A 57,671-nucleotide genomic window follows, 5' to 3' on the forward strand; every position below is an offset into this window, starting at 1 on the left:
GTCGGTATCGGAGATGGTGCCGGAGATGTGGTTGGAGTCGGTCTCGGAGATGGTGCCGGAGATGTGGTTGGAGTCGGTCTCGGAGATGGTGCCGCAGATGTGGTTGGAGTCGGTATCGGAGGTGCTGTCGGAAATGTGATTGGACTCGGTGTCGGAGATGTGGTTGGAGTCGGTCTCGGAGGTACTGTCGGCAATGCGATCGGACTCGGTGTCGGAGATGTGATTGGAGTCGGTTTCGGAGGTAGTGTCGGCAATGCGATCGGACTCGGTGTCGGAGATGGTGTCGGAGATGGTGTCGGAGATGGTATCCCGTTGTCAGGTTGCTGGTTGCCGATCGCCAATCCTTGAGAGAATTCGGAAGTATTGTTATTGTTGGTAGCAGTCGCGCTGATAATTTGACCGACGGATAAACCGCTGCCAAAGTTATAGGTGAAATTGGCGTTGCCGTTGCCATCAGTATTGACAGTAGTAGCACCGAGAAAGGTTTTACCCTCGCCGTGGTTAGTCGGATCGGGGCTGGGGTTAGAGAAGAATTCGACGCGGACGGTGGCGTTCGCGGTAGTGTTGAGAGTGCCTGCGATCGTCGTTTTGCTGCCATCGGAGTTGGCAAACGTCAATAGGGGGAAGTTTTGCAGGTTGTTAGCGCCCGTGTCGGCATCCCCCGTATCGTTAAGGGTGACTTTTGTTGTGCCGAGGTCGATGCCCAAGCCGGTATTGTTGAAAATCGAATTGTTGAAAATAGCGTTGCCCGTGCCGGATTTAACAGCAACTCCGGCTAATTTGTTGTGGGCGATCGTATTTCCTTGTCCGGCACCGATTCCGCCGATCGTATTGTTCGTCGCATACTCGATCGATACTCCGTTAGCGAGATTGCCCAAGGGGCTGACTCCATCTAGCTGCGTGCCGATATAATTTCCTTGCAGCAAGTTGTTAGCGACACCAATGCCAAAAATACTCACTCCATTGCCACCGTTGCCGGAAATCACGTTGCGTTGTGCTGTCGTACTTCCTCCGATCGTATTGTTGGTGGTAAGGTTGCCCCCCAGAAGTTGAATGGCTATACCATCTAAGCTATTACCCAGGGCGACTGTACCTGTCTTATCTGTACCTATAAAGTTGCCCTGCACTACGTTGTTATTGTTGCCAATCTTTAAGCCATACCGATCGTTGCCAGAGATAATGTTGCCATCGCTGACTGTATTTCCGAAACCATAAATCGTCACGCCATCTGAAGCATTACCCAAGTCTTTGGTATCGGTGACATCCGTGCCGATGTAGTTGCCCCGAATTGCATTGTTTGTAGCACGATCGCCAATGATGATGCCTGTATTATTGCCAGAAATCACATTGCGTTCCGCATTTGTAGTACCGCCGATCGTATTATCGGCAGCAGCTTGCTGGATGATTACTCCATAAAATCGATCGGGGGAAATACTGCTATTGATGGGGAAAATTGCCGTACCCGCTGCATTGGTGCCGATAAAGTTGCCTGCTACCGTTGTTAACTTGCCTGCGATCGCAATCCCGCTATTAGTGTTGCCAGAAATCACGTTGCGTTCGACAGCATCATTCAATCCGTCGCCGTTAGTGCCGATGCGATTCTGGATACCGGCTGAAGCATCGATAAAAATACCATCCCCATCGTTGCCGCGAATGATATTGCCAGTCAAGTCGGTGCCGATGTAATTGCCATAAATCCAGTTATTAGCTGCCCCGTTCGACAGCTTGATGCCAGCAGCCCAATTATCATCGGATTTAGCCGAAAAGCGATTAATCGCCAATCCTCGGACGATCGAAGTGTTTGCTTGAATGTCAAGTCCGATCGCCGAATTGGATGCTGCACCATTGAGTTCAATGCGCGGCGCACCCTGGAAACCGGGGCCGCCTTGACTCCAACCGTCGATCGTGACGGTATCTGTAATTGTCGGCAAAGCAGACGTAAGATTAATCGTCTGAGGATTGGTAAACGCAATGGGGATTGAGATCGGGAATGGGAACCGAGGAATCTGCAAGAAAGTGGGAATTTGGAATGCGATCGTATCTGCACCGGGATGAGCATTAGCATTGAGAATTGCCTGTCGCAGCGAACCATTTCCACTGTCATTGGTATTCGTCACCACAAAAGTCACTCCCACATCTGACAGGAGAGAAACGGTAGCAATGTTGCTGTTTGCTTTGCCGTCGCTGACACCATAGGTGAAGCTGTCACCGTTGATTTTTTTGGCACCGGGAGTATAAGTAATAAAGTCATCGTTCGGATTTTTCGGCGTGCCGTTGTTGTTCACCGCAGCCGTCCCCTGAGTAGGCTTCGTAATTAGGCTAATAGTTAAGGGGTTGCCATCGGGGTCGATGTCGTTGGCGAGAACGTTAATATTGACGGGAGTCTGAGTGTTCGCACGGACGATCGCACTATCATTGTCTGCTACGGGCGGCTGGTTGGCAGGAATTGTCACGTTGAGGCTGCCAAAAACATCGCCGTTGTCAGTAGCCGTCCCCGCAGCATTGCCCCCACTGCTGCCGCTGAAGGTAGGTAGAGTGTTAATCGCTGTCACCGTTGGAACCGCCTCCACCCCAGCCGCACTGGCAATATCGGGAGTCACGGCAAAAATTGCCCCGCCCTTTCCCTGACCATTTGCGCCTGACTGGCCGTTAGAACCAGCAGGGACAACACCGCCCAACCCACCGGTTGCCGTGTTATTCAGAAATCTGCTGTTGACCAGGGCGAGGGAACCACTGCGAATAAAAATTGCACCCCCCAGTCCAGCACCGCCTCCACCGCCGCCAAAATAATTACCGTTACCGCTGTTGTTGCCACCCAATCCGCCGTTACCGCCAAAGTTTCCCCCACTACCAGGAATGCCGCCAGAACCTGATTTGCTGCTGCCGCCACCGCCACCACCGCCGCCAAAGCCGCCGTTACCACCTACACCGCCAAAGTTTAAGGGACTCGCAGTTGCGTCACCTATAGCGCGACCGCCACCGCCACCCCCACCGCCAAAGCCACCCCTTCCACCTACACCGCCAGCCACACCAAAACCCCCACTGCCACCACCCCCAAAGTCGCCACCATTGCCACCAATACCACCAAAATTGCGACTGCTAAATCCACCGCCACCACCTCCACCGCCAACGCCGCCACGCCCACCTTCTTTACCCGCAAAATTGCTATTGGCACCCCCACCACCTCCACCGCCAATACCACCGCCCCGGCTACTATCATTGCTGCCATTGTCTGCTGGGTTGCCGCCAAAGATAGTGCCTGCGCCACTCCCACCATTTGCACGAATATCGCTGTTGTAACCGCCCTCCCCACTGAAGCCCCCGCCACCGCCCGCGGCATAAAGACTACTCGTCGCGCCATCGCCGCTAAAGCCGCCACCGCCACCGCCACCGCCAATACCATCGCCATCACTGCCACTGCCACCCTGACCGCCAAAGCCCCCACCGCCATTGTTGCCAAGGTTGCCCTTGCCACCAACTGCTTGGTTGTTTGAGAAGGTGACGTTATTGACGCTGACGGTACCGCCATTGATGAACAGCGCACCACCCATACCGCCGCCACCTCCACCGCCGTCGCCTCCCTTTCCCCGACCATTTGCCAGGGTGAGGTTCTGCAAATTAACCGTGCCTTGGTTGACGAAGAAGAGACGGACATCGCCATTGTCATTGCTGCCACTATTGTTGGCATCGCCGCTAATCGTTAGGTTATTCACCCCAGTGCCTTTGATGGTGAGGCTGTCGTTGATAATTAATTGTGATGAAAGGCCGATCGTCCTGGGTAAGGCAAAGAAATTTGGGTCGAAGGTAATTATATCTGCGCCGACTTGGGCATTAGCCTGTTTGATGGCATATCGCAGGGAACCTGGATCGGTGTCGTTGTCGTTGGCGTTGGTGACGGTGAAAGTAGCCATAATTTTTTCTAAATATATTTCGTTGATAGTCTGAAGATATCGATCGAACAAGATGTTCGGCATCTGACAAATGTCACGATCGCCCCATGACATTTGTCACGGGCGATCGCACAAGGGAAGAGTTTTTAGTAGATTGGCGATCGAGCGCTACACCATCGAAGTCGATCGCTTGAAAGTGAATTGCCAGTGCCTGTGCCTAACAAGCTCGCGATTTTCTCAACATTCATCAGATATTTCTAGAAACAGAGTTTTTATCCGGACAATGTGAAGTTTTGAGAAGTAAAATTTTGAGAACTTTTGTAGATTTTTATTGCAGCTTAAGCTATTATTCCTCAACTATCTATATTTAGGGTTTGAATTTCGACTGGGGGATTATTCATAATTTTTTACACCTATGTTGCTGACTCTCTTATCTAATTTTAGCAAAACTTTAAATCTTTGCTAGGTATTTATTTTAAGGTTTCATGCCTCCAAATCTAAAACCATTAAATTTGTCTGAATATCTGCGGAATCTGGGCTGTATGGTGCGTCAGTAGAGAGTTTCTGGATGACCTGAGAATTAAATCAGGCTGACGCACCCTACTATTTATTAGTGTGTGTAGGGTGCGTCAGTAGAAAGTTTCTGGATGACCTGAGAATTAAATCAGGCTGACGCACCCTACTATCTCAAAAACAGGTATAAATCCCCCACACGAGGGTCAGGATCGATTCCCAAATTTTAGATCGTAGTTCAAGTTCCCCGATCGATCTGTGGAGTAAATCTAAAATCTAAAATCTAAAATCTAAAATCGACCTATGAGTCCCAGAGCATATTTTCTTGCATCAACAGTGCAATCATCGCAGTTCTAGAACAAACACCGAGTTTGATAAAAATCCGCTTTACGTAAGTAGCCACCGTCCAGTGACTGATATTTAAATTTTTGGCAATAGATTTGTTGGGCAGACCTTGCGCTACTAATTGTGCGATCGCTCTTTCCCGCGGGCTCAGGCTGATTAGCGGTTTGTAAATGGTGCTTTGCATAGTTTTTCAGTGCAATGACGAGTTAAAAAATTAATCAATTAATGGTATAATCCCTAGTTTATCTCGGACTTCAGATAAGGGAGTTTCCCAATCAGATGCAACGTCCCAGTCAATTAGCCGAGCGGCTAATTTTCCATGTTTTAAACCTTTGATAATTTGCCCGATCGCGAAGAAGCCACTGAGCAATCCAACTAACACTCTTTTGCAATGAATTGGAAATATCGCACCAGGGTCGATCGGTCTGTAATATCGTGTCCGGTCAATTACCTGCGATCGATCCGGTTTGTAGTGAGGACTTTAGTCCTCAGATTCAGAGGACTAAAGTCCGATGCTGCGAACTAATTTTTGTGGCGACCGGACAGGATATAAACAATAGTTTTTTTGCGTTTTTAGAGCTATTCGGGATTTATTTGAGAAGGAGAAAATTTGTATTCAGGGGTGCGAGTTCAGGTGCGGGGGCAATACTCAGCGAAGCCGGCACTAGGAGATTTTTCCCGATTCCAAATTGCTGCGGTGCGATACCATTGACCGTGACGAGCGTTGTGAATCCAGCTTTTCCTTTCGTGCCATCGGAATCGATTTCCACTTGCGTATTGCCGCCGACTGAGGTCAGACGCAGATACCCTGCAGCAACTGGATCGGCAACGATCGCATCGAAACTCCCCAACAGATCTCGTAAATCCAACACATCGTTCCCATTGGTAAAATCGGTGATGGTATCCCCTGCATCTTTGAGGTGGGTGTAAACATAGCGATCGTCCCCATCACCGCCTGTCAACCAATCGCGACCCGTACCGCCTGTCAACAGATCGTCTCCAGAACCGCCTGAGAGGGTGTCATCACCACCCATACCGCTGAGAACCAGATTTTGGTCGCGGACACCCAGCTTATCGTTGCCCGTATTTGCCAGTCCGATCGCATTATTCAGGTCGTTTCCAATGCCTTCGCTAGCGTTACTATGGGGCATCAGGTATAGATTCTCGACATTAGCTCCCAACGTGTAGTTGACGCTAGCAAAAACTCTATCCGTGCCGCTTCCCGCTGCTTCGACAACAACATCGCCGCTCTCTTCCACCCAATAGTTGTCGTTGCCAATGCCGCCTACCATCGTATCGTTGCCGCTGTTCCCAACTAAATCGTCATCACCTGCATTGCCATAGAGAATATCGTCCCCTTCTTTCCCATAAAGAGCATTATCCAGCTCATTCCCGGAAATTTCGTTGTTGAGGCTGTTGCCTGCACCGATGATTCCTACAAATCCCAGGTTCAGGTTTTCAACGTTATCCCCTAGGGTGTAGGATTCAAGCGAGGTGAGAACCGTATCTTTGCCACCACCTACGGCTTCGATGACAACATCTCCAACGCTATCAACGAAGTAAATGTCATCGCCTTGACCCCCAGTCATCGTATCGTTGCCTGTTCCACCATAGAGTCCATCGTTACCAGCACCGCCTTGTAAGTTGTCGTTGCCTTCCCGACCATTGAGCCAGTCATTGCCATAGCCTCCAACCAGGGAGTTATTGAGCTCGTTGCCGTGGAGAGCATCGTTGCCCATAGAACCAATCAGGTTTTCGATGTCAATTAAAGTTTCCGTTTGAGAATCCCCTGGAAAACGCACAACACCATGTTTTAGATCGGCGAGGATGCCATCCCCATTTTCATTTATATAGAAAGCATAGGTAGCTGTATCGACACCATTGCCACCATTGAGCGTATCAAAGCCATAAAATCCATCTAGGAGATCGTCCCCGTCGCTACCGTTAATCAAATCGTCGCCCCATCCTCCTACGATCGTGTCGTTCAAAGCTGTACCATTAAAAGTTGCCATTGTTTTTACTCCTGAGTTCTTTGTTCTGTGGTTTGTACCGATAGCCTTAAGGTATCTAGCACCAGAGGCGTTCCACATCAGACAAATGTCACGATCGCCCCATGACAAATGTCACGGGCGATCGAACTCCATAGCAAATATTTATGAAATTGGTATTAGTCGATCGACTCAGAAGAACCAGAATTTTCCAACCAAGCAAGGAAGGAATTAGCAACGAGTGCAGCCTGAGTGCGATCGCGCAAATTCAATCGCGCCAGAATATGGGTAATGTGATTTCTGACCGTTCCTTCAGATAAAAATAAGGTTTGAGCAATTTCGCGATTGCTCGACCCCTTCGCAATTAACAGCAGCACTTCTCGTTCTCTAGATGTCAGTTCGGTCATACCCGGTGGCAGTTCGAGTTTGTTTGGTTTTGGCGCACTCACCTGCGCGACCATCTTTTCCAAAATGCCAGGACCAAACTGAGTGTAACCTTTATAAATACAGTGAATTGCCTCAATTAATTCTGCTGTAGGTGTATCCTTAAGGACATATCCCTTAGCTCCATAGCGAATCGCTTCGGCAATATATTGCGTGTCGTTAAATGTCGTCAGAATGAGAATTTTTGTCTCCGGATATTTCTGACAGATGTGTTGAGTTGCCTGTACCCCATCCATAATTGGCATCTGGATATCCATCAGCACGATATCGGGCGGTAAAAATTGGGTATGCAATACTTCGAGTTGTTGAATTGCCCGTTGTCCGTTGTCCGCTTCCCCGACGATTTGTAAATCGGGTTGAGTCTCCAACAACGCTTTTAAACCGCTGCGAATGAGTTCTCGATCTTCAACCAATAATATGCGAATCATAATAGTTGATAGTTGATAGTTGACAGTTGACAGTTGACAGTTGACAGTTGATAGTTGACAGTTAATAGTGCGAGCGTCCCCGCTCGCGAGCGTAGATAATTGATTGTTGAGAGTTATAATTTATATTATTTTCATTGACCTCGGAACGATCGAACCACAGAGGACGCAGAGAAAGCAGATAAAAAGGAGAGAAATTCATTATTCCGGTGTTATCGGATTTGATATTATTAGGAGTGCAGGTATCTGGTCTGCCTGTATTTTATAGCTCGCTTGCGGATTGCAACATTGATGCTCTCTATATTACCAATAACCAATTACCAATGGCTAATGATTAATGACTAATGACTAATGACTAATGACTAATGACTAATTACCCATTATTGGAAAATAAGCATTAATACAGCATCCCCGATCGCGCGCGCTGGCAATTTCCAAAGATCCGCCCAAAGCCGTCACCCGTTCCTGCATTCCCTGAAGACCAAAACCCGATCGACACTCACCCATTTGAAAGCCTTTACCATTATCCTGAAGCGTGAGGAAAATTCCGGCTGGATTCGATTCAATCTGAAGCTGTACCGCCGTTGCGGCTGCATACTTGCAGATATTAGTCAACCCCTCTTGCACGATCCGATAGAGGGCAATATTGACAGCTTGGGAAACCGATCGCCCAATCTCAATCTGACAGTTTGGTTGTACGCCTGTCGTTTGGTGAAATGATTGAATTAAATGCGCGATCGCCTCTGTCAATCCCTGCCCCTGCAACGGATCGTCCCGCATGGCCGATACCGATTGCCGCACGGCTTGCAGTGCCTCCGAACCGAGTTGTTTGGCTTTCACCAGAAACGGATACGCTCGATCGGGCTGTTCGTTCCACATCGTCAGTGCCGTTTCCACGTGCAGGTTGAGTGCTACCAGCGCGTGACCTAAAGAATCGTGAATATCGCGAGCAATCCGATTGCGTTCCTGCACGATCGCCATCTCTTCCACCTGCATTTGCAAGCGGCGAATCGTCAATTGATGCGCCACTCTGGCACAGACTTCTTCAACTTGAAAGGGTTTAGTAATGTAATCCACTCCACCCACCGCAAACGCTTTCACTTTATCGAATACTTCATGCAGCGCGCTGATAAAAATTACCGGGATATTCTGAGTTTGGGGATTGGCTTTCAAGCGCTGGCACACTTCATATCCATCCATTTCCGGCATCATGATGTCCAGCAAAATCAAATCGGCGGGTTGCGCTTGCACGCCTCTTAATGCCATTGCCCCACTCTTGACGATGCGAATGTCATAACCTTGCTGCGTCAGCATCTCGGACAGCAGGTGAAGATTTTCGAGGGTATCGTCTACGATAAGAATATCTGCACTTGGAGGTTGAGGGGTATTCATACAGTAATCCAGGTAATATCAGGTTCGATCGAGTGGGGGGGCGGGTTTATCTGACTTGTCGGCACGTTTTCGATCCTTGGCGAACCCGCCCCTACAGATTTCTACAGATTTATTGAAAATGCTGAAAGATATCAGATCGATATTCCCGCGTCCTCTAAATCAAACTTAATGTTAAATTACCTGTTTAACAAAAAACATATCGACCAAACAAATATCATCTTAGATACTCATCAATCTCAGAAACCGGGTTTCTGGCAAAGACTTTGCACAACAGCCGAGATTTTTCGCCTCCAAACCCGGTTTCTCGCTTACTTGTTGAGAATGTCAGAAAAAGATTTTGCACAACAGCGGAGATTTTTCGTGAGAAACCCGGTTTCTCCCTTGCTTGTTGAGAATGGTGGAAGATATCAATATAACCCGATCGAGGATGGAGATTGTCGATAATGCTTGGCAGACTAAAACTCGGATCGCAATTTATCTTCTTGCTTGCCCTAGTTTTTCTCGCAGGTATCCTGCTGAGTGGCATAACACTCTGGAGTACCCTGCAACGCGCAGCAGAAGAAGAGATTACTACGCGGGCAAGCATTTTGATGGAGACGATCGATTCTGCCCGGAACTACACGATCCATCACGTCAGTCCGCTGCTGCAAAATCGTCTCGACACCAAGTCCACCTTTTTGCCAGAAGCCATTCCTGCCTTTGCGGCGCGGGAAATTTTTGAACGATTTCGCGATTTGCCCGACTACCACGGCTTTTTCTACAAAGAAGCAGCCCCCAACCCCTCGAATATCCGCGATCGGGCCGATCGCTTTGAAACCGCACTCGTCGAACAGTTTCGCCGTCAGCCAGACCTTTCTGAACTTTCCGGCTATCGAAAAACCGCAGGCTCGACCTTATTTTACATCGCCCGACCCCTGGCGGTGAAAGAAGTTAGTTGCCTGCAATGTCACGGTAAGCCAGCCGATGCGCCCAAGGGTCAAATTGCCATCTACGGCGATCGCACGGGCTTTGGCTGGAAGTTAGATGAAGTGGTTGCCACCCAAACGATTTACGTTCCTGCTGATGAAGTTTTTGCCCACAGCCGCCGCAATATGGTGTCAATGATGAGCATTTTTACGGCTGTATTTGCGGTGGCGGTGTTGTCTATTAACAGGTTGTTGAAGCAGCGAGTGATTCAACCTCTCAAACAGCTTACTGCGATCGCCCATCGAGTCAGTACCAGCCCCATCACCGCAGCACAAGTGGGTGCATTTGACGCGCCGGAAATTTTCAAAGTGGCGCAGCGAGGCGACGAACCGGGACAACTCGCCCGCACGTTTCAGGATATGGCGCACGAAGTCAGCGCCCGCGAACGCAACCTCAGCCAAGCCGTCGAACAGCGCACGGCTCAATTGGCAGATAGCATGAAGGAAGCGGAGAAAGCTCAAGCCAAAGCCGAAGCGGCCGATCGGGCGAAGAGTCAGTTTTTGGCTAATATGAGTCACGAGTTGCGAACTCCACTCAACGCCATCCTCGGTTTTACTCAATTGATGTTGCGATCGCCAAGCGGTTCTGCCGGAGAAAGCAATACCCTCGCGCCGCAGACGCAACAGCGATATTTGGATACGATTAATCGCAGTGGGGAACATCTACTGGCGTTGATTAACAATGTCTTGGAAATGTCCAAGATCGAAGCGGGACGGATCGCATTTCAAGCAACGGATTTCGATCTCTTTGCCCTTCTAGATACGCTACAACAAATGCTCCGTTTGAAAGCCGAGTCGAAGGGTTTGCAACTGAAGTTTGAACGATCGAGCGATGTGCCTCAGTTCGTTCGCACCGATGAAGCTAAACTGCGTCAGGTGTTAATTAATTTGCTCGGTAATGCCATCAAGTTTACCCAAGCGGGAAGTGTCGCCCTGCGGGTGGAAAGAGGGGAGGAATGCAGGCTCCTCTTCACCGTAACAGACACGGGTGCCGGCATTGCGCCCTCGGAACGCGATCGCCTGTTCGATCCCTTTTTCCAAACAGCAACCGGATTGCAATCTCAAGAGGGAACGGGATTGGGATTGTCTATAAGCCGCAAGTTCGTACAACTCATGGGAGGCGAAATTGCTGTTGAGAGTAGCGTTGGCAAAGGCAGCATTTTCCGGTTTGAAATTCAAGTAGAATTTGTGGCGGATCGGGCGATCGAATCGCCAACACAAGCGCGAGCGATTGTCGGATTGGCTGCCGGACAAATTGCCTATCGAATTCTAGTTGTTGACGATAAACTGGAAAATCGCCAACTGTTGGCGGAATTATTAATCCCGATCGGATTTGAGGTGCAAACAGCTAATAACGGACAAGAGGCGATCGGGCTTTGGCAAAGTTGGCAACCCCATCTGATTTGGATGGATATTCGGATGCCTGTCATGGATGGATATGCTGCAACCCAGCAGATAAAAGCTAGCAGTCTGCCTTCTCCTATAATTATTGCCTTGACAGGTAGCGCCTTTGAAGAAGAGCGTCAAGTTGCTCTAGCGGCTGGGTTTGACGATTTCGTGCGAAAACCCTTTCGGACTGAAACTATCTTCGCCAAAATGGCAGAATATTTGGGTGTTTGCTATGTTTGTGCTGGCGGTAATGATGCCAAAGATAAGCCGAATGACTCTCTATCTTCTCGATCGCTCGCGAAGCAAATCTCTGAGAGTATCGCCCCGTCAGAGCTAACTCCTTCCGATCTGATGGTAATGCCAACGACTTGGATCGAGCAGTTACATCAAGCTGCGATTAAACTCAATAGCAAGCAAATTCGCCAGTTAATCGAGCAAATTCCGCAAGAGCATTCTCCTCTAAAAAATGCCCTGAACCAGTTAGTCGATCGTCTTTGTTATGAAGACATCATTGCTTTAAGCTGCCTGCCGATATAATTTCCTTGCAGGAAGTTGTTAGGAATAAGTAGTTATCAAGTAATATTTGTATGTTATAAATCGGAAAGTGTAGTTGCGCTGAAGCGAAAACAGCGCAACTACAAACAATCTGAAACTAACCGATCGCCTTTTCGTAGCGTTTGTTAATTTCCGCCCAATTAACAACATTCCACCAAGCTTTTAAGTAGTCCGCGCGCAAATTTTGGTATTTGAGATAATAAGCGTGTTCCCAAACATCGTTGCCCATAATTGGATAGTTACCATCAGCTAAAGGACTGTCTTGATTGGCAGTAGTTGTAATCTCAAGCTTGCCGGCTTTATTGCGGACTAGCCAAACCCAACCGCTGCCAAAACGCTTGGCGCCGGCATCGTTGAATTTTGCTTTAAAATCGTCAACACTGCCGAAACTTTGCTTAATTGCAGCGCCAATTGCCCCTGTGGGTTCGCCGCCGCCCTTGGGACTCATGATTTCCCAAAACATACTGTGATTCAGGTGTCCGCCGCCGTTATTGCGAACTGTTGTGCGAATATCTTCCGGTACTTTGCTCAAATCTCGCAGCATATTTTCAGCACTTACGTTTTTGAGAGCAGGGTATTTGCTGATAGCATCGTTGAGGTTTTTAACGTAGGCGGCGTGGTGTTTGTCGTGGTGAAATTGCATTGTCCGCGCGTCGATGTGCGGTTCTAAAGCGTTGTATTCGTAAGGCAGAGGCGGCAGTGTAAAAGGCCCGGGAGTTTGAGCTATTTTTGGGCTTTCTGCAATTGCAGTTGCTTGCGGTACATTATTTCCTGACGCTTGGCAAGCACCTGCGGTAATAGCTCCGACGCTGGCCGTTAGCATATACAAGAAATCTCGGCGTTTGAGTGTCATAAAAGATACCTAAGTGAATTATTAACTGTTTTATCTCAGATTAAAGCAAAATGGGAGCGAGTTTAGAAAAAAAGTTTTATCGCCCGAATGGGTGAGACGGATGGGCGAGGTTGGTGACAACACTTCAAGCATACGCTAATTAGGTGCGTGTAAATAAGTCTCAGGTGCTCCGGCTCGCAAACCCGGTTTCTGTCTCGAAACCGGGTTTTTTTAGGTTATTCTTGGGATAAGCGCTGCACGGCTTCGCCTCCAAAAAGCCGATCGGCTGCTTGCAATATACTAGGAATTTTCGCAGCGTGGGGGCTGTGGGCGAGACAGCGGCGCAAGTCTAATTCGTCGAGGCGATCGGCTTTTTGGCCGGGAAACCAGTGGCTGGCGTTACCTAAGAGGTTGTAGCGCATCTTGCAATAGTCGATCGTATCGTAAGCATTCGCCAAATTCCACAGCCACAAAATCACTCGAATGTTAACACATCCGGGAGTATTTTCTATAGTTGGCAAACCGAAGTCCCAAGTCTTAAACCAATCTTCTCCTAATTTATCAATTGCTGCCTTTTCCAACCTTGCTAATATCGGCGGCAAAATTTCATCAGCTCTATCTAACAATTCTACAGCTTTCAAATGCTCGTTAAAATCTTCAGGTTTTGCTGCACCCAAACTCAAAGTATGTACTTGCGGGTGCGACAAACAAAATAAATCGTTAAACACCATCGGACTCAGCGGATAGCACAAATCTACCAACTTTTGGGGCGGGTTGTAAAGTTGACCGCCTTTGTCGGAAGGACTGATAATAAAAACGCCCATGTCGTGACGTTTAGCTGCTTCAATTGCCGGCCAATTAATTTGATTGATGTAGTACCAGTGCAAGTTAAGATAATCAAATTGATTGGTTTCAATTGTTTTGACAATCACATCCGTCGGGCCGTGAGTTGAAAAACCAATAAACCGAACTTTGCCTTCTGCTTGCAACTTTTTCGCCACATCCAAGCAGCCGCCCGGGCGCATAGAATCCTCTAGCAATTCCCAGGTATTAATGCCGTGTATGGAAAATAAATCGACGTATTCTAGCTGTAAATAAGCTAAGGATTTATCAAATTCTTCGCGAAATGCCTCGGAGTTGGCTTGAGGACAAACTTTCGTTTGAACTATCAAGTTTTCGCGGGGAAAATTCGGCAAAATCCACCCCAACTGCATCTCAGAAGTGCCGTAACCGCGAGCAGTTTCTATGTGATTGATGCCGCATTCGATTGAGTAGCGAATTGTCGATTCTAGATTTTGTTGATTGTCTGGTGGAATTTCATTTGCTGGCACGTCTTGCCATTTGTGGTGATATCTCATGCCGCCGCAGGAAAAGACGGGCATGGATAATTCTGTGCGGCCGAATCTGCGATATTGCATTATAAAGAGTTGACAGTTGACAGTTGACAGTTGACAGTTGAGAGACGCACCCTACAAGTTAACATTTTTCCGAAGCTCACTTCTTTGAAAACCGCTATATTCGTTTTTACAAGAACAGGCAAGATGCCTGTTCCACAAAGAGTTTTTTACAACCTATGAGTAAGTCCTGACTATTTAGAAATCTCCCGGACTACGGGTTTGCCGTCCTTAATTTCGCCAACCAAAACCAAATCTGTACAGTTGACAAACAAGCCATTTTCTAACACGCCGGGAATGTTATTCAAAGTTTTTTCTAATTCCCCAGGGTTGTCAAGGTTATCAAATTGAACATCTATTACCATATTACCTTGGTCGGTAATGACTGGGCCGGCTTTTTTGATTCCCATGCGGAGTTCTGGTTTGCCGCCCAATTTTTCGATGGCGCGAGTAACGGGGGTAATTGCCATCGGTATAACTTCGATGGGCACGCGAAAAGTTGAACCCAATTTATCTACCATTTTGGAACTGTCAACTACTACAATAAACTGAGCAGCGAGGTAATCTACTACTTTTTCGCGGGTGTGGGCGGCGCCGCCACCTTTAATTAAGTTGAGGTGGGGATCTACTTCGTCAGCGCCGTCAATAGCTACGTCAATTCTGTCAATTTCGTCGAGAGTTGTCAGCGGCACTCCGTACTGTTTGGCTAATACTTCTGATTGAAAGGATGTCGGCACTCCTTTGATATCTTTGAGTTCACCTGATTTTATGCGATCGCCCAACGCTTGAATAGTATAAGCTGTAGTTGACCCCGTGCCGAGTCCGACAATCATACCTGATTTTACGCGATCGGCAGCAGCAAAGCCGACTTGCTGTTTCATCAATTTTACGGGGTCTTGTTCTGTGGTCATGTTAGATACTCCTCAATTGTTTTAAGATTATACCACAGTCATTGGGCATTGGCCTGCGCAGGGCATTGGGCATTGGCAACCCCAAGCGAGTAACAAATAACAAATAACAAATAACAAATAACAAATCACTTCTTCCTTGCAATGAAAATCGGATTTCTCGATACCTACACTTGGGATTACAACATTGAAACTCCTTACCGCGAACCTTTGGGCGGCACTCAGTCGGCTATTTGTTACTTGGCTGAGGCGCTGGCAGCCCTGGGAAACGAGGTATTTTTACTCAACAATACTTCGGAGTCGGGGATGTCGCGCGGTGTTGATTGCAGGCGGCGGGTAGCGGACAATGCTAATTTAGAATTGCTGCGATCGCTCGATTTTTTGGTTATAGTCAATATAGTCGGTAAAGCGCTCGAAATCAAGCCGCTTTTGGGGGAATATACTAAATTAATTTTGTGGATTCATAACGAACCTAGCTTTGTATTCCTCCAAGATTTCAATAACCAGCAAGAAATTAATGCTGGCGATGCCTTTGTTTTTGTCAGCGACTGGCAGCGCGAACAATTTCACCGGCGTTTTGAGATTGACTTTAATCGCAGTTGTGTTTTAAGAAATGCGATCGCACCTTGTTTTGCTAACATTTTTCCAGATAATATTTCTATCCATTCTCAAAAATCTCGACCGCCAATTCTAGCTTACACCAGCACTCCGTTTCGCGGACTCGATATTTTATTAAAAGTCTTTCCCGAAATTCGTCAAGCTGTCCCCGGAACCAGATTAAAAGTATTTTCTAGCATGAAAGTACACCAAATTGACGGCAATGCTGACGATATTTTATTCGGTGAACTTTACGAAGAGTGTCAGGCAATAGAAGGCGTCGAGTATGTCGGTTCTGTACCGCAACCCGAACTCGTCCGGCAAATGCGTTCAGTCGCGGTTTTAGCTTACCCGAATAGCTATTCGGAAACGTCATCTATTGCGGTGATGGAGGCGATGGCCTGCGGTTGCCGGATTGTGACGAGTGATTTGGCAGCTTTGCCGGAAACAACTGCGGGATTTGCGCGTCTAGTTTCCATGTCAGTAGTGGAAAATTTGGCATCGGTAACTGATTGGAAGCGTGCAGGCACACCGGATTGGGAGGGATATACAAGGCGGTTTTTAGATGCGACAGTCGAAGTTTTAAAAGAGTTTACGGGTGCGGGCGGTGCAATTGCTGAAACTCATCTGAGACAGCAGGTAGAATATATCAATCGAGGCTGTACTTGGTCTGTGCGAGCCCGAGAGTGGGTAGAATGGTTGAATAGTATTAGTGTAAAACCTGTAAGAGTGGCAGAGCAAATGATCCAAGAGTTTTTGGTGGATTTAGAATCAGCTAAAACATATTTTGTCAAGGGAAATCGCCTGAAAGATACAGGATATCTCGGTGGCGCCATCGAGAATTATCAGAAAGCTTTAGAGTGCAATCCCAAAGATGCGGAAGTTCATAAAAAGTTGGCGGAGGTTTATGTTTTGCAAGGAGAATTTGCAAGGGCGATCGCCCAATGCAACCTCGCAATCAAATTCCAACCGAATTTTGCTCCCGCTTACCTGACAGCGGGCAATGCCCTGCACGGCCAAAACCAGCTAGAAATGGCAATTACAGCTTATTTGCAAGCTTTAAAACTTCAGCCGGATTTAGCAGAAGCCAGCGCGAATCTCGGCAGTATGTATTACAAGTTAGGGGAATTGGCACAGGCGGTAAATTATTACCAAAAAGCTCTTGCTATTAATCCCGGTTTGTGCTCGGTGAATTTGATGCTAGCCAGCGTTTTGCAGCAGCAAGGAAAGTTAGATGCAGCAATTGCTTGCTGTCAAAAAGTGCTGCAACTGCAACCGGAAAATGCCAGCGCTGCTGAGAAACTATCGAGTTTAACCGCACAAAAACAGCAAGAAACTACCGATAGCAAATTTCTCGCATTAGAAACAGAATCTGACGAGCAACAACCAGTATCTGTCAACAAAGATGAAGGCTATGGATTGCAGCCTTCCAGCATCAATTTGCCGCCAGGGCCCACTCCTGAAAATTTAAATACTCCGTTTACCAACCCCGCTGAAGTTTCCGAACAAGTTACCTCGCTGAATGTTCCAGATAGCACACAAGTTGCCAATTTTCAAGAAGTTGAACCGTACAAAAAACTGGCTGAAAACTTTTTAGTTAAAGGTAAAATTAAAGAGGCGATCGCAGCGTGCCACCAAGCCATCAAAATTAGACCTGATTACACCCACGCTTACGTAACTTTAGGCAATGCTTTGCAAGCGGTAGGCAAAATTGAAGCAGCTATTCGATCGTATTCTCAAGCCCTAGAATTGCAACCAAATTTTGCCGAAGTGCGCGCCAATATCGGCAGTATGTATTTCAAAATGGGGCGTTTGTCCGAGGCGATCGCCCATTACCAGCAAGCCATCGTCCTGAGTCCAAATTTAGCGGGCGCTCACTGGAATTTAGGGAAAGTATATCACAAACACGGCAACGTCGAAGCAGCGATCGCCTGTTTTCAGAGAACATCCGAACTCAACCCGCAGCTTGTCGGCGCCGACTTCCACTTCAACCTAGCCAACCGGCTTTTCACTCAAGGCAAGCGATCCGAAGCCATTGAAAGCTACGAAAAAGCGATCGCCATTAAACCGGATTGGGCAGAAGCCTATGCTAACATCGCCAGCGCGCGATCGCAACAAGGCAATCTCGATGCCGCTATCGCTTCCTACCAGAAAGCCGTAGCTTTAAAGCCGGAATTAGAAGTGCTGCACTTCAATTTAGCCAATTCTTTTATGCAGCAGTACAAGTACGAAGAAGCGATTGCTAATTACCAAAATACTCTGAAAATTAAGCCAGATTGGCCGGAAGTTCACGCGAACCTCGGCAGTTGTTTTTCCATGCAGGGGCGGCTGGAAGAAGCTTTAGCCAGCTATCAGCAAGCTTTGGCGTTAAAACCGGATTGGGCAGAGGTTTACTGCCGGATGGGACACATTCAGAAGCAAGATAAGCCGTTGGATGCGATCGCATCTTTTGAAAAGGCGATCGAATGCAACCCCGAATACAGCGAAGCCCACCAACAACTGTGCGACTTGCTAAGCCACTCCACCAACCTCGCCAGAGCCCGCAGCGTCGCCGACAAATACTGCGAATTCTGCGGCGAAAATGCCCCAGTCATGTCAGCCACAGCCTACGTTTTTTCCTACCTGCAATCAGGAGTCAGCCAACAGGCAATTCAGAAACTCGAAGAAATCGAAAAACTCTGCTACGAAAAAGTCGAAACCTTTAGCGTCATCGAACTCAAACTGCTTTACGAAATCTTTTTGTTTGCAGTTTCCCACCTGCGAGACAACCGCGAAAAAAATGCCAGTTTTTACCGACTAATTGCCAAAGAATACTACCAAAAAGCCGTCCCGCAGCGGCAGCAAATCAACAGAATCAAACCCGCAAATTACCGCACAAAACAACAGCCTTTAAAAATTGGCTTCCTTTCCAAACACTTCCGCCGCCACTCAGTAGGTTGGTGCAGCGAAGCCTTAATTCGCGAATTAAGCCGCATCACCCCCCACGTTCACCTTTACGTCACCGGCAAACTCAACCGAGATGAAGTTACGCAGCGGTTTGAAGAAATGGCGGGCAAGTTTTACTCGCCCAAAAAATATCCCAACGGCTTTGCTGACGGCGGCGAAATCCTCGCCGAAGTAGTGCAAGACGATTTGGATGTTTTAATAGATTTAGACTCGATGACAGTGCCGACAAATGTCGAAGTTCTGCACTCATATCCGGCGGGAATTTGCGTTTCTTGGCTGGGATTCGATGCGCCCTACATTTCGGACAATCACTACTTTCTGTGCGACGAACACACTCACCCCCCAGGCGTCGAAAAAAATTACTTAGAACAGTTAGTGAGATTGCCTAGTTGTTCCGTAGCAATTGGCGAACTGCAAAGCATTCCCGTGAATCGAGAGGCGATTAGAAATGCCCTCGGAATTGGCTTGGATCAAATGGCTTATCTATGTGTGGCTCCGGGTCGGAAAACTAATCCTGAAATGGTGCAAGCTCAAGTTAAAATACTTAAGGAAGTACCAGATAGTATGTTGATTCGCAAAGGTCAAGGCGACACCGATGTTATTCACAGCACTTACCGCGAAGAATGCGATATTCAGGGAGTAGATTTTGCTCGGATTAAGTTTATCGGGCAAACCAGAAGTGAGGAAGAGCACCGCGCTATTTATTATGTAGCTGACGTGCTGTTAGATTCCTATCCTTACAACGGCGGGACGCACAATTTAGAGGCTTTGTGGGCGAATTTGCCAGTAGTAACTAGATCCGGCGACCAATATCTTTCGCGGATGGGTTACGCTTTTCTCAAAAGTGCAAATCTCGATGTCGGTGCGGCTTGGAGTTGGGAGGAATACACGCAGTGGGGAGTTAAGTTTGGGCGCGATGCTGGCTTGAGAAATGCGGTGAAACAGCATTTGATAAAATCTAAGCAGCCCGAACATCTCGCGCCTTTGTGGAATCCTAAAAAGTTGGCCCAGGATATGTATGAGGTGTTTCAAAAACTGTTAGCTAAATAGGTTAGTCTGTTGACAGTTGACAGTTGACAGTTGACAGTAGTCATTAGTCATTAGTCATTAGTTGTGAACTCTTTTGGGCCTTCTCTTTCTATCTTCTCTTCCTCTGTGCCCTCTGCGCCCTCTGCGGTTCAAAAAAATATCTGAAAAGGCATCTGCGTTTATCTGCGTTTATCTGCCTTTATCTGCGGTTTCCCTATCAATCAAAAATCAGGGCGAGAAACCCGGTTTCTACGATATTTTGGGTTTAGTAACGAGAAATGTATGAAGAAACCGGGTTTCTAAGGTCAGCGCGCGTCCAAGACTACATTTTTACCCAGCTCCCGGTAAAGTTTTGTAACAAAATCGGTGAAAATGCGGAAAAATTCCGCGCGGAGTCTGATAAATAAATGCTGATTCATAGTACCGCGATCGCCCTAACCTTATGCCGGTTGGGCGATCTTTTTTAGTAAGCTAATGACTGCGGTCAACTGACAACTGTCAACTGTCAACTGTCAACTGTCAACTGTTAACTCTCAACTCGATCGCGCCCGCCAGACTTAGCCCGATACAGCGCCTTATCAGCAGCTTCAATCAGCATCTTCGGCGAATTTTGATTTTCAGCAATCGTCGCCACCCCCATGCTGAGAGTCACGCAATCGGTGACAACAGACTTGAGGTGGGGAATTGCTAGGGCTTTGACGCGCCGGCGGATTCCCTCAGCAAAAGCCTGTGCAGTCGCGAGATCCGTATTTGGCAAAATTACCCCAAATTCCTCGCCGCCGTACCTAGCAGCTAAATAAAGGCGTTCTGCGGGTGCGTTGGCGCAAGCATCCCCGATCGCCCGCGCCACTTGCTGCAAACAAGCATCCCCGGCTTGGTGGCCGTAATTGTCGTTGTAAAGTTTAAAACAGTCAATGTCGCACATAATCAAAGATAGCGGTTCCGAACTGCTCGAGTGTTCCCATTCCCGGTTGAGCACCTCGTCAAACCGGCGGCGGTTAGCTAGCTGAGTCAGACTGTCCAAATTCGCCAATCCGTCCAACCGCTGGTTGGCTGCTGCTAGCTGCTGGTAAAGTAAAGATTGTTCGATCGCGATCGCCACTTGAGTAGCCAACTGACTCAGCAAATCCATGTCAAACTGCTGCCACTCGCGGGGTGCCGAACAGTGGTGAGCAATCAGCAAACCCCACAGCTTCGGCACTTGACAAGAAGGATTGCCGTCGCGGTGTTCGATTCCCTGCTGCACGATGGGCACGACTAAATTCGCCTTCACCTGACACTGGGCCAAAAAATTGACGTGACACTCGGCCAAATTAGAAGCCTGAATGTCCTCCACCGATCGAATTCTGCCCTTCAAATACTGTCCCACATAAGTATTAGCAAAACAGCAATCCTCGATCGCCATCCCCATCAGCGGCATCCACCCTTCCCCAACCGACTCCACCACCACATCCCCGTTCCAATCTGGCCGGAAGCGGAAAATAATCACGCGATCCGTTGCCAAAAACTCCCGCACGGACGCTACTGTAGTGTTGAGAATATCTTTGATATCCAGAGAAGAACGGATGCGCGATTGAATCTGCGCGATCAGGCGTTCCCGCTCAACTTGCTGCCGCAGCGCGACTTGCACCTGCTTGCTTTCAGTAATATCTCGACCTTCCGGCAGCAGCAAGACAATTTTACCAGTTTCGTCTGCCACCGGTTTGAGAGAAAAATCGATAGTTGCCGTCCGATTTGCACCTTGAACTTCCACTTCATAGCGGACAAATTCACCTTTTGCCGATCGACAAATCGCCTCTTGCAACTGTTCCCGAACTTCCGGAGAAACTCCCCACCAAGGCAAGAGCCAAAACGGTCGGTTTGCCACATCCCGCAGCTTAATTCCCGCAAAATCCAGAGAAGTTTGGTTAGCTTCCAGCAGAGTGCCGTCCGGTTTCAACAAGCTGACAAATTGGAAAGAAGAATCAAAAATTGCCCGAAAGCGCCGTTGAGAATCTCCCAACATTGCCGTCACCTTTTCGCGAGAAGTAATATCGCGGAAGCGCCACACCCTGCCAATAATATTTTGTCCGACTCGAATCGGCTGCGTGTAGCGTTCAAAAGTCCGGCCGTCTTTAAAATCGAGAATATCGCAGCCGTTTGACTCCGCATCGCTATAAATTTCTTTAACTCTCTGTAAAAAAGCCCTCGGATCTTTAACGTGCTTGGTGAGAAATGTCAGCCTCACCGTTCTATCCATTGAGTTTCTAACTTCTTCATGAATTCCCCACATTTGGACTAACTTTTCGTTAAAACTAATCAGTTCTCCGGCCGTAGTAACGGCGAGAATGCCGTCTGCCGTTGCTTCCAGGGTAGCGTGCAACAAAGAGCGCGATCGTTCTAATTCTGCTGCTATTAATTTGCGTTCCGTGAGGTTTCGCACTGCTTTCACCTGCACCAAACGACCTTCGCGAACCACGAATTTGCTGCGCACGTCAGCAGGAAAAGCAGTTCCGTCCCGCCTGAGAAAAATAGTTTCACAGACGGTATTGTTAGCTGCGGAAATCATTTGCGGCGCCACTTTGTAAGATTTTGGCGACAGCAGTTCCAGCAAACTCATTCCCGCCATTTCCGCAGGTTCGTAACCGAACAGTTCGGCAAAATCGGTGCTGACGCTCAAAATTGTGTCGCGGTCAGCGACAGCAACCGCCTCAAAATAAGCTTCGCATTCGAGCAAGCGCGCTGCTGCTGTGCTGCTGCCATTTTCGTCCAAATAGCTGTTATTCATGAGCTGTTGCATTTGCGTATTTGCCGAGTACAAAGCTGCCATTGCCTGTCGGTACATAGCAGTGCGTTTCTCGAGTTTTTCGGCGAGGCGATCGCGATATTCTCGCAGTTCTCTTTCGACTCTAATCAAATCAGTAATATCTACGGCAAACACGATCACACCTGCCACTTGACCTGATTCATCGCGGCAAGGTATTTTATCTGTCCGCACCCAGCATTTTTGACCGGAGACATTCGGCAGCAGTTCGACTTTTCCCAGTTTGGGAACGCCGGAATTGATTACTTCCAAATCTTCTAAATAATATTGCTCTGCTTCGTCTGGATAGATTTCATAAAATGATTTTCCTTCTAGTTGATTTGCGGGCAAACCTCTCGATGCAGCGGCGGCTTGATTAATTCGCAGCAGGCGGCTTTCCGTATCTTTGTACCAAATCATCGCCGGCAGGGAATCAAAAATAATTTGCTGTTCTTGGTGCTGCCGGCGCATTTCTGCTTCTACTTGTTTTCTTTTGATTATTTCTTGTTTCAGTCTTTTGTTGGCTTTTTTGAGTTCGGCAGTGCGTCTTTCTACTCTTTCTTCTAGTTGGTCGTAGTATTGGCTCAGCAAGTTTTGCTGCTGTTCGCGCCGCATTGCTTCTAATTTTAAGCTTTCGCTAGCTGACAAACTTGACGATACAAATTCTGCTAATATTTTGGTTAATTCGTGTTCTTCTTCCGTCCATTCGCTGCCGGAACCCAGGCGTTCGGCGCTGACTATTCCCAACATTTGACCTGCCAGCACAATCGGTACGTTTAACAGGGAAGTCGTACCCCGACCTGCAAAATAAAGACCAGCAAGTTCTCGCGTTCTCGGGTCATTTTCTGCTGCCACCGCTGCGATGGATTTGGCCGATTTTAAGGCTTGAAAATATGCCGGACAGTCGGCTGCTGTGATGATTATTTGTACGGAATGGAGTTTCGTATTTTGTTCGTAAAAGTCGATGCAGTGAAGCTGCGTTTTGTCTTCGCCGTACAACCAAATGCTGGCTCGATCGCACTTAACAATACTGACAGCGGTTTCTGTTACTTCGCGGATGAAGTCTCCTATATTGTTGCGTTCTTTAATTTGACTTTTGGCTAATTTTGCGATCGCCAAAGTTGGATGGCGCCAATTTTCCTGACACTGGGGCGGCTTGGATACCGCTGCTACCGACGAAGCGGCCTTAATTTCTTCGCAAACTAACAAGACAGCCGGCCGTTGGAAATTGGCAATTGAGCTACCGTCGCTATTTTCCTCTATTTTCCAGTCTACAGCAGGCAAAGCCTGCGCGGTTGCTTTTACCCAGATAATCCTGCCGTCTTTGCGAGTCAAGTAGCCTTCCCAACAGGCAACTTTTGGAGTTGAGGTACCGTTTTTCGGGTGTGCCAATCCCGCAAATTCCGCCTGCATTTTCTCTCGATCTTGGCAGTAAAATATGTTAAAAATTGAATGACAGATTAATTCCTGCGACCTGTAGGCGAGGCGAGACTCGCCGTATTGATTGAGTGAAAAAACTCTTCCCAAAGCGTCTACAACGAAGTAAATGCCCGGAAAATTGTCGTAGAGAGTTCGATACCAATCCTGTTCGACTTGTTTGTTGGACGAAACTTTCGTGACCGCGAAATCGTCGCCCATGTCGGTCAAGTGAGAATTGTTGGTTTCTGGGTTGCTTGAATGACTTTTTTTAGCAAACACTTTTAGCTTAACTCGACTGTAATTAATTTTACTTTCTGGAATTTAACTTTTTTGTGAAACTAAATTTAACCTGTTGTTTGAAAAAAGTTACAATTTGTAACAAAATTACAGCTAGTCCAGCACGCTGGTTTTCGCTTCCCTTGCAACCCCTGTGTTTGTTTTTATAGCAGAAGGAAGAAGTTCGGCAACGGATTATATAACGGATGTAACGGATGTAACTAATGTCAGGAAAACTTGTCGGCCAGCGCAGCCGAAGGAAAGAAGAAGCCCTGGACGAAGGTGCAATCGACCGACTGTGTTTGTGCAATGCGAGAACGTCCTAAACGTCTTAGCAGTTGCTGTAGTTGGTAGACCGCCTGCAGGCGATATTTCCCGCTAGCTGCGGTACCAGCAGGTTTAACTGCAATTACCCTCCTGTACTTTTAGCATCCTCGACAATGGAAAAAATCGGCAATCAAGGGTTTTAAGTATCTATGATAACATTCAAATATCTAGTGTTGGGACTGACTTACTTGGGTTTCGGTTTGGGATATTTGCCCGGGCTGCGGATGAACCGGGCGGCGATCGCTATTGTTGGGTCAGCTTGTGCGGTGGCTTTGGGGATACTCGACCTGAAAACTGCTTGGCAGGCGATCGACCCAAGTACGATCGTTTTTTTGTTAGGAATGATGGTCGTTAATTCAGCTTTGGGAGCATCCGGTTTTTTTCAACTAGCCTTAGAGTTTTTAACTCGCTTCACTCGTTCTCCTTTCGGCATTTTAGCAGCCGTTACTTTTGGCAGCGGCATTCTATCAGCATTTTTTCTCAACGACACTACTGCGATTTTACTCGCTCCTTTAACCCTGAGCCTGACTCGCTCTTTATCTCTCAATCCCATCCCTTATCTTTTGGCTTTAGCGGGAGGCACTAATTTAGGTTCAGTAGCAACTGTGAGCGGCAACCCGCAAAATATTCTCGTCGGTGCTTTTTCGGGAATTAGTTATTTAGAATTTGCCCGTTCTCTCGCACCGATAGCTTTAATTTGTTTGTTGGTGCAAGTAGCTTGGCTGTGGTTCCTTTATCCAGAAGTGCGTTCTTGCAAATCTTTGCCGGAAGTTCCCCAAGTCCGGTATCGCTTGTTCAAGCCATTACTGGCAAAAAGTTTGTTTGTGACAGCAGGACTTTTAGTAGCTTTTTTAGCGGGAGCACCTTTAGCAGAATCTGCCTGGATAGCTGCCAGTATATTGTTAATTACCAGGCGCGTCAAGTCCGATCGCATTTTGCAAGGAGTTGACTGGAACTTGCTAGCGATGTTTGCGGGACTGTTTGTGATTACCAAGGCAACTCAACAACTGGGTTTGTTGGAAAATTTAACTAATTTCACAGGTACACCGCTGAGTTTGTTGGGAGTCACAGTAATTCTGTCTAACTTAATTTCCAACGTACCAGCCGTGTTAGTTCTGCAATCGGTAATTGTCAAAACAGATACGCAAGGTTGGCTGCTGTTGGCAGCGGGTTCTACTCTGGCGGGAAATCTAACTTTGTTAGGTTCTGTGGCTAATTTAATTGTCGCGGAAGCAGCCGGAAAATCAGGCTATAATTTAACATTTAAAGAGCATTTGCAGTTCGGGCTGCCGCTGACTGTCGTTACCTTAGGAATTGCGTATTTTTGGCTGTACTAAAAAGCGGCATTACCCTAGGTTTTGAGATTATCCCTTGTTCCCTTCCCCTCTTCCTTCGCGTCCTTAGCGCCTAAGCGCTACGCGCAGGCTACGCCAACGCGGTTCCTTAAAACAGCAAAACTCGCAATTTTCCAACGTTCTATCTTAAAACCTCGCCCCTGAGGCAACTTTTCCGACAAATTTGCCGACCTTTCTAACAAATCTACTGACTCTAAAATCTCCAATCCCAAATCGCTATCCAACTCTAACACAGCCTGTTTCCCCTCAGACTCGCAACAGCGCAAAATCCACAGATTAGCATCATCTTCCGACTGTTTAAACGCCACCAACACTAAATTTTCGGCGGACAAATCCAAGAACTTGCCAACTGCCGGCAGAGTCTGATTTCGGTTTTCCTCGAATTTTGGCAAGACTTTTACCAGCAGCGGCAAATTTAACTCGTACCCCTGTCGAACTGTGCCGGCATCTTGCCAATTTCCAGCGTGGGGATAGACTGCACAAGTAAATTCGGAAACTCCTTTATCTGCTGCTTCATCCGGCCAAGTCGAACCCCTGAGCAAAGTCAGCCGAATTTGATTTGGTTGAATGTCGCAACCGTATTTGCAATCGTTGAGCAAGCTAACTCCAAAACCGTCATTGCTGATATCCGTCCAACGCAAAATCGGTACTTCCCATTTGGCTTTTTCGGCGGGTGTCTGCGGTTTGGTTGTGCGCGCGATCGCACCGCCGGGAATTTCGCAAGTTGCAAAATCAGCTTCGACATTTAACCCGAAGGCTGTTTTCACTAAAACGTGAGTTTCTTGCCAATCTACGACTGTCTTAATTTTCAGCAGCGGCGAATCTATTTCTACTGTATAATCTTGGCGAAACTCGGATTTACCAATTTGCAGAACTGCGCGCAAAATCTGCCGCACTTCTCCCCGCTCTACCCAATAAATCTCTTTGAGTATCGGCGCGGGTAATGGATGTTTTTGGTAATTCGGATCGATGTTCCAAGCATCCCAATATTGACCGCTGTCTTGAAAGGCTTGCAGTTGATTGCCTCCGGCTGCATTCAGGACTTCTCTGTTGTTTGCTTTATCCCAAATGCTGGATAAATTGCCAGTTTTTGCGTCTATTTTTGCCAGAATAAGTTCATTTTCCAAGACGATTTCTTGGGCTGCAAAATGCGTTTCTTGACAAGGCGTGTTTTTTTGTGCTATACCGTATGTAAGTTTCGATAAATCTGTCTGTTTTTCGGTGGCTGGGCTGGCGGACGCACGCTCTACGGTTTGAGCGTCACGACAGAGCCAAAACAGGCGGTAGCCGATCGCCGGAACACGATCTGCCGAAAATAACAGTGTAAATTCGGATTGCGGTTGGAGCCGATCGCCCTTAACAATCTGCTTCGTCAACCGCTGTCCCGACAAATCGCAAATTTGCCAAGCGGAATCCCGAAGGGGTAGGGCGACAACCTCAGAGCGCGACCAATTGAGAGTATTGAAAACAAAAATCGGTTGAGCGTCCGGCTGGGGTGGCTTCGGCAGAGAAATTTGAGCAGCGATGGCATCCAAAGATTGTAGCAGGATTTGGCGGCAAGCGCGATCGACCTCGGCAAAGGCTAGATTAGCATCAGTATAGACTTGGGCGATCGCCGAACCGGGCAAAATATCGTGAAACTGGTTGAACAACACCTGTTTCCAAGCCGATTCTAACTCAGATTTCGGATAAACCGCGCCGGTGCAAATAGTTGCGATCGAAGACAGCAATTCCGCTTGATAGAGCAATTCTTCGCAGCGGCGGTTTTGGCGTTTTTGGTCGGCGCGAGTCGTGTAGCAACCCCGGTGGAATTCTAAGTAAAGTTCGTCTTGCCAAATTGGGAGAGTGGGGGAGGGGGAGAGGGGGAGAGGGGGAGAATTTTTTAGTTGGGATTTCTCGTTGTGAATCTCTGTTGAGAAATCAAGGTATTCAGGTTCTGATTCCGACATTGTGGCGGAAAAATTACTATCTAATGCCGACAAATTCTCGGCTGTTTTCCGAAATTTCAAGCTTTCCGGGTTTTCCGGCGACTTCATTCGACTTTCGGGTAAAGTTGCCGAATTTTCGAGCAAGTTTCCAGGTGCGACATCCAACAAATTCTCGACAACTTTCCCAGATTCCAAACTTGCGGGAGTTTCGGCGGTTGAAGTTCGAGTTTCGCGCAAAGCTGTCGAATTTTCGAGCAAGTTTTCAGGTGCGACATCCAACAAATTCTCGACAGTTTTCGGAAGTGGCAAATTTTCCCGACTTGGCGGCTGCTGCGTTTCAGTTTCGCGCAAAGTAGCCGAATTTTCGAGCAAGTTTCCAGATGCGACATCCGTCAAAGTTTCGACTGTTTTCGGAAGTGGCAAATTTTCCGGACTTGGCTGCGAAACATCAGATTGAGACTCAGATTTCGCAACTTCCGGCAAAAACTGACTCTCAATCAAAGACAAATAATCAACCGCTTTGGCAAACTGTAAATTTGGGAAAAAAGGCGACAACTTCCAGCGTTTAGCAACTTCAAGCATATCACGAGTCGGGCCGCCGCCGTGGTCGCCAACTCCCGGCAACCAAAGAGCATCCTGCAAACCAGTTTTAACTTGCCAGTCAAAAGCATGACTTGCCATTTTTACAGATTCTACACTTTCGCCGATCGCGCCAGACATCATGCTAAATATTTTAGTACCATCCAACCCTTCCCACCAAAACGCACCGTGGGGAAATTGGGTCGAATCATTCCAGCACAACTTCTGCGTCACAAAATAATCAACTCCACCTTGCCGCAAAATCTGAGGTAATTGCCACCCAAAACCAAAAGTATCCGGTAGCCAAGCCACCCGCATCAATTCCCCAAACTTTTCTTTCGCATAACGCTGTCCGTAAAAAACTTGCCGCACCATTGATTCAGCCGAAATCAAGTTTAAATCCGGTTCAACCCACATCCCGCCGACAACTTCCCAGCGTCCGACGGCCACCTGTTTTTGAATCGCAGCAAATAAGTCCGGGCGGTGTTCTTCCATCCAAGCATAAAGCGCTGGAGTTGAATGGCAAAAAATTAAATCGGGAAACTCTGATTGCAATTTCAATACCGACTCAAAAGTTCGTTCCGCCGCTTTCCAAGTTTCCGGGACAGGCCACAGCCAAGCTAAATCTAAATGAGCGTGACCGACCAAATAGATTTTACCTGTATATATAGATGTATGGTAAGTTTCAAGTGAGTCAGGTCGGGATTGGTAATTGGTAATTGGTAATTGGTAATTGGTAATTGGTAATTGGTGATTGGCTGGCGAGTGCCTGACTTGATTGAGAAAAGCTGTATCGCCAGTTTCACCTATATATATAGATGTACTGTTCTGATTTTCTCCAACCTGAGAAAGTTTCTCCCTTCTTCCTCCCTCTGTGTCCTCAGCGCCCTCTGCGGTTAAATCATTTAAATCCGCAACAAAAGATGTACTGTTCCGATTTTCACCTATATATATAGATGTACTGTTCTGATTTTCTCCAACCTGAGAAACCCTGCCTCTTTCTCCCTCTGTGCCCTCTGCGCCCTCTGCGGTTAAATCATCCAACTCCCCAGAAAAAGCCCGCAGACATCCCAGTAAATTGTGCCGCAAAACAGACAAAGATCGATCGAACTTTTGGCGATCGCACACAGCAGACCAATCAATCAAACCAAGCGCCAAATCAATCTCAGATTGCAGCATTTCCCCCTTGACAAACCAGGGTGGACTTGCTATGATTTCGGTGGGGAGGTATTGGGAATTTTTATTTTCTAGATTTAGAGTCAGCGAATTTTGCAAAATCTCTAATTCCGCAGCCACAAAACCCGGATCGAAACAAGTAGAGTCCGCCGCTTCGTACAAACAAATCGATCGCACTAAAGCACCGTTATCGTGACCCGGACTTACCAGACGCAAAATAACTAAAAATTCATCGCCCGGATTGGCCGACGCACTCAACAAAACTCGATCGGCACAATCAAATAAATCGCCGCGCCCGACTAACTCACCGTTAACAAAAATAGCAGCATCTTCTGCCCACCAAGTCAAGCCCAGCAGCAACCGCAAACCAAGCACAGGATAGCCGTGCAAATTGTCGGGAATTACAAATTTCTGCCCTAAATAAACAACTTGCTTCCCAGACGGCCAAGCAATATGTCCTTTCCCGTTAAGTTCGGCAACCGGCCCGTTAGAAATACCTACCGAACCCGCAGCAGCCGAGTCACAATCGCAGTACCTCCAGCCAGACTGAACCTCCACTTGGCTGAGGCGGCGCAACTTCTCTACAACTTCAGAAATATTATTGCTAGCAGGTGGCACAGAAGCGTTCATTTTTAGCTAAAATAGGACTTGCGCAGGAATCGGGAGCGGAATTGAACCGCGAAGACGCGAAGAAAGAAAGGTTTCAGAGGGTTTGAAATTGCGATTCAGATCCAGGTTGGATTTTACTGCAAAATTCAGCAATTCCGGCGCGCATCTAAAATCAGCAATTCAATAATTAAACTTATGTCGAACGGTTACTCGGGCCCATACCAAAGCCGACTATTAAATTTTATATCGAAACAGTCCCGCCAAGTCGCCGATAATTGCGATCGCACTTGGCGACAAATTCAAGCAGCAACCCTCAGCGCCACCCAAATTCTACTTTATCCAGCTTACTTGCTCGTCCAAAGTTCCCGAATGTTGAGCAGACAGTTGCGGGAATCAAGCCAAAAAGTAGATTTGCCCGAACTTCAAGAATATGACGGCGACGAAAATTCCGATTTTTCGGGAAATTGGTATCCGGGGGAAATTTCAGATGAAAGCTCGATCGACCAAATCTTAAACCTCGCTGAAAATTTGCTAAACTCGTCGCAAACCGCCACAACTTTAGCCAGATTCCCGCTGTTAATCCAGACAAATCCTGCAACTGAAACAGCCGATCGCGATTTAGATCGTCCAGCAATCAACTTTATCAGACAAACTGCAAAGTATCAAACAACTTCCGTCTTAGAACATCCGCTGGCTAAAACTCAATTTGACAGCAAACCGAAAGTGGAGGGAATCGCGAGTTTTATCCCCGCCCGCACTTTAGTCTTGGTGGGAGATGAAAATCAGATATTAGATATTTTGACACCCGAACAGCAAGAACTGCTGGAAAGTCGCATAACTTGGGAAGTAGCCAACTGCGGGCCCGAACGGCGCTCAATTGCTCAAAAAGAATTAAAATTTAATCTCGGTTTAGAGTCGGCTGCTAAAAAATCTCAGTTGGCGCCGGTGCGTCGTTTTTGGGAATTGATGGCCTGGGTTCAGTCGAGTCCGGTTGCTGTGAAAAGAAATCAGTTTGGAGAATCAATCCTGGCAGTCAAAGGCGCGATCGACCGCAATTCCATCCTAGTCCAAAAAGCGATCGCGCCGATCGCTCCTGCCAACACCGCACAGCAGTCGATTGCTGCATCAAATTCGATCGACCAAAATATCCCAAAATTAGAAACTAATTTTAACAGCAAGTTCGATCGAGCCGGCAATCCGCTCTCATTTGTTACATTACTCGATCGCGCCGCCGTCAACCTCGAAGAATTTACCCTCCCCCCAGCCGCCAAAACCACCCCCGACAACCAAGAAGTCAAATTTGATACATCGCCGCCAGAAACCAATTTAGGGCTTTCCGCCCGCGAAATCCTCGAAAAATACGCTCAAAACATCGAAAAAATGATTTGGTCGTCAGTAGACCACCTGCTGGGAAAAGAAACGGCCGCAAGTGATAATACCGAGAAAGCGGTTGCAATTCAGTATTATTTGAAACAGCGACAACTAGAAGAGAAAACTCAAAACAGCCCAAAGGTCGATCGACCTTGGCTGAATTGGCAAGACTTATTCGGGGAACCAGCACCTGGGCACTTAATCGAAGGAAGTGCCGAAGCCGAGACAGCAGCTCAAAGCTCGGTATCACAAAGCAGCCAAAAAGTCAAGCAAGAACTTGCAGAATTAGTAGAATTGCCAGAAAGTCGATCGAGCGCCGTCTCAATATCGCCTTACCCAGAAGCAATTCACCGGATGCTGGCGCAGCTCAAACAGAGCTTGATGGCAAAAGTCCCACAAAGTCAACCCCAAAAAGGCTCAAATTTAGCAGTCACTCCAGAAAATAGCTCTGCACTCGCAGCAGAATCAACCCCAGGACGCGCACAGGAAACCCAAGTGCCAAAACACACAAACCCCAACACCCCACAAAACAACCAATCCCCAGCAGCAATCACCCAGCTTCCCAGCAGATACACCCCCGCCACAAACCCCGCCCAACCAAAAAATCAGAGCGCAGCCGTCCAACCCGAGGCGCAATACTTAGAAACCAAAGCCGAATCGATGGGTTACATTAAACACCCACTAGAACAAGTGCTCGAATGGCTCGATTTAATCATGGTGCGCGTCGAAAAAATCGTCGAGCAAATCTGGAATTGGGCAAAAACCAACTTGCCAACAATCCTCAAAAGCAAAGATAAAATTGACTAATCTTTAGCTTATCATAGAATTTGGTCTAAAACCCCGTGCTTCTAGCACGGCTTGCGAGTATAATTGAACGGTCAAGGTTAAACTCCTTCGCCCGAAGTGAAACGGTTGGAAGACACACTTTTAGGCGTAAAGCATTGGACAAAGAGCGGCGAAAACTCGCTAAACAGCCTGGGATTAAAACAATCACATCCCACCACCAGAGAACTAAATATTGTGTCGTTTGGAATTGTAGGGCGGGGCACGCCCGAACACTAGGCTCGTATCCTAGTACGCTTGGGGAGATAGACCAAGAAAGGATTCACTAAGTTAGGCTCGTCAGTTTGTGCTGTCGCACGGTTGAAAAGTTTAAGTATTGCCTCCGGGATAGTGAATTTTAAGGTCGTTCGTAGAGCCAAGAATCCTCGTACCTTCAGGTCGAGGAGTGTCAAGATAAAAAAGTTGCCGCAACAGCAGCAAATCAGCCCGCTATTATGCCATTTTTGGAGACTCCCACAGTGCTAACCCTCAAAATCGTAGTTAATGTAGTTGTTCTATTCTTTGTTTCCCTGTTCATATTTGGATTTTTGTCCAATGACCCAGCCCGGAACCCCAACCGCAGAGACATGGAATAAACCAGCTATCTCCGTCGCTGACTCGGGGGCACGCCACCGCAGCCCCCAAACCCGCAAAAATTAGTCCAACAAAACTTGACCTCGCACCACCAGCGAGGTTATCTTGTGGCAAAAGAAACCCCGGTTGTGAGGAAAATATTGGCTTTGGCAAGGAAAAATGTCCCAAGCAACCGGGTTTCTCAGGATGAGCGGGTGAGGCGATCCGCGCACCCGAAGATTTCCGGTTAACCTTGAAATACTGTCTGTTAAATGCAAAAATTTGCATGATAAATTGTCCGCTATAAAAAACCCTGTAAAATCTAAAATCTAAAATCTAAAATCTAACATCGGATGACTCACCTGTTGTAACTATGCCCTATCCGGTACCGCCAGAACCCCCTGCCATCATCTACATCACAAAACCCAAAAAAGTCGCCCTCACTGTCGCGGCCGGCGATGCAGACACCCGCAGCAACTCCGCAGAAATACCGGAACCAAGCCCAGAAAGCGTTCAGCCAGAACCAACACCCGCCCCGCTATCAGAAGGAGCAGCACTCCTCGACACCACCCCAGCCACGAGTCAGCAGCCTCCAGAAATCGCCGACCCCCTCACCTCCGTGGAAAGTGGCGAGGCAGTGGTAGGATTTCAGCGTCGGGCTTCTGCGGGAAAACCCGAAACTGCGGAAGCTCAAAAAGATTCCTCGTTTACTGCTTACCAATTGGGTTCGGTAGAAAATGCCATTGCCGCTCGGAATCGGCAACGAACTGCCGGGGAGCAAGGAAAAGAGGACAATAATGCGCTCCGACAGCAGGAAAGCGGGTATCAGGCCCAAGGCCGACAGTTAGAAGATAACGCCCCCGTACCTGCGGAGATTCCCATTCCAGAACCCGCGCCAGAACAGCGAAACAGCGGGCAGCAACAGTTGGAAATTCCAACGGCGCCCCCAGGGCCAACGACGCCCGCACCCCGAACGCCCCCAGCGCCGAAACCGAAGCCCAAACCAGCGCCAGTGCCGGGAGTCCGCACCGCACCCAATCAGCGGACGGTGCCGTTTCCTGTGAGTCCGGCTGATACGATCGAAGTTAAGGCCGACAGCCAAGAATTTGACGACAAGCAGCAAATTGTCACGGCGGTTGGTAGGGTTGTGGTGCGGTTCCGGCAAACTGTGATTGATGCCGATCGCGCGATCGTCAACTTAGTCACCCGCCAAGTGATAGCATCCGGTAATGTCGCCTATACCCGCGGCCAACAAGTAGTCCGCGGCCGGCAGATGGAATTCAATCTCGGCCTCAACTCCGGCGCAGTCGAACAAGCCAGCGGCGAAATATTCCTGCCCGCAGCAGGTAGCGAATTGACGCCCACACTGCCCACAGATATCAGTGCCGGAACCATTCTCGAACAGCCCCTGAGCGATCGAATTACCAGCCAGCAGCCCCTGCGCGGAGTCAAATCCCCCGGAGCCGCAAATATTACCATCGGGGGCGGCGGACAGCTAGCAGCCCCCCAAATTACCGGCGCCGTCAACCGCATCCGCTTTGAAGCAGAACGCCTGGAACTCCTGCCAGACGGCGCGAGAGTAGCAACCAACATTCGGATTACCAACGACCCATTTTCCCCGCCAGAACTCGAATACAGGGCCCGGAGGGCAACGATTAGAAGGATTTCGCCCACGGCTGAGGAATTGGTCACAAATTCGCCCCGCTTGGTGTTCGACAACCGCATCAAAATACCCGTGTATCCCCGCAGACAAGTGTTTGACAGCCGGCAGCAGAACGGCCCTTGTTTGACCTTTGGCTACGACGGGGGCGATAGGGGCGGTTTGTTCGCCGAGTGCGGTTTTGAAGTGTTGCAAAACGGGCCCGTGCGGCTGAGCCTGACGCCCCAAGTTTACCTCCAGCGGGTTGTCGAAAAGCACGGCGGCAATCCGTTTTTCCCCGACAGCTACGGGCTCAAAGCCAGGTTGGGGGCGACTCTGGGCCCGCGCACAAACCTGGAAGGATCGGCGATATTTCTGAGTTTCGACAATTTCCCGAATTTGCCGGAAAACAGCTTTCGGGGCAATTTGCGCCTGCGACAGTCGATCGGCACTCACTCTCTGGCAGCAGAATATAGTTATCGCGATCGGCTCTTCAACGGTTCTCTAGGCGAGCAAACCGTGCAGAGCAGCCTGGGGGCCGTCCTCACTTCGCCGCAGATGCAAATCGGCAGCACAGGCATCAATTTCAGCTATCAAGCCGGGTATCAATTTATCAATGCTGACACCGATCGACCAGACTTGCTCGAACCAGTGCGCGAAAACAACCGCATCGATTTGGGCCGCGCCCAAGCCAGCATCGCCTTGAGCCGCGGCTTCAACCTGTGGCAAGGTCAACCGCTGCCCCGCACTCCCACCCAAGGTTTGAGGTACACGCGCACGCCGGTGGTTCCTTTCTTGCAACTGGCCTTGGGAGTCCGGGGAGTTGGCACTTATTACAGCAGCGGCGACAGACAAAATTCGATCGCCAGCAGCATCGGCATTCAAGGGCAGTTCGGCCATTTCTCCCGCCCTTTCCTCGACTACACTGGATTTAACGTGACTTACACTCAGGTAGCGCGGGACGGGGTATCGCCTTATTTGTTCGATCGGCTAGTAGATTTGAAAGTTCTGTCTTTTGGACTGGTGCAGCAAGTTTACGGAGGCTTTCGAGTCGGGTTTCAAAGTGCTATTAATTTAGAAAGCAAGGAAACAATCAGTACCAACTACACTTTAGAATACAGCCGCCGCAGCTATGCAATTATTTTGCGTTTTAATCCTGAGCGTCAAGTCGGCAGCCTGACATTTAGAATTAGCGACTTCAACTGGAACGGTACACCCCAACCTTTTTCCGGGGACGTGCGAACAGTAGAAGGAGGCGTGCGTTTATCCGATTAATTCAATTGGGCAATGGGTAACGGGTAATTGGCAATAGATAATTTGGAAGGGGTAATGGGTAATTGGTAATGGGTAATTGGTAATGGGTAATTGGTAATTGGTAATTGGTAATTGGTAATGGGTAATTGGTAATTGGTAATAACGAAGCCCAAAAAAATTCCCAATTTACCAATTCCCAATTCACTAATTCCCAATTCACCAATTTTCAATTCACCAATTCCCAAGGATTAAGGACTAATGACCAATTCCCAAGGATTAAGGACTAATGACCAATGACGGCAGGACTAATGACTAATGACGGCAGGACTCTTGACTAATGACTAATGACGGCAGGACTAATTACCAATTCCCATGACAGAAGTGACGGCAATATCTGCACAAGCAGCGGCTCTGCTGGTTCACTACGGTTTTGACCTAGGTGGCAAAAAAGCAGAGAAATTGGCGGGTGAATGGCTGACCAAGTATCCCGGCTATTGGGTGCGTTTAGCAGTGGTTGAAGCCCTTTATCAAGGGCGCTACAAGGCTGTTTCTGTCGGACAGCTATTGAGTATGTGGCAGCGGATAGGCGAACCGCTCTATCATTTCAATCGCGAGTTTGAACGGTTAGTGTGCAACAATTTTCCTCAAAATTTAACCTTTGAAAGTGATGCAGGGCGACCGCAGGACGATATAATTTTATCGCACCCAAAATCGGAAGTCGGTGTCGCAGAATTAGATTTGTTCGAGCAGTCAGAAACAGAACTCGATCGCGCGCCAGATGCAGAAGTCCCGAATACAGAGGCCCAGGAAACAGAAAAACTGCCCGCCGCGGACGATCGCACCAAAGAAAATACAGAAGTTGTAGTATATGAAGATGTCGATGTGACCGCCCTAGCCGATCGAGCTGAAGTCGATCGCCCATTAACCGACAAACCTCTGACAAAATCATTCCCAGTTGTCAAACACACTGATTTTCACACCAAATTAAAAGCCGTTGCCCTCCAAGGCCGCAGAAAGAAAGGAGAAAGGACAAATAAGGTCTGAATTTTGGGAATGGATATAGCGCCAAAGAGTGTGAGTTTGGTCAAGCCGGAGCAATAACCAATGACCAATGACCAATGACCAATGACCAATGACCTTTTTCCCAATTACCAATGAAATCTGACTGCTTCCCTGTCAACTGTCAACTGTCAACTGTCAACTGTCAACTGTCAACGAAAGTTAACTTTTCGGACTTGCACCCATCCGAATTTCCGAACAAAAAGAAGCTTGTTCGGTACCGTTAGCTTGCTTAACAACGCTAGTCCGCAGCCGCAGATTGGGGATGAGATACCACAGCCTTTCTTCAGCATGGACGGTATCTGATTCTGTAATCAATGTCAGTACATCGTCGCCGCCCATCACGTAGCGGCTGTTTCCCTTCTCTTGCAACACCTTGCCTTCGCTGGGATTGTCGGGATTGGGTACGATCGCTAATATTGTAGAACCAATTTGTTTAGCTTGGTTGCGATCGGGAGTACCGTCCCAAGAAATCCGAACGCCCTTTAGCCCAGTTGAGTCCGGGTTAATCGAGTGCTGTTGGCAAAGTTTGACGACTGCTGCATCGCTAGCTGTCAGCATTTCTATTTTGAGGTCGGATTTACCTGCTTGCAATTCCCCAGAATTGAGATTGTGTACGGTGCGCTGGGAAAACCATTTGCCTGCACTTAACTCAAAAAACTCGATAACATCCATGAAATTTGTCTCTAAACTTAAATACTTCTTGATTTGCGATCGCGACTTGCGCGCCCGAGAGTCAGAAAACCGATTTCTTCCTGAGTAGCTAGTGGCCAAACCAATGATTTTAGCTAGAAACCCGGTTTAAGAGTGCAAGTCCTATTCTACATTTTAAAGGAACGGGGCGCACCTGCAAAGCTTTCCGGGAGGTTTGAGCCAAGCAGGTTGCAGGTGCGGCTGAGGTACGAAACCCAAGCAGGCGGACATCTAGCAGGCTGATGCAGCCCCATTGACCGAAAATTAGAGCATTCGGCATCGTATTTCACTAAACAAGTCTTGTTGGCACATCAAACAGGATGGCGATCGCTCAAAAATTTTAGCTTAACTCCGCCCAAAAACGGGTACAGGCTGCCAACTTAAGTCCTGGCCCCAAATTTTAGACCAATGTTCAACTTTCCAGATTCGCGGAGCTGCAAGTCAATTCTTTAATCGTAAGGGCGTGAGCCCTAGCCTCCGTCTCAAACTTGTACGCTCGCGACTTTTCCTGAGCGTAGCCGAAGGAAGTCGAAGTATCTCAAATCTCAAATCTCAAATCAATTGGTAGTGTGGAGCGATCGACAATCATTGCCCAAAACCCGTTATGTTAAGAAAAACAAAGATATATGTCAGATAGTTGTCGACCGGCAGATTTAGCGCTGTTAAGTTGAATTATATTGGCCGCAGTTGATGGTAATCGCAGGCCTGGGAAATTCTCAAAGCAGACTCAGACCAAAAAACCAGCGATTCATCGAAGCCTCACCAAACCGAGGGCAGCAGCCCGGTAGCAAATAGCCTTCAAATATGCCATGCTAAGTAAACGAGCAAAGTAAGCGAAAAAACTTTCTCGATCGAGTTTTGGACAAGGTGCAGCTAGCGATCGCATACATTTAAAAAAGACATCCACAAATTTATGAGCGAGTTTACACAAGGGCTGGATAAAATGCAGCCCGCAGAACAGACGCACTGTTTGGGAATCCTGCCAAGTCAGCTAGCAGCGACTTCAGACTCAGATAAATTATACAGCTTACTAACAGATTACAATTTTATTGAAGCCAAGCTGTCAGCATCGGGAGTACAAGCGCTAATAGAAGATTACGATTTAGCAACAAGTCCCGATATTATCACCTCCGATCAAAAAGCCGACAAACTAAAATTAATCCAAGAAGCAATCCGGCTTTCTGCCCACATTATAGCCAAAGATAGAACGCAACTAGCAGCCCAACTAATTTCCCGCTTAATGCGTTTTGAAATTCCAGAAATTCAAGCACTGCTAGCACAAGCAAAACAGCAGAAACACCCCTGGCTGCGGCCGCTAACGCCCAGCTTTACCCCTCCTGGCGGAAGATTGCTGCGCACCCTCACCGGACATACAGATTGGGTACAAGCTGTAGCAATCACCCCCGACGGCAAGCGGGCAATTTCTGCATCCTCCGACCACACTCTCAAAGTTTGGCACTTAGAAACAGGAGAAGAACTTTCCACCCTCAAAGGTCATCTTACCTACGTCAATGCTGTAGCCGTAACCCCAGACGGAACAAAAGTAATTTCAGGTTCTTGGGACAATACTATTAAAATTTGGAATTTAGCCACTGGAACAGAAATATTAACATTTGCCGGCGATACTTTTGCAGTAGAAGCAGTAGCAGTAACTCCCGACGGCAAGCGAGTAATTTCTGGTTCCTGGGACGGCAGCATAAAAGTTTGGAATTTGTCAACAGGGGCAGTGATTTTTAACCTGAAAGGTCACAGCAGTTTTGTCCAGTCCGTAGCAGTAACTCCAGACAGCAAGCGGTTGATTTCCGGGTCGGGCGACAACAGCATTAAAGTCTGGAACTTAGAAACAGGAAAAGAACTGTTTAGCCTCACCGGTCACGCAGATTGGGTAAAAGCTGTAGCAGTTACTCCCGACGGCGAAAACATAATTTCCGGCAGTTACGACGGCACAGTCAAAGTTTGGAGTTTGAGTGCGAGAGAAAAACTTTTTACTTTAGGAATTCACAGCAGTTTCGTCCAAGCTGTGGCAGTCAGTCCCGACGGAAAACGGGTTATTTCGGCTGCCGGCGACAAAACGCTGAAAGTTTGGAATTTGGAAACAAAAGAAGAACTTTTCACTTTTACCAATCACATCGCCCCTGTGAATGCTGTAGCTGTTACCCCCGACGGCAAGCGGATAGTTTCTGGTTCCTCTGACAAAACTCTGAAAGTTTGGCATCTAGAGATAGGCCAAGAAAATGTATCGTGTGCCGGTCACGATGACTGGGTAAATGCTGTAGCAGTGACGGCGGACGGTACTAAAGCCATTTCCGGTTCAGGCGACAACAACATTAAAGTCTGGAATCTCAAAAACGGACAAGAACTTTTTACAATTCCGGGACATAAAGATTGGGTAAAAGCGATCGCAATAACAGCAGATAGCAAGCGAGTAGTTTCGGGTTCCGGCGACAAAACCGTGAAAGTTTGGAATCTTGAAACCTGCCAGGAAATCTTTACTTTGAGGGGTCACACAGACTGGGTTAATTCTGTAGCAGTGACTGCGGACGGAACGATGGCGATTTCTGGATCGGGAGACAAAACCATTAAAGTTTGGAGTTTAGAAACAGGAGAGGAAATTTTTACGCTTTCAGGTCATGCTGACGGGATAAAAGCTGTGGCAGTTACTCCCGACGGCAAACGGATTATTTCGGCTTCGGGGGACAAAACCCTGAAAGTTTGGAGTTTGGGAAAAGAAAAGAATATTGTGGCTAATTTATGGAATTTAGCCGTCAAAAATCAACTTTTTACTCTCAAAGGTCATGAGAGTTTTGTCAATGCTGTGGCAGTTACGGCGGACGGCAAATGGGCGATTTCTGGCGGGCGGGAACACAATCTGAAAGTTTGGGATTTGTCAAGTAGAAAAGAAGTTTTTACTTTTGCAGGTCATGCGGATGCGGTAACATCTCTGGCGACTGTAGGAAATAAGGTGATTTCAGTTTCCGATGACAATACTCTCAAAGTTTGGGATTTGTTGAGTCGAAAAGTAGTTGCTACTTTCAGGGGAGATAGTGCTTTGAAAGCTTGCGCTATTGCACCGGATGGGGTGACAATCGTGGCGGCGGAAGCTTCGGGACAAGTGCATTTTTTGAGGTTGGAAGAGGGGAAGAGTCATTAGTCATTTGTCATTGGTAATTGGTCATTGGTAATTGGTCATTGGTAATTGGTAATTGGTCATTGGTCATTGTGCCGATCGCACTTTTGCTAAACTAGAAAAGTGCGATCGCCCGATCGCCCTTTTCCCCAGTCCAGTCTACAATTGTTCAGGGTCAATGCCCATCGATCGCAGTCTTTGGGCTAGTACAGCAGCCGGCTGTTCGCTTGTTTCAGGCGTGGAACAGGCCAGAAAGCCTGTAAACTTCTGCAATTCCTTAAAAAAATCTCATACAGCATCAAAAGCAGGGCAGACACCGCCCGCCCCAGCAAACTACTTCCTTTGTAACATCACCCCACGAATAGAATAATCCAAAAGCTCGATCGGGTGCATCAAAGTAACAACTTTCCCCTGCAACTCCAAATGCTTCTTAATTTGCAAAGAACAACCAGGATTAGAAGAAGCAATCAACTCGGCCCCAGTATTCAGCAAATTCTCCACCTTTTGCTGCCCCAAATCGTCAGCAACCTCCGGCTGCAACATATTGTAAACCCCCGCACTCCCGCAGCACAAAGCAGCATCCACAGGTTCTTTTAACTTCACACCCGGAATTTGTTGCAACAACTGACGCGGCTGCAAACTAATCTTTTGTCCGTGCAACAAATGACAAGCATCCTGATAAACAATAGTCAAATCTCCCTCAATCAAAGGATTGAGTTTCGCCGTCATTCCCGCCGTTGCCAAAAACTCCTGCACGTCCTTAACATTAGCAGCAAAATTCTCAGCTTTCTCCCGATATTCCGGGTCATCAGCTAAAATGTGACCGTATTCTTTCAAAGTGTGGCCGCACCCAGCAGCGTTGATAATCACAAAATCAACACCAGTATTTTCAAAGCTATCAATCATTTGTCTCGCCAAAGCCTTCGCCTGTTCGGCTTGTCCTTGGTGTTCCGGCAAAGCAGCACAGCATCCCTGACTTTTTGGAATCACAACCTCGCAGCCATTAGCCGTCAAAACTCGCACGGTAGCCTCATTAACAGGCGAGAATAACAACCGCTGCACGCAGCCTAAAATCACGCCGACTCGATAGCGTTTCTCCCCAAGTGCCGGAATTACCTCTGGTAAATTATCCCGGAAAGAATCGACTGTTACCTTCGGCAAAATTGATTCCATCGCCGCCAAGCGGGGAAATACTTTTTTCAGCAAACCAGTTTTGCGAATTAGTTTTGGCAGTCCTAACTTTTGATAAATAAACAGCGGAACGAGTAAAGGCCGCAATCTGTGAGGATAAGGGAACAGATTAAAAATCAGAGTGCGAATAACATTGTCGGAAAAAGTGCGTTTTTGATTGCGGGCGACTTGGTGGCGAGTTGCGGAAATTAACTTGTCGTATTGAACACCAGAAGGGCAAGTTGTCACGCAGGCCAAACAGCCCAAACAAGTATCAAAATGCTGCGAAGTTGCTTCATTTAAAGGTGCGTCGCCTTCATTAATTGCATCCATTAAATAAATGCGGCCTCTGGGCGAATCCATTTCTTTGCCGAGTACGCGATAACTCGGACAAGTAGACAAGCAAAAACCGCAATGCACGCAAGTATCAATTAATTTCGGATCGGGCGGTTTTTTGGCGTCGAAACCGGGAATTTCGAGGCTTTGCAAGTGGGGATTTTGTGCTAGGAAATTGCTTTCTTTAGCCGGTTTTAAATCGTCGCTGGGAATTTGAGATTTTTCTGAAGTTTGCATATATTAGCTAATTCTTTTGGTTCGTAGTGAGGACTTTAGTCCTTTTCCTGGGATTTAAGAAGGACTGAAATATTGGTGTCAACAATCGCAGAAAACCCTCGCTCTATCTCGCTTTTACCTGAGGCCCGATCCCCCTCAATCCCCCTTAAGAAGGGGGAGGCAAGAGCATTTCCGGTTCCCCCCTTCTTAAGGGGGGTTAGGGGGGATCGATGGCCTAATCGTCAAACAGTAGATCGGTACTACATAAGACGTTAAGTTGACATCAATGGGACTGAACTCCTTACTACAAACTTTAAATTAAATACCGCTGATAAAGCGATTTGGATTCAAAATATTTTCCGGGTCAAACTCTTGTTTGATCCGGCGCATTAGATCGATCGCACTTCCAGTATAGCCCCAAACATCTAACCCTTGCTTGATCTGGGCTGGCGCAGCCAAAACAGTCAGAAAACCGCCTTTAGCTTCGCACCCTTTGCGTACCTGCAACAGCGTATCCGCAGTCGCCGTCTCAAACCGCAAAACCCCCAAACCGCTGCCTGCATGAATCAAAGCATCTTGTACCGGCAATTCGTTAATTGCCTTGACTGCTTCCGACGGTCTGATGCCTATTTTGCAAATAATTGCTGAATTATTGGCAGAATTCCACACTGTTTCTGGCAATCTTTGCCATAATTGACGCTCATCATTCTCGCCGCAGCTAGTGCCTTGCAAGCCCAACTTTTCGCCAACTTCCAGCAAGCGCGCCGATTGTTGTTTAACGCTTGGGGCGATGCTTTGAAACCTCGCCACCAATCCCGCAGTTTTTCCCAAACCTAATTTTTCTACTAACTGCGGCGACAGCAAATCAACGGCCGTCGGTGTCAGAGCAGAAGATAATAAGATTTGAGCAGCTTCAGCTAAAGCATTAGTTTCACCTGTCAGTATGACAGTTCCCGATGATTCCGGCAGCGGATAAACTCGGAATGTTACTTGAGAAATGACGCCCAACGTGCCGTAGGAACCGGTAAACAGTTTCATCAAGTCGTAACCGGCGACATTTTTAACAACTCGACCTCCGGCTGTAGCAATTTTACCGTCCGATCGCACAAAGCTAATTCCCAGCAGCAAATCGCGCACGCCCCGATAGCGGTGCCGCAGGGAACCCGTGTCAGCAGCAGCGACAATGCCGCCCAAAGTGGCCTGTTGCGGATACGCCGGATCGATCGGCAAAAATTGACCTGATGCCCCTAAAATTTCCTGCAAATCCGCAAACTTCATGCCCGCCTCCGCAGTCACCGTTAAATCGCCCACAGCGTGTTCTACCAGCCGATTCAGGCGCGCCGTGCTCGCGACAGCGATCCCCCCTGCATCAGGAGATCCCCCTAAATCCCCCTCCCGGGGGACTTTGACAACATCTTGCTCCCCCCTTGTTAAGGGGGGCTGGGGGGGATCGGGGTCAAATTGAACTAAACCGCCCCAATCGAGTTTGCTGCCGCTCCCCCCCGGCAAGACGCCCCACCGATTTTGTCGGGCCAAAGCAATCACCGCCGCGAGTTCTTCCTGAGTATTGGGGTAAACGGTACAGGCTATTTTTGTGCCCGGGGCAACTGCTTTTTCTACCCGTTCTTGCCAAAATACCTCTGTGTCCTGATGCAGACAGATGCCAGAACTGCCGACAATACTTTCTAATTCTTTTGTGGTAACGTAATTTTCGGTAGAGAAAGATTTCATGAAGGTTATCAGACGCCCGGTAAAAAAAATAATCAAAATACTGCCTAAAACCATTAAATATTAATACGGGCCCCCTATTCAAAACACCAACAAACAAATGTCTCAAAACCGACTTTCAGTAGGAATTACCGGTCTCAACGAAGTGATTGGCGGCGGCCTGATTCCTCAGCGCTCTTATCTGGTACGCGGCGGCCCCGGCACTGGCAAGACTACCTTGGGCTTACACTTTTTGTCCGCAGGCGTGGCTCTGGGAGAAACGCCCCTGTTTATTACTTTAGGAGAACCGGAAGCACAATTGCGCGCCAATGCCCAATGGCTCGGTTTTGACATCGAAGCGATAGCATTCCTCGATTTGAGCCCCTCCTCAGAATTTTTTACCGAAGTTCAGACTTATGACATTTTCTCTCCCTCCGAGGTAGAGCGAGAACCGACTACACAAAAGATTATCGAGCGAGTCCAAGCTGTCAAGCCGCAACGGGTGTTTTTGGATGCAATTACTCAATTTCGCTACTTAGCTGCGGATGAGTTTCAGTTTCGCAAGCAAGTTCTGTCTTTTCTGCGGTTTTTGGTGGAAGGGGGGGCGACGGTGGTGTTCACCTCAGAGGGTACATTAAGTGCTCCCGACGACGATTTGCAATTCATCAGCGACGGCGTAATTTACTTGGAACTGCGGCCTGAAGGGCGCACTCTGTCTGTCACCAAGCTGCGCGGCTCCAACTTCCAGGACGGCCGCCATTCGCTGCGCCTGACTCAGGCTGGGATGGAGGTATTTCCGCGCCTGCTTCCTGACAACTACCAGCAGGATTTTGTCGCTGAACCGATTTCTGGTGGGGTTCCAGAAATGGACGAACTGCTGCACGGGGGACTGGAACGCGGGACTGTGACGGTGATTACGGGGCCTAGCGGCGTGGGTAAGACGACGGTGGGGATTCAGTTTATGAAGGAGGCTGCTGGAAGAGGAGAGCGATCGGTAGTTTACATTTTTGAGGAGTCAATTTCTACTCTGCTGCGCCGCTGCGAATCAGTTAACATCCCGGTAGGGGCGATGATGGCCCAAGGAAGTCTTTCGGTGATACCGGTGGAACCTTTGCTGTACTCGCCGGATCAGTTTGCTCGCATGGTACGCCGGGAGGTGGAGCAGGAAAAGACGCGGATTGTGATGATTGACAGTATTTCTGGCTATCAGCTTTCGATGCGGGGGCAAGATTTGGTGAACAATTTGCACGCTTTGTGCAAGTATCTCAAGAATATGGGAGTCACGGTGATCTTGATTAATGAGGTAGAAGCCATTAGCGGAGATTTTCGGCTGACCGAGATCGGGATTAGCTATTTGGCTGATAATCTGATGTTTATTCGCTATCTGGAACGCCAACTGCATAATAGAACAGAAATCCGCAAGGCGATCGGAGTAATTAAAAAACGAGTCAGCAGTTTCGAGAAAACTCTGCGAGAACTCGATATTACTCGCTACGGCATCAAAGTCAGCAAACCGATACGGGGGCTGCGCGGCATTTTGAGTTCCGCGCCCGTGTGGGGTGAGGAGGGACCCGAGGAAGATTGAATCGGGGTTTGACGTGCTGTTTTTGGCCGAGTGCAGCTAATGAAAGCAGCCGTTAACCGACTACTCAGTAGTGCGCGCACCTCGCACCTCAGCCTCAGTCTTGGAAAAGTTAAATATAGCAGATTCCATGTTTGTGAAGTACACCCCGAGCTCTCGAAGAGTAGCGGTTAGACACGGCGCCGTGTCCAAGGAGTGTCAACTTAAGCCGAAAGCCCTTGATAAATCTCGCTTATAGTCGAGTCTCGATCCCCCTAAATCCCCCTTAAGAAGGGGGACTTTGAGCAAGTTCTTGTTCCCCCCTTTTTAAGGGGGGCTAGGGGGGATCTGGCCTTAATAGTCAAACAGCATTCTGTGACTGGGTTAGAAGTTAAGCTGACACCTATAGGCGAAGCGTAGCGGAGGGAGTGCAGCGCGTCCCTACCAGAGCTAAAATTGTGTATTTTACGACTTTTAATAGCTCGCCCAAAAGCAAGCTAAACCGTATTTAAAGGAAGCTGATAGATGACTGGCAACTCAATAATTTTAGCCGTAGACCGCAATCAGCGAAACTTGCAACTCCTAGCACAATTTCTTAACAAAGAAGGATACCATACGATCGCGGCTGATAGCTTTGAAGAGTTTGCACAAGCGATCGGCGAGCCTGCTAGGATCGGGATGGCTTTGGTAGATATTTCTGGTTTCGACCGCCGGATTTGGGACTGCTGCGAACAACTGCGAAATCACCAAATCCCTTTTCTGATACTTTCGCCCAGACAAAGCGCGGCAATTCAGCACGAAAGCTTCTGCCGCGGTGCTCGGAGTATACTGGTAAAACCTTTGATCGTTAGAGATTTGCTGTCCGTTGTTCACAGCTTGCTAGGAGAATCTGCGTGAGTCAAATTTTATTGCTTGTCGAACAGAAAGAAAATCGCCGCCTGTTATTAGAATGGCTGGCAGTTTACTATGAGGTATTGCTGCCAAATTCAACGGAAAATATTGATGATATTTTACCTTTTAATCAATCTTTTGACCTGGGGATAGTTGACGGTCTTGCCCTGAAACGGCACGGGCAATGGATCGCCGCCCAAAAACAGGCAGAAGGCCCGGTCTGCTTGCCTTTTCTTTTGATTACATCTCGCTCGGATGTAGGGATGGCAACGCGATTTATTTGGCAAACTATTGATGATTTAATTATTGCTCCGATCGAGAAGATAGAATTGCAAGCGCGGGTGGAGATTTTGCTGCGATCGCGCCAGTTGTCTTTAACTCTCAAACTGTCTCACGACCAAATCGATGGCACCCTGCAAACAGCCAAAGAACTCAACGATATGAAAACCTCTTTGCTGTACATGATTGCCCACGACGTTCGCAATCCTTTGAACTTCATCATCGGCACTACACAAGTTCTTACCGAGTACAAATCGAAATTAACAGATGAGAAAACACAACAACTGCTAGACAAAACTCAAGCTGCTGCCAAAGGCATCGATCAGTTATTAGATGATGTTCTGCTGCTCGGGCGAGTTGAGTCGGGAAAAATCGCGCTTTGTTTGCAACCGCTAGACTTGGCAAAGTTTTGCAATGAGTTGGTAGCGGAATTTCAGAGCAGCCTGAAGTTGAAACCTCAAAACGCTCGGGTGACGCTGATTTTTGTGAATCACTGTCAATCGGCGACGGCTTGTTTGGAGGCAAGCTTGCTGCGGCGCATTCTCATCAATTTGCTGTCTAATGCTATTAAGTATTCTCCCCCAAATACTCAAGTAATCTTTGAATTAAAACTTACTGAAACTGAGGCTGTTTTTTCCGTACAAGATGCCGGAATTGGCATACCTTTGGCAGACCAAGAACGGCTGTTTGATTCGTTTTTTCGGGCAAAAAATGTCGGTATAATTCCCGGTACTGGACTGGGGCTGAGCATTGTTAAAAAGTGCGTGGAATTGCACGGCGGCGAAATTACATTGAGCAGTGAAGAAGGTGTCGGGAGTACGTTTACGGTAACGCTGCCGATCGCCCAAATTGAAGAAGAGCAAGTCTCGCCTGTAACGTCTTAAATTAGATGCAGGCATTATCTTGGGATAGTCACCGATGAATTTGACGCCCGGGAGAGGCTATACGTGGTAGTGTGACCCTGAGATGTATCCTCAAAAAACTGAAGAAAACTCTCGCTATTTTACAACGCAAGAATTTGAAGAAACATTAACGGCCGCTCGTCAAGTGATGAAATTGAGCATCGTCGTTCCAGGAGCGATTGACGAGCGGGAGAATTGGCGATCGTTCGTCAATCGATTTTAGATTTTAGATTTTAGATTTTAGATTGACCCCACGGATAAATGCGGGGGACGCAAGGATGAGCGTTGAAGATTTTGGATTGATTCCACGGATCGATCGCGTGGCGGGTACCACCTTTGAAATTTTTGGTCAAAGCTCGATCGCCATCGTAAAAAATGTTGAACGCACCCAAAAATAATTAGATACGATACAAAACTTATCCCGACTTGCCAGACTTTATATTTCTGAAAAAAAGCGATCCAACAGCCGTCACATCTTAGATGATATGATGAGTATTTTAACACTTTAAAAATGGTTAATCAACTCTTTTATGAATTATTTTCGGACTTTTTTTAATGAGCGAGTAGTTACAGATTTGGTTGCTGCCGGCGTCTTATACTCTTGTGCCGTACAATCAATCAAGAGTTGAAGAGCGATCGCATGAGCTTTCAGGCGGACAGTCCAACTCTTCAATTATTAATGGTTGAAACCTGATGTCTCCCGGTTCAATCGGCACTCTTCTCCACCAAGCTGGCAACAAGAGCAGCCAAAACTTACCCACAGACACAGAACGCTGCTCGCGAACAAAAACCAAGGTCAGGAGAGCCGCCAGTCGTAAGACGGCTGAGAGCGCAAACACCCCTGGCAAGCCACCGAGATTGGTCAAAGTGGCGAGAAAGCCACCAACGGTGATTCCCATTGCCCCAGTGACACCAGGAACTGCGGCCGCGATCGCAAAGTAAAGGGACTGATGCAACAACGGTGCCACTCCCATGAGAAGATTGTTGCTGCACAGGTCGATCGCCGCCCACGTCCCACCGCCGATGATGTGCAACAGGGGGAACCATACCCATAGAAAAATTGGAGCCGTTCCAGCTTCTAGCCAGAGCAGAGGGGTCAGAGCCACCAAAATTCCCACTACTAGCATAATCGGGCGATTCCCAACCCGGTCAGCCAGCTTCCCCCAAAAAACCAGCATCAGCAAGTTAGCACCAGCACCTAAGCTGCTATAGAGCGTTACCACGCTGACATCTATATCTAGGTCATCCAGTAAGTAAAGGTTAAAGAAGGGCGCGCTGACGTTAACGGCAAAGCTCCATAGACCACAGTAAAGCAAAAACTTTAAAAAATTGGCTTCCTTGAGAAAGCTAAAAATTGTCCCTGTGGATGATTTTTCGCCTGTATCTGAATGCGTGACCTGTACAAGCTTTGGGTTCACATCGGTCATAAAGAACTGACAACCTAGACTGATGACGCCAAGCACAATTCCTAAAACCAAGATGGCACTGTAACCTTCGAGCCTTCCACCGGGCCAGTTCGATACCACTAGAGCCAGCAACGGCACACCAATGAGATTCGTCAAGCTGACAGCACTATTGCGAAAGCCAAAATACCGCCCGCGCAACCGCTGAGGTACTAACGCCGCCAACCAGCTCAAGAAGGAAGCACGACCTAAAGATTCTAAGACTTGAGTTACCCAGATGATTGCCAATGTCAACTGCACTAGCTGATGTGCAGCGAGATCAAAGGAGCCTCCCAACCAAATGGCTGGCACGAGAATCAGCCACAGCAGTCGCGACATTCCGAAAATGCAGAGGGAATAATTGTGGCGGCTCTGCATTCGGTCTCCTATATAAGCTCCGAACGGTTGGAGCAGATTTACCAGTTGAGGAATGGAGGCGAGCATACCAATTTCCACTGCACCAGCCCCCAAATCCAGCAAGAAATTACTGAGCAACGCGCCGCCAATGATGCTGTAAAAAAGCGTAGCGAAGACACCCTCCAAAGTTAGTGCTCTGAGGCTTGACCGAGTTTCCGGTTTGGAAAGTTTTAGAGGCGGATTGGTCAGAAGTACCGTCTCTGGTAAGGCTATATCCTCTTGGATTTCCTGAAGAGGGAGAGGATTCGTTCCTACTAAGCTGTAATCTTCTTCTTGTTTTTCGAGCATACTGGATAGCCAATAGATAAGCTGCGTAGCAGCTTAATTGTATAATATAAGATTAAGTATTTTAAGGAACACAGCCCTAGAGGTCAGCTAAAAATCATTTGTATAAAAAGCAAAAAGAAAGATTACTTAAAGAAATCAAACAAAATAAGACTGCCCAACTTATAGAAAAGAAATTAATTTTATTAATGAGTGAGGGAAAATTTATCAACAAATAGCTAAGTTTTTAGAAAATTTATATCCGACAGTAGCTTACTGGATCGTTCATGGTGAGCCAGATAAAATAGAGAGATTTTCCGATGGAAGAAGTCAAGGCAACTTTCGGAAAGCCACCTCTGAGTATGAAGAAATGTTGCTAAAAATGAAGATTAAATCAAAGTTCTAAAAAAGCAACGGCGCTCAATAATTCTTCTAGGATAAACCGCAGCAAAGATTGAGTTGCTAATACTAAACCCAATCGGGCTTGGGCGAGTTTTGGTGTTTCTATTTTAACTTCTCCCCAAATCCGACATTGACTGTAAAAAATCTGAAATGCTTCGCTCAAACTATTAGCTAATTTGAAATAATTGACAGGTTTTTCAGGGCTGCAATTCGTAAAAATCGGAGCTAAACTGTCTAGCACTGTGATTAGTTGCGAAATTAAACTGCGTTCTGCTGGATGTACTAACCGCAGTCGATCGCCCTTATCAACCCAAGGAATAGGATTTGGGGCCGCCAGCGACCAAATTTGCGGTGCTGTGGTGACATCCGGCTGTGCGATCGAAATTAGGCGATCGCGATCGGCCATTCGCAGCAGGGAACAGCAGCGCGCGTGGCTGTACTGAATCGGAAACAGCCGATCGGCACAGACAACAGGAGATAAGATTCGATATTCTGGAACTGGGAGGGGAATTTGAGCTAAACGCTGCAACCAGAAAGCTAAACCCGCATCAGTCAACTCCAGCTCAATTATGCCAGCCGGCGCGACTTTAACGGCGAAATTTGGCCAACACAGCGGTTGGAGAGTTTCAGCCAACTGTGCGGCGAGATCCTGCGGTGTCTGCTGCCAAGTTTTAGCTAATTTCAGGGCGATCGCAGACACGTACACCACCCGCTCCCTATTTTTAGCCCGATTTAACGGAATTTCGCTCATTGTCCCCTGCTGGGCGATCGCGCCTTGGAACCTTAAGAGCAAGAAACTCTTCACTGTAACTTCGGGGCACTGGGAGATATTTGCTGTATCCATATCGGCCGATCCTGCGGTAAAAGTGACTGGATACTGTTACCACTTGCACTGTTCTTGTACGTTAAACTGCTGATATCAGAGATAGTCGATCGCCTTTTTCGGGGGGGCCTACATCGAAGCCATCGGCTTTATAGCGATTTTTCGGCTAAATATACAATAATTTACGATCGACTCTTTGCTGAATTATACTATTTTGATGTATTTTTTGCTACATTGAATTTTTCGGTAAAACAGAAAAAAGTCAGCACAGTTAAGAAGCGTGCAAGCTCGATCGGGGGTTGGTTGTCTCACTTTGTATCGCAATGCTGGCAGAAGCTGTTTTTCTCACTAATTAAATATATCCCAGAGCCTCACTTATGCAATCAACTTCCACACCTCTAGAGACGATCGACCGACCGTTTATCACCTGGCAGCGAATTATCGACTGGGCCCAGGAACACTACCGCTGCCGGACTTTTAGCAAAGACGAGAAGATTCCCGCCAGACCCGGACTGCTCTATTTAGTCCAGAAAGGTTCTGTGCGGCTCGTAGGCAGCGCTCAAGTTAGCGTCGCTACGGCGAAGTCGAAATCGGCTCCCAAAGCTACAGAAGAAGCTTTTCTCGGCTTCGTCGGCGCCGGTCAGCCCTTTGAACTGGTTGCTCAGTCTCCGTTTACGCTCCAAGCTTACGCCCACGCCGATCACACTCACGTAGTGTGGATGTACTGGCACGACTTGGATAATTGGCCTCACTTCCGCCGGGAAATTTTGGATGCGTTTCGCTACCAGCACCAGCGAAAACTCCTCTGGCTGAGCACTTTGGGACAGCGCCGCACGATCGACCGATTGCTGGGTTTTCTCACTTTGCTGATCGAAGAGTTCGGCGAACCCTACGTAGGTGAGGGAGAACCGGATGTGGTTCGGGGCTATCGGCTGCCTTGGGCATTGACTCACGCTCAAATTGGTAGCGCCATCGGCTCGACGCGGGTGACGGTGACGCGGCTGATGGGCAAGTTGCGATCGAAAGGTTTGATTAATACTGAGGATGACAATTTAATCTGTTTGCCTGCTAAGGCTACTCCTCAAAAGACCAAAAATCAAAAGCAGGATGTGGAAGCATTCCTCGAAGACGGTCTCGAAGACGATATCGATGACGATATCGAAGACGATATCGATGACGAGCTCGAAGATTCTTTGGAAGAATCTGCATAAAATCCTGCGGGCAATTGCCAACAAACAGCGCGTCGCTATTATAGCAAAGCCCCTGAAGGTGAGGAAGTTATTAATTGCTGAAACCCTTTCAGAAGATGACTGTTTTCTTCTTCCTTCTTCCTTCTGTCACAGGTCAACTGTCACAGGTCAACTGTCACAGGTCAACTGTCAACTGTTTGCTGTCACAGGTCAACTGTCAACTATTCGGTGTACGATGAATTGTGTAAACTTTTCCCGTTCTCGAATGGTGCGAATGATGTCGGACAAGCAAAAATCTCCAATCCCGAACAATCAGCAACGGGTGGTATTCTGCGACTTTGACGGCACGATAACTGTTGAAGAAACTTTTGTGGCAATGCTCAAGCATTTTGCACCGGAATTGTCGTCTCAACTGATGCCGGAAATGTACGCGAGAAGGCTGAGTTTGCGATCGGGAGTGCGGCAGTTGCTAGAGTCTATTCCCTCGGAATGTTATGGGGAAATTGTGGAATTTTCTAGGGGAAGGCTGATGCGGCCGGGATTGGTGGAATTGCTGGATTTTTTGGACGAGCAAAGGGTGGATTTTGCGATCGTTTCCGGCGGCCTTCGGATTATGGTAGATGCGGTTATGGGCGATTTGGCACACCGGGCGATCGCAATTTACGCCGTGGATGTGGACGCTAGCGGCCCTCGCTTGCAAGTCAATTCTGAGTTTGAAGGAGATGCAGAATTGGTGTCTAAGGTGCGGGTGATGAGCCTGCACCCGGCCGAGGAACAGGTGGCGATCGGAGATTCTCTGACGGATTTTAACATGGCTTTGCAGGCGAACTCTGTGTTTGCGCGCGATCGGCTGGCAGAGTATCTGGACGAACAGCAAAAGCCGTATACTAAATGGGATAATTTTTTTGACGTGTTGGAAACTTTGTCCCAGAAATGGAATTGAAACTCAACGAGGAATTGCGCAAAAATCGCACTCTCGGCTATATGTATTCCAAAGGTGCGCACGGGTGGTGTCAACTTAACACTAAAGTCCTTTGTATCTCTCGTTTTTTGTCGAGTCTCGATCGCCCTCGCATACCCCCTACTCGACCCCTACTCCCCTTAAAAAGGGGAGTAGGGGGGGACTTTGAATGCTTCTTGTCCCCCCCTTCTTAAGGGGGGCTAGGGGGGATCGAGCCTTAATCGCTAGACAGAATACCAGCAATACGTTTGAGGTTAAGTTCACACCAATAGTACCCATAAGCACCCTACGTTTAAATAGGCCAGCGCAATTCCAATCAACGTAAAAAGTAGATAAAAAACTGAGGATTTGGAAAGAATGAGTGGCGATTTGAGATCGGATTTAATTGCAGCAGCCAAACATTTTTACGATCGCGGTTGGATGGTTGGAACTGCAGGCAATCTTTCAGCCCGCTTGCCAGACGGCAGTTTTTGGATTACTGCTAGCGGCCGCGCGAAAGGGCAGTTAACCCCTTCAGATTTTATCAGAATCAGCTCCGACGGCGCGATCGTCGAGCAACCTGTTCCCGACAGCCGCCCTTCGGCAGAAACCAGCATTCATTTAGCCGTTTACAATTGTTTTCCAGACGCTAAAGCTTGCTATCACGTGCACTCGATCGAGGCAAATTTAGTTTCTCGGCTAACAGCAGGGGATTCAGTGCCTTTACCCGCGATCGAAATGCTCAAAGGTTTGGGAGTCTGGGAGGAAAACCCGCAGGTGGCGATGCCCCTCTTTGCAAATTATTTGGAAGTGCCTAAAATAGCCAAGGAAATTGGCGAATATTTTGCCGTTTGTGCGCCCTCTGTACCCGCTTTGTTAATTCGCGATCACGGCATCACAGTCTGGGCCGACACGCCAGCGGCAGCCTACAATTACGTAGAAATTGTCGAATACATCTTTCGCTACACGATCGCAGCCCACCAATTAAATTTAGATTTGAGATGTTAGATTAGGACAGTCTTAGACGCAAAACCGGCATTATGTAGGGTGCGCCGTGCATGGAGCCTTACCGCTCTTAGTAGCGTATCAAACAACTTTTTGAGTCCGGGACTGTACCCAACGAGCAAACATCGAGGAGAGGCAACAATTATGGCTAAATATACCAGAGTTTTATCCATAGATGGAGGAGGAATTAGAGGGATAATCCCCGCGCAAGTTGGAGTTAGCATTGAGTCAAAGCTGCAACAGAAAAGCGGCAACCCAGATGCCAGAATAGCTGACTATTTTGATTTAATCGCCGGCACGAGTGCGGGAGGAATTTTAACCTGCATCTATTTGTGTCCCGATGCCGAAAATCCTAGCAGGCCCCGGTGGACAGCCGAAGACGCTGTTAATTTTTCGATCGAAAGCGGCCGCGACGTTTTTAAGAGTTCTTTTTGGCAAAAACTCAAATCTTTCGACGGTTTGGTAGATGAGAAATATCCGAGCGATCGCCTAGAAGAATTCTTTTTGGAAAATTTTATCGATTGCAAACTCAGCGAACTGCTGAAACCTTGTTTAATTTCCAGTTACGATGTCGAAAGGAGAAAAGCTCACTTTTTCAATCAAATAGATGCTAAAAAATATCCCGAAGCAAACTATTTTATCAGAGATATCGCCCGAGCCACATCTGCCGCTCCCTCTTACTTTGAAGTTCCCAAAATCTACTCTTTGACAAACGAATCCTACGCTTTAGTTGATGGGGGAGTATTTGCAAACAATCCCGCACTTTGTGCCTATGCGGAAGTGAGAAATAAATTAAGAATTCCCGACGAACGCCCCGACAGAGGCCCGACAGCAAAAGATATGGTAATTTTATCGCTGGGGACGGGACAAGCTCAGAAAAAATTTCCCTACGAAGAAGTGAAAAATTGGGGTCAAGTTGAGTGGGTTGAGCCTTTGATTAATATCATGATGACGGGAGTTGCTGAAACTGTAAATTATCAAATTATCCAAATTTTTGATGCAATTGAAAAACCCCATCAATATTTGAGAATTACTCCTGATTTGAGCCACGAAAAACCGCTGCCGATTGATGATGCCTCGGAAGAGAAGATATCGGCTCTGATAAGAATTGGCAAGGATCAAGCCTCCAAGTATAACGAAGAGTTGGATAAGTTTATCGATTTGTTGCTTGCCGAGTAGCCAGAGCATTTTAGATTTGCGATTTTAGACTTCGGCGCGATCGCTCGCGCCGAAGTCTAAAATCTAAAATCGTATAAGTCACCAATCGCAAGGCTGGCAGACTGAAAATATATGTTGACAAATGGTGCAATAATTGCTGTACAATTGGTGAAAATCTCAGTAGTGGCAGTGCTTCGCCCTGTTTGCAATTAATCGCGAGCCGTCAGTAATTGCTTAAAAAATACCAAAAAAAGGGCGATCGACATTTAGATGAAACATTCCATAACAGGTGGTTTCAGCGGTTTTTAGTGACCCTGTTCCTGGGCGGCCAAGTGCTGCTGCGCGTACTCCAAGGCCAAATTGACCGCCGCAAAATCATGGAACATTTAGTAACAGTAGGCCTGGATTCTTTGCGCTCCGTGCTGCTAATAGCCTTTTTTGGCGGCATGATTTTTACCTTTCAATCGGCTAGAGAATTGCTTCGCTTTGGGGCGGTTGGGGCGGTGGGAGGTGCTTTTGCTGTGGCATTTTGCGGCGAATTAGCACCACTTTTAACGGCGGGCGTGGTGGCGGGACAAGTCGGTTCGGCTTTTGCGGCGGAGATAGGAGAAATGCAGGTGACGGAACAAATAGACGCCCTGTATATGTTGAGAACAAATCCGGTGGATTATTTAGTAGTGCCGAGGGTGATAGCTTGCTGCATCATGCTACCGATTTTAACAATTTTTGCGGTGGCGGTGGGGATTTTGGGCGGGCTGTTTGTGGCGGTTAATTTTTATGAGTTGGAACCATCGGTATTTTTGGAATCGGTGCGGACTTCTTTGGGGCCTTGGGATTTAGTAACTGTGGCGATTAAGAGTTTTATTTTTGGGTTGATAATTGCCCTTGTCGGTTGCGGTTGGGGGTTGACGACGGCGGGCGGAGGGAAAGGAGTAGGTCAAGCTGCAACGGCTGCGGTGGTGACTTCGTGGGTGTTTATTTTTGTGGCGGATTTCTTTTTATCGCTGTTGATGTTTTACGAGTTGGGAATTACCAGAAATTAATAAATCTTCGATAATACTCGGCGGTTGAAACCGCGTCTCTACAAACAAAACCCGCTTGTATAGCGGGTTGAATAAATAACTACATAAATTAAGTTTGCAGTGAGGACTTTAGTCCTTCTTCATGGCGAAGGAATATAAGGAGGGCGATACACTCGAATTGCTTGAATAGGAACTGTCCCGTCTGTTTCGGGGATGATTTCGAGGATGTGTTTGGAGTTGCTCAAATTCTGAGCCAATGTTGTAGGATATTCGCGACTTGAATCTGCAATTTGTGGCGGAATGTATGAATCAACAAACATCGGCTGAACCTGCCACGAAATCTCAAAGCCTTTCGGAGTAGGCTTTTTCGAGTATTCATAGGCATTTTGCAGCCACCAGTTTCTCGGTTCAATGGCGACGCGGCCAGATTTGGAGACAAACATTTTGTCGTTTGTACCGCTGCCGTCGTAACCTGTTTTAGAACCTACCACGTCAAATTTAAACTTGCTGGAATCGCTGTTAATCTCAGTGATTGTAGCTTTCCAATCTTCGACGATGAGCGGTTTTTGACTTGATATTTGGAGAATTGCCGGCCAAGGGACGGCAACAGTAGCGCTGGGTCTGGTGATGCTGTAAAGTTCGGGAAATTCTGAGGGTTTTTTGCCGTCGATCGCAATTTTAGCAGAAATTGCCTCGCCCTTGAAGGTTTTATCGGCGATCGCATCTATCCGATTCCCTTCAAACTCTAAAACCAACTTACCATCTTGCCACTTAACATCCTTACCAACCGTATAGGTTTTTACTAAATCCTGCTGCGGTAATCGAGCAGAATTTGGGTTGTATCGCAGGTGCGGTTTAATGAGAGCAGCCAGGAGAAAATTTCCCCAAGCGTTGAGGTGAATGCTGTCGCTCAATAGCTGTTTTGGCTGCAAGCGGTTGTCTTGCAAATACCTGCGCCAAGGTTGCCGAATTTCCGCGATTTCGCAGCCGTATTTATCGGCTAACTGAGGCAACCATTTGGTAGAATGAGTGTTGTGCCATTCGTATTCATTGACTTGCTGTGGATTGTCGCTGCTGTTACCTGTCGGCAACCAGTTTATGTGGTCTGAATGCAAGAGTATTTCGCTAGCAGTGCGGCGGCGAACATTGGCAATTATGGCTTCGTAATCTTCATCACCTCCGTAAACGTGAAAAATTAGCAAATCGGGATAAAAAGGATACAAATCGTGTTCGCTGGGACGGATTAAAATCGGGGCAGCAAATCCTCCGATGGCGCGATTGTCCACAATCAAATCTGCATTCGGAAATCGCTGTTTCAAATCCTTTACTACATCTTGCCACCAAT

At 47.7% G+C, this 57,671-nt stretch carries 37 protein-coding genes (1 of these 37 cut by a window edge); 18 read left to right on the forward strand and 19 right to left on the reverse strand.

What is annotated here, in order from left to right; genetic code table 11:
* The coding region (locus QUB63_RS11170; protein WP_332945136.1) for a beta strand repeat-containing protein at positions 1 to 3,974 on the reverse strand (3,974 nt) is incomplete at its 3' end.
* A gap of 7 nt (positions 3,975 to 3,981) precedes the next feature.
* On the opposite strand from QUB63_RS11170, the gene QUB63_RS11175 reads away from it, so the two are divergent.
* The gene (locus tag QUB63_RS11175; protein ID WP_332945138.1) at positions 3,982 to 4,179 is read left to right on the forward strand and encodes a hypothetical protein; all 198 of its coding nucleotides are present in this window, start codon (positions 3,982 to 3,984) and stop codon (positions 4,177 to 4,179) included.
* A gap of 525 nt (positions 4,180 to 4,704) precedes the next feature.
* On the opposite strand, the gene QUB63_RS11180 is transcribed toward QUB63_RS11175, so the two are convergent.
* From QUB63_RS11180 to QUB63_RS11200, 5 genes are all read right to left on the reverse strand, one after another.
* Complete coding sequence (locus tag QUB63_RS11180; RefSeq protein WP_332945140.1) at positions 4,705 to 4,932, reverse strand: response regulator transcription factor; 228 nt, start codon at positions 4,930 to 4,932, stop codon at positions 4,705 to 4,707.
* Positions 4,933 to 4,962: 30 nt separating this feature from the next.
* Complete coding sequence (locus QUB63_RS11185; RefSeq protein WP_332945141.1) at positions 4,963 to 5,130, reverse strand: hypothetical protein; 168 nt, start codon at positions 5,128 to 5,130, stop codon at positions 4,963 to 4,965.
* Positions 5,131 to 5,338: 208 nt separating this feature from the next.
* Positions 5,339 to 6,760 (reverse strand): type I secretion C-terminal target domain-containing protein, encoded by a 1,422-nt coding sequence (locus QUB63_RS11190; RefSeq protein ID WP_332945143.1) that lies wholly within the window; start codon positions 6,758 to 6,760, stop codon positions 5,339 to 5,341.
* Positions 6,761 to 6,915: 155 nt separating this feature from the next.
* Entirely contained in the window at positions 6,916 to 7,608 is a 693-nt protein-coding gene (locus QUB63_RS11195; protein ID WP_332945144.1) for a response regulator transcription factor, read from the reverse strand.
* A 366-nt stretch (positions 7,609 to 7,974) separates the two neighbouring features.
* The gene (locus QUB63_RS11200) at positions 7,975 to 8,997 is read right to left on the reverse strand and encodes an ATP-binding response regulator (protein ID WP_332945145.1); all 1,023 of its coding nucleotides are present in this window, start codon (positions 8,995 to 8,997) and stop codon (positions 7,975 to 7,977) included.
* Positions 8,998 to 9,440: 443 nt separating this feature from the next.
* Here QUB63_RS11200 and QUB63_RS11205 point away from each other — a divergent pair, with 443 nt between their 5' ends.
* Positions 9,441 to 11,888 carry a c-type heme family protein gene (locus QUB63_RS11205; protein ID WP_332945147.1) on the forward strand — a complete coding sequence of 816 codons (2,448 nt, stop codon included), beginning with the start codon at positions 9,441 to 9,443 and terminating at the stop codon, positions 11,886 to 11,888.
* Positions 11,889 to 12,003: 115 nt separating this feature from the next.
* On the opposite strand, the gene QUB63_RS11210 is transcribed toward QUB63_RS11205, so the two are convergent.
* From QUB63_RS11210 to rpiA, 3 genes are all read right to left on the reverse strand, one after another.
* On the reverse strand, positions 12,004 to 12,759 hold the full coding sequence (locus QUB63_RS11210) for a Fe-Mn family superoxide dismutase (RefSeq protein WP_332945148.1): 756 nt from the start codon (positions 12,757 to 12,759) through the stop codon (positions 12,004 to 12,006).
* 215 nt (positions 12,760 to 12,974) lie between these two features.
* Positions 12,975 to 14,156: an aldo/keto reductase gene (locus tag QUB63_RS11215; protein WP_332945150.1), complete on the reverse strand. Its 1,182-nt coding sequence runs from the start codon at positions 14,154 to 14,156 to the stop codon at positions 12,975 to 12,977.
* A gap of 170 nt (positions 14,157 to 14,326) precedes the next feature.
* Entirely contained in the window at positions 14,327 to 15,043 is a 717-nt protein-coding gene (gene rpiA, locus QUB63_RS11220) for a ribose-5-phosphate isomerase RpiA (protein WP_332945151.1), read from the reverse strand.
* Between the two features lie 141 nt (positions 15,044 to 15,184).
* Between rpiA and QUB63_RS11225 the strand changes: the two genes are divergently transcribed.
* The gene (locus QUB63_RS11225) at positions 15,185 to 19,633 is read left to right on the forward strand and encodes a tetratricopeptide repeat protein (protein ID WP_332945152.1); all 4,449 of its coding nucleotides are present in this window, start codon (positions 15,185 to 15,187) and stop codon (positions 19,631 to 19,633) included.
* 505 nt (positions 19,634 to 20,138) lie between these two features.
* Here QUB63_RS11225 and QUB63_RS11230 read toward each other — a convergent pair.
* A complete protein-coding gene (locus QUB63_RS11230) occupies positions 20,139 to 24,092 on the reverse strand; it encodes a PAS domain S-box protein (protein WP_332945153.1) in 3,954 nt (1,317 codons plus the stop codon).
* Between the two features lie 473 nt (positions 24,093 to 24,565).
* Here QUB63_RS11230 and QUB63_RS11235 point away from each other — a divergent pair, with 473 nt between their 5' ends.
* Positions 24,566 to 25,753: an anion transporter gene (locus QUB63_RS11235; RefSeq protein ID WP_332945154.1), complete on the forward strand. Its 1,188-nt coding sequence runs from the start codon at positions 24,566 to 24,568 to the stop codon at positions 25,751 to 25,753.
* Between the two features lie 77 nt (positions 25,754 to 25,830).
* On the opposite strand, the gene QUB63_RS11240 is transcribed toward QUB63_RS11235, so the two are convergent.
* On the reverse strand, positions 25,831 to 30,084 hold the full coding sequence (locus QUB63_RS11240) for an alpha-mannosidase (protein ID WP_332945155.1): 4,254 nt from the start codon (positions 30,082 to 30,084) through the stop codon (positions 25,831 to 25,833).
* 174 nt (positions 30,085 to 30,258) lie between these two features.
* On the opposite strand from QUB63_RS11240, the gene QUB63_RS11245 reads away from it, so the two are divergent.
* The 3 genes from QUB63_RS11245 (at position 30,259) to QUB63_RS11255 (ending at position 35,743) form a co-directional block, all read left to right on the forward strand.
* Complete coding sequence (locus QUB63_RS11245) at positions 30,259 to 32,241, forward strand: hypothetical protein (protein WP_332945157.1); 1,983 nt, start codon at positions 30,259 to 30,261, stop codon at positions 32,239 to 32,241.
* Between the two features lie 494 nt (positions 32,242 to 32,735).
* Positions 32,736 to 32,852, forward strand: a complete 117-nt coding sequence (locus tag QUB63_RS11250) for a photosystem II reaction center protein I (RefSeq protein ID WP_039887172.1) — start codon at positions 32,736 to 32,738, stop codon at positions 32,850 to 32,852.
* Positions 32,853 to 33,202: 350 nt separating this feature from the next.
* Positions 33,203 to 35,743, forward strand: a complete 2,541-nt coding sequence (locus QUB63_RS11255; RefSeq protein WP_332945159.1) for a DUF3769 domain-containing protein — start codon at positions 33,203 to 33,205, stop codon at positions 35,741 to 35,743.
* Here the strand turns inward: QUB63_RS11255 and QUB63_RS11260 are convergent.
* Entirely contained in the window at positions 35,740 to 35,952 is a 213-nt protein-coding gene (locus tag QUB63_RS11260; protein WP_332945160.1) for a hypothetical protein, read from the reverse strand. The two genes, QUB63_RS11255 and QUB63_RS11260, sit on opposite strands and share 4 nt — an antisense overlap.
* 142 nt (positions 35,953 to 36,094) lie before the next feature.
* Between QUB63_RS11260 and QUB63_RS11265 the strand changes: the two genes are divergently transcribed.
* Entirely contained in the window at positions 36,095 to 36,766 is a 672-nt protein-coding gene (locus QUB63_RS11265; protein ID WP_332945162.1) for a hypothetical protein, read from the forward strand.
* A 177-nt stretch (positions 36,767 to 36,943) separates the two neighbouring features.
* Here QUB63_RS11265 and QUB63_RS11270 read toward each other — a convergent pair whose 3' ends face one another.
* Together QUB63_RS11270 and QUB63_RS11275 are read right to left on the reverse strand one after the other, a co-directional pair.
* Positions 36,944 to 37,456 carry a phycobiliprotein lyase gene (locus QUB63_RS11270; protein ID WP_332945223.1) on the reverse strand — a complete coding sequence of 171 codons (513 nt, stop codon included), beginning with the start codon at positions 37,454 to 37,456 and terminating at the stop codon, positions 36,944 to 36,946.
* 109 nt (positions 37,457 to 37,565) lie between these two features.
* The gene (locus QUB63_RS11275) at positions 37,566 to 37,754 is read right to left on the reverse strand and encodes a hypothetical protein (protein ID WP_332945163.1); all 189 of its coding nucleotides are present in this window, start codon (positions 37,752 to 37,754) and stop codon (positions 37,566 to 37,568) included.
* A gap of 633 nt (positions 37,755 to 38,387) precedes the next feature.
* On the opposite strand from QUB63_RS11275, the gene QUB63_RS11280 reads away from it, so the two are divergent.
* Positions 38,388 to 40,625: a hypothetical protein gene (locus QUB63_RS11280; protein ID WP_332945165.1), complete on the forward strand. Its 2,238-nt coding sequence runs from the start codon at positions 38,388 to 38,390 to the stop codon at positions 40,623 to 40,625.
* A 309-nt stretch (positions 40,626 to 40,934) separates the two neighbouring features.
* Here QUB63_RS11280 and QUB63_RS11285 read toward each other — a convergent pair whose 3' ends face one another.
* Positions 40,935 to 42,344 carry a (Fe-S)-binding protein gene (locus tag QUB63_RS11285; protein ID WP_332945167.1) on the reverse strand — a complete coding sequence of 470 codons (1,410 nt, stop codon included), beginning with the start codon at positions 42,342 to 42,344 and terminating at the stop codon, positions 40,935 to 40,937.
* A 297-nt stretch (positions 42,345 to 42,641) separates the two neighbouring features.
* Positions 42,642 to 44,054, reverse strand: coding sequence for an FAD-binding oxidoreductase (locus QUB63_RS11290; RefSeq protein WP_332945168.1), 1,413 nt, complete (start codon positions 44,052 to 44,054; stop codon positions 42,642 to 42,644).
* Between the two features lie 97 nt (positions 44,055 to 44,151).
* Between QUB63_RS11290 and QUB63_RS11295 the strand changes: the two genes are divergently transcribed.
* The 4 genes from QUB63_RS11295 (at position 44,152) to QUB63_RS11310 (ending at position 47,886) form a co-directional block, all read left to right on the forward strand.
* The gene (locus QUB63_RS11295) at positions 44,152 to 45,615 is read left to right on the forward strand and encodes an ATPase domain-containing protein (RefSeq protein ID WP_332945169.1); all 1,464 of its coding nucleotides are present in this window, start codon (positions 44,152 to 44,154) and stop codon (positions 45,613 to 45,615) included.
* Positions 45,616 to 46,116: 501 nt separating this feature from the next.
* A complete protein-coding gene (locus tag QUB63_RS11300) occupies positions 46,117 to 46,488 on the forward strand; it encodes a response regulator (RefSeq protein ID WP_332945170.1) in 372 nt (123 codons plus the stop codon).
* Complete coding sequence (locus QUB63_RS11305) at positions 46,485 to 47,645, forward strand: ATP-binding response regulator (protein ID WP_332945171.1); 1,161 nt, start codon at positions 46,485 to 46,487, stop codon at positions 47,643 to 47,645. Before QUB63_RS11300 ends, QUB63_RS11305 begins: the two co-directional genes overlap by 4 nt.
* 82 nt (positions 47,646 to 47,727) lie before the next feature.
* Positions 47,728 to 47,886 (forward strand): hypothetical protein, encoded by a 159-nt coding sequence (locus QUB63_RS11310; protein ID WP_332945173.1) that lies wholly within the window; start codon positions 47,728 to 47,730, stop codon positions 47,884 to 47,886.
* 391 nt (positions 47,887 to 48,277) lie between these two features.
* On the opposite strand, the gene QUB63_RS11315 is transcribed toward QUB63_RS11310, so the two are convergent.
* Both QUB63_RS11315 and QUB63_RS11320 read right to left on the reverse strand, forming a co-directional pair.
* Positions 48,278 to 49,810: an MFS transporter gene (locus tag QUB63_RS11315; RefSeq protein ID WP_332945175.1), complete on the reverse strand. Its 1,533-nt coding sequence runs from the start codon at positions 49,808 to 49,810 to the stop codon at positions 48,278 to 48,280.
* Between the two features lie 370 nt (positions 49,811 to 50,180).
* Positions 50,181 to 51,032 (reverse strand): DALR anticodon-binding domain-containing protein, encoded by an 852-nt coding sequence (locus QUB63_RS11320; protein WP_332945176.1) that lies wholly within the window; start codon positions 51,030 to 51,032, stop codon positions 50,181 to 50,183.
* A gap of 356 nt (positions 51,033 to 51,388) precedes the next feature.
* Here QUB63_RS11320 and QUB63_RS11325 point away from each other — a divergent pair, with 356 nt between their 5' ends.
* The 5 genes from QUB63_RS11325 (at position 51,389) to QUB63_RS11345 (ending at position 56,347) form a co-directional block, all read left to right on the forward strand.
* The gene (locus tag QUB63_RS11325; protein ID WP_442921828.1) at positions 51,389 to 52,222 is read left to right on the forward strand and encodes a Crp/Fnr family transcriptional regulator; all 834 of its coding nucleotides are present in this window, start codon (positions 51,389 to 51,391) and stop codon (positions 52,220 to 52,222) included.
* Positions 52,185 to 53,144 carry an HAD-IB family phosphatase gene (locus QUB63_RS11330; RefSeq protein ID WP_332945177.1) on the forward strand — a complete coding sequence of 320 codons (960 nt, stop codon included), beginning with the start codon at positions 52,185 to 52,187 and terminating at the stop codon, positions 53,142 to 53,144. The genes QUB63_RS11325 and QUB63_RS11330 overlap by 38 nt, the downstream gene beginning before the upstream one ends.
* Positions 53,145 to 53,519: 375 nt before the next feature.
* The gene (gene mtnB, locus QUB63_RS11335; protein WP_332945178.1) at positions 53,520 to 54,149 is read left to right on the forward strand and encodes a methylthioribulose 1-phosphate dehydratase; all 630 of its coding nucleotides are present in this window, start codon (positions 53,520 to 53,522) and stop codon (positions 54,147 to 54,149) included.
* A 141-nt stretch (positions 54,150 to 54,290) separates the two neighbouring features.
* Complete coding sequence (locus tag QUB63_RS11340; RefSeq protein ID WP_332945179.1) at positions 54,291 to 55,325, forward strand: patatin-like phospholipase family protein; 1,035 nt, start codon at positions 54,291 to 54,293, stop codon at positions 55,323 to 55,325.
* A 209-nt stretch (positions 55,326 to 55,534) separates the two neighbouring features.
* A complete protein-coding gene (locus QUB63_RS11345) occupies positions 55,535 to 56,347 on the forward strand; it encodes an MlaE family lipid ABC transporter permease subunit (RefSeq protein WP_332945180.1) in 813 nt (270 codons plus the stop codon).
* 119 nt (positions 56,348 to 56,466) lie between these two features.
* Here the strand turns inward: QUB63_RS11345 and QUB63_RS11350 are convergent, their stop codons facing one another.
* Positions 56,467 to 57,671 carry the 3' portion of an SGNH/GDSL hydrolase family protein gene (locus tag QUB63_RS11350; protein ID WP_332945182.1) on the reverse strand. The gene runs 262 nt beyond the window's last position, so 1,205 of the gene's 1,467 nt are visible here — the last part of the coding sequence; the start codon falls outside the window, past its right edge; its stop codon occupies positions 56,467 to 56,469.

Source organism: Microcoleus sp. ARI1-B5 (genome assembly GCF_036705795.1).
GTDB lineage: Bacteria > Cyanobacteriota > Cyanobacteriia > Cyanobacteriales > Microcoleaceae > Microcoleus.

Excerpts from the sequence above, each read along its gene's own strand:
- QUB63_RS11175 (WP_332945138.1), top strand. The coding sequence starts at position 3,982 with ATGTCACGATCGCCCCATGACATTTGTCACGGGCGATCGCACAAGGGA.
- QUB63_RS11180 (WP_332945140.1), bottom strand. The coding sequence starts at position 4,932 with ATGCAAAGCACCATTTACAAACCGCTAATCAGCCTGAGCCCGCGGGAA.
- QUB63_RS11190 (WP_332945143.1), bottom strand. The coding sequence starts at position 6,760 with ATGGCAACTTTTAATGGTACAGCTTTGAACGACACGATCGTAGGAGGA.
- QUB63_RS11195 (WP_332945144.1), bottom strand. The coding sequence starts at position 7,608 with ATGATTCGCATATTATTGGTTGAAGATCGAGAACTCATTCGCAGCGGT.
- QUB63_RS11200 (WP_332945145.1), bottom strand. The coding sequence starts at position 8,997 with ATGAATACCCCTCAACCTCCAAGTGCAGATATTCTTATCGTAGACGAT.
- QUB63_RS11205 (WP_332945147.1), top strand. The coding sequence starts at position 9,441 with ATGCTTGGCAGACTAAAACTCGGATCGCAATTTATCTTCTTGCTTGCC.
- QUB63_RS11210 (WP_332945148.1), bottom strand. The coding sequence starts at position 12,759 with ATGACACTCAAACGCCGAGATTTCTTGTATATGCTAACGGCCAGCGTC.
- QUB63_RS11215 (WP_332945150.1), bottom strand. The coding sequence starts at position 14,156 with ATGCAATATCGCAGATTCGGCCGCACAGAATTATCCATGCCCGTCTTT.
- rpiA (WP_332945151.1), bottom strand. The coding sequence starts at position 15,043 with ATGACCACAGAACAAGACCCCGTAAAATTGATGAAACAGCAAGTCGGC.
- QUB63_RS11225 (WP_332945152.1), top strand. The coding sequence starts at position 15,185 with ATGAAAATCGGATTTCTCGATACCTACACTTGGGATTACAACATTGAA.
- QUB63_RS11235 (WP_332945154.1), top strand. The coding sequence starts at position 24,566 with ATGATAACATTCAAATATCTAGTGTTGGGACTGACTTACTTGGGTTTC.
- QUB63_RS11240 (WP_332945155.1), bottom strand. The coding sequence starts at position 30,084 with ATGAACGCTTCTGTGCCACCTGCTAGCAATAATATTTCTGAAGTTGTA.
- QUB63_RS11245 (WP_332945157.1), top strand. The coding sequence starts at position 30,259 with ATGTCGAACGGTTACTCGGGCCCATACCAAAGCCGACTATTAAATTTT.
- QUB63_RS11255 (WP_332945159.1), top strand. The coding sequence starts at position 33,203 with ATGCCCTATCCGGTACCGCCAGAACCCCCTGCCATCATCTACATCACA.
- QUB63_RS11265 (WP_332945162.1), top strand. The coding sequence starts at position 36,095 with ATGACAGAAGTGACGGCAATATCTGCACAAGCAGCGGCTCTGCTGGTT.
- QUB63_RS11270 (WP_332945223.1), bottom strand. The coding sequence starts at position 37,456 with ATGGATGTTATCGAGTTTTTTGAGTTAAGTGCAGGCAAATGGTTTTCC.
- QUB63_RS11275 (WP_332945163.1), bottom strand. The coding sequence starts at position 37,754 with ATGCCGAATGCTCTAATTTTCGGTCAATGGGGCTGCATCAGCCTGCTA.
- QUB63_RS11280 (WP_332945165.1), top strand. The coding sequence starts at position 38,388 with ATGAGCGAGTTTACACAAGGGCTGGATAAAATGCAGCCCGCAGAACAG.
- QUB63_RS11285 (WP_332945167.1), bottom strand. The coding sequence starts at position 42,344 with ATGCAAACTTCAGAAAAATCTCAAATTCCCAGCGACGATTTAAAACCG.
- QUB63_RS11290 (WP_332945168.1), bottom strand. The coding sequence starts at position 44,054 with ATGAAATCTTTCTCTACCGAAAATTACGTTACCACAAAAGAATTAGAA.
- QUB63_RS11295 (WP_332945169.1), top strand. The coding sequence starts at position 44,152 with ATGTCTCAAAACCGACTTTCAGTAGGAATTACCGGTCTCAACGAAGTG.
- QUB63_RS11300 (WP_332945170.1), top strand. The coding sequence starts at position 46,117 with ATGACTGGCAACTCAATAATTTTAGCCGTAGACCGCAATCAGCGAAAC.
- QUB63_RS11310 (WP_332945173.1), top strand. The coding sequence starts at position 47,728 with ATGTATCCTCAAAAAACTGAAGAAAACTCTCGCTATTTTACAACGCAA.
- QUB63_RS11315 (WP_332945175.1), bottom strand. The coding sequence starts at position 49,810 with ATGCTCGAAAAACAAGAAGAAGATTACAGCTTAGTAGGAACGAATCCT.
- QUB63_RS11320 (WP_332945176.1), bottom strand. The coding sequence starts at position 51,032 with ATGGATACAGCAAATATCTCCCAGTGCCCCGAAGTTACAGTGAAGAGT.
- QUB63_RS11325 (WP_442921828.1), top strand. The coding sequence starts at position 51,389 with ATGCAATCAACTTCCACACCTCTAGAGACGATCGACCGACCGTTTATC.
- QUB63_RS11330 (WP_332945177.1), top strand. The coding sequence starts at position 52,185 with ATGACGAGCTCGAAGATTCTTTGGAAGAATCTGCATAAAATCCTGCGG.
- mtnB (WP_332945178.1), top strand. The coding sequence starts at position 53,520 with ATGAGTGGCGATTTGAGATCGGATTTAATTGCAGCAGCCAAACATTTT.
- QUB63_RS11340 (WP_332945179.1), top strand. The coding sequence starts at position 54,291 with ATGGCTAAATATACCAGAGTTTTATCCATAGATGGAGGAGGAATTAGA.